Genomic DNA, 55797 nt, shown 5'->3' on the forward strand with positions numbered 1-55797 from the left:
GACCATATTCGAGGCGTTCGACTATCTGGAAGCAACCAGCCGCGCCGCCAGCCAATTCAACGCCGCTAGCCCTGTATCCCCCAAACAACCAGCAGTCCGCTGAGATGCCACGCACGCTCGCCCGGCCTGCACACGGTGCCTCGCTGGTGGAATTGCTGGTCGGCATGGTCATCGCATTGATGGTGCTGGCCATCGCGCTGCAATTGACGCTGGTCGCTCGAGCGCGCTACCAGCGCTTGGCCGACGAAGCGCTGATTGAGGATCGTGGCATGCAGGCGCTGGAGCTGATCGGTAGCGCTGTCCGCCAGGCCGGCTGGATCACTGACACGCCGTCTTCCTCGCCGATGCGTCGATGGCCTGATGCCGATGCACCGCCTTCGCTTGTCGGCAAGGACGACTGTGGCGACCCCGCCATGCTCTCCACCTTGGTTTGCCGAGGTCTTGCCTCGCATTGCAATGCGCCAGGCTGCAGTGATGCCCTCCTGATTCGCTTCGCCGGCCGCAGCACCGAGCCGCAGGGGCTAAGTCACGACGGCGCCACGCGTGACTGCACCGGGCACGGCGTCCCCGAGCGCATCGCTGGAGAGCGCGACCCTCGCGCCGGCTACATCCTCCTGTACGTCTCCCGCAGCTCCGACCCGGAACGGGAACCGCAACTGATGTGCAGGTCCATCAAGCGCGACTTTGAGCGTTCGCCTGAGGAAGCGACCGGCGACGGCTTCGTGAGAGGCGTGGAAACCCTCCAACTGCTCTACACGCTCGCTCCAACGGCGACATCGTCCGCCATCACCATGTCGGCACGGGCAATGAACGACCAAGACTGGCATCGCGTGCAATTCATCCACGTAACACTCGTCGTGCACGGAGACAGATTTCGGGCTCAGCCTCCACTTATAAGCGACACCGCACTGTTCCCCGAACTTGTGCCGCCTGAGGGTGCGCAGTCGGAAGATCTGCACTTCTTGCCGGCAGAGCCTCAGCGCCGTCGCGCCCGCTTTCAGGCCACGCTGGCCGTGCGCAACCCCCTGCGCTGCGGGGCCGATGCATGCTGAACCTGCAGACACAGGAACGCGGTTTCTCGATCATTGCCGCCACCGGGGCGCTGATCATCATCGGCTTGCTGATGATGGCCGGATTGCGTCTGGTCCTCGACCATACCCGCAGGGCCTCACTGTTTGCCGACCGTGCGCTCGCCCTGCAGGAAGCGGAAGCCGCGCTGACCGTTGCCGAATGCCGGATCGCTGTCGCCACGGACACGCCTGCTCATCAGGATTGCAGTGCGGCGCACGATAGGGAGCGCATTGCATCGCTCGACGCGCTCACGCTCTCCGGATTCGTACCCGGCCAATGCGGACAAGGCGAAGCGCTCGGATTGTGCTGGCCCCTCGTTGGGCAATCTGCGCAATCGCTGTCGAAATTGCTCGCCGACAAACCCGACGCCGTCACGCTTCCCACCCCCGTTCAGGCCGGTGCGCGCCAGACACCCGCGTTGGCTGCGCGCTATGTCATCGAGCCGATCCCCGATGCGCTACCAGGACGCTGGATAGAGGCAGGCTCGGCGCGAGCACCATCGCTCTTCCGCATTACGGCTGCTGGCTTCGGTACCGATAGAGCGGTCAACGTGATGCTGCAGACAATCTATCGACCGAGGGTGGCCGCGCCATGAATGCACATCGCATGGGCGCATGGCTCTTGGCCGTGCTGGCCGGATCGACGATTGCAGCCAGCGGAGACCATCCTGCGGGGCAACTGCCGACCCACATCGTCATCGCACGAGGCGACGATGCATGGAGTGGTCGGCTGCGCGCCCTGCAGTTCCTGCCAACGCCGTACACCCTCGACGCACCGGCACCGCCGGATCGCTGGGAAGCCTCGCGTCTGCTCGATCTCACCGCATCCGACGCGCGGCAGCTCTGGACGTTTCGCCACGGTGATGCGCCTGTCCGTTCACCCGTCGTGCTGCGCTGGCCGGCGCTCTCGCCCGCGCAACAGGCCGCCATCGATGGCGGCGACGGGCTGGGCAGCGCGCGAGTCGGCTACCTGCGTGGCGAGCGTCGACACGAGCACGACGGCTACGGCCTGCGACCACGTACATCGGTGCTGGGCGCGATGCGCGGTGCGCACGTGCAACTGCTCGGGCCACCCGGCTTCGTTCTCGACATGCGCCACGGACCGTTTCGAGCCCAGCACGCACGCCGACCATGGATGGTCTACATCGGCGCTAATGACGGCATGCTGCACGGCTTTGATGCGCTCACGGGCGAAGAGCGCTTCGCCGTCATGTCAGACGCAGTCCTCCCGTTGGCCGCGCAGAATGCGTCGCCCGGAAACCCCGTGCCCGGCCCGGTCTGCGGCCACCCCTTCGCCGCCGATGCGTGGACGGGTTCGCAATGGCGTTCCGTGCTCGCTTGTGCCAACGGCACGATGGGCTCCGGCCTCTTTCTGGTCGATGTCACCGATCCTGAGTCAGCTACGCCGCCCTCCCTGCTGGCCTATGACGCAAGCGACGACCCCACCGTCGGTCGCGTTCAAGGTCCCATTCCAATCGTCCCATTGAGCGCGGGTGGCGCCGGACAGCCGCGCTGGTTCGCCGTCAGTGGGAACGGCGCGAGCAACGCTGGCGTCGAAAGTCGCCTGCTGTTGCTGGCGCTCGACCAGCCACGTTCCTCGCCCTGGGTGCAGACACAGACCGCTCATGCGATCCGGGTTCCTTCGGTGGCAAGCCGTGGCGGTCTGGGCGCACCAGCAGTGGCACTCGGACCAAGCGGGCTTGCCACACTGGCCTATGCTGCCGACTCTCGCGGCCAAGTCTGGCGCTTTGACTTGACTGGCGCGCCGCCCTGGTCCAACGCACTCGGAACGAATGAAGCACAACGGCGTACGCCGCTGTTCAGAGCGACGTCGCGCAACGGGGGTATGCAGCACATACCTGGCCCGATCCTCCTGGCGGCCACGGCCAACGGCCCACTGCTGGTTTTCACCGCCATCGACGATGAAGGCCACGCCACGGTGTACGGCGTGGCAGACCGCGGCGCGCACAGTGTCTCGCGCGAGGAACTGGCCAGCCTCAGCGCGACCGATGTCGGAGACGGCACCGTCATCCGCCAGGACGGCAATCCCACGGAGAACGGCTGGCGTATCGATCTGCCTGCGGGTCAAGCACCCGATGATCTGAGCGCAGCGGGCGCAAACAGTCTGCTGCTTCTGACTCGCGATGTTGCTGGCCGTGATCGCGCTTACTTCCTCGACACCCGCACCGGCTTACCCGCCAGCAAAGGCGACCGCACCGGCCACGTGCTGATCGGTACGCCGCTTGTTACCGTGCAATCCGTCCCCCCGGCTCGAACACTTGACGGCGCCATCACGCAGGCGCTTCGCACCACCCTTTGGCAGGCGGACGGCGACCGCGTTCGGCGGCTGGAGTCCAACACCTACACGCTCCAGCTTGGCAGACTGAACTGGCGGGAGATGACAGAAGCAGGCGCTCGCTGATGCGCAGCATGCGTGCATTCACGCTGTTGGAATTGATGGTGGCGCTGGCCATGGCGGCGGCGCTTGCCTTGGTGGCCATGTCAGCCTGGCAGGCCCACTTTGAGCGCAATCGCCGGGCGGCGGCGCGTGCAGCACTGGTGGGCACCCTCGCTCAAATGCAACTGCGGCGCGCAGGAGCAGATGACCAGGAAGGCGTCATGTCTCAGAGCCGGTTGCCGCAGGTGGATGGCTACACGATTGTTGGCAACGAACCCTGCCTACCCCCATCGCATCAGTGCACGATGGCAATCGCGATCCCCCATCGCGCGGACCCGGTGTGCGGCACGCTCAGCGTGGACAGCACGGGGAAACGCCTGCCGCACGATGCCGCATGCTGGCCATGACCCCGCAATTCCGGTACCGCCAGCAGGCGGGCGTGACGCTCGCCGAAACCGGGATCGTGTTGGCCATCGTGAGCATCCTGGCGGTCGCGGCGCTGCCCTCGATCGTCGACCGGTGGCAACGCGAAACGGTGATTTTGCTCGCGGAGCAGTTTGCCAGTAACGTGTCCCTGGCCCGCGCGACGGCACAGTACCGCCACGTCCAGGCACATCTTCGGCCACTCAATCCCTCTGGAGACTGGGCTGATGGGTGGCAATTGACCACGTCGCCCCCTGCAGGTACGCCGGATATCACGGCCGCGCCGACACCTGCACAAGAAAGCCTGATCGTCGCCACCGTGTGCCCGCCGGCAGTGCCAACGGTTCGCATTCACTTCAGAATTCCTGGCAACACGCTGTCTTACGCACCTGTGGGATACTCACGCAATGGCAATGGTGGAGCACTGCACGGCACGCTGACGATCTCAAGCGGGCGGCATGTGCGCCAAGTGCGGATCAACAGTGTGGGCCGCGCGCGCATCTGCGATCCGGCCACGGATTCCCGCAGGTGCAATACCGCCGGCGATGACCCTTAACCGACTCCTGTTTCGCACCCATGTTTTCCGATTTCGACCACGCCATGATGCAGCGCGCCCTGGCGCTGGCCGAGAAGGGCCTCTTCACCACCACGCCCAACCCTCGCGTAGGCTGCGTGATCGTGCGCGATGACACGGTCATCGGCGAGGGCTACACACAGCCGGCCGGCCAGGACCACGCTGAAATCCAAGCCATTAAGGATGCCCAGTCGCGCGGCCAGGACGTGCGCGGCGCCACCGCGTATGTGACGCTGGAGCCCTGCAGCCACTTCGGCCGCACTCCTCCCTGTGCGGATCGCCTGGTCGAAGCCGGCATTGGCCGCGTGGTGGCGGCGATGGAAGATCCCAATCCCTCGGTTTCCGGACGCGGCCTGCAGAAGCTGCGCGATGCCGGTATCGACGTGCGCTGCGGCCTGCTGGAGCGCGAGGCGCGCGAACTGAACATCGGCTTCGTCTCACGCATGACGCGGGGCACGCCTTGGGTGCGCGTGAAGGTCGGCGCGTCGCTGGACGGCCGCACCGCGCTGGACAACGGCATCAGCCAGTGGATTACCGAAACCGAAGCGCGCAACGATGGCCACCGCTGGCGCGCACGCGCCTGCGCCATCCTGACCGGCATCGGTACGGTACGAGAAGACAACCCGCGCCTGACCGTGCGCGCCCTCACCACGCCGCGCCAACCCCGGCGCGTGCTGGTGGATTCCTCACTGGACGTGCCGCTCGACGCCCACATCCTTACCACCGACGGCCACCACGAGCCGACACTGATCTTTGCCGCGCAGCCCGAGGCTGGACGCATGCGCGCGTTGGCTGAACGGGGCGCCGAGGTCATTCTCCTGCCCAACGCAGCCGGCAAGGTCGACTTGCCCGCCATGTTGCGTGAACTCGGCCGCCGCGAGATCAACGAGCTGCACGTCGAGGCAGGCTTCAAGCTCAACGGCTCCTTGCTGCGCGAGGGCCTGGTCGATGAGATCCTCGTCTATCTGGCGCCGAAGGTACTCGGTTCGGGCCAAGGCATGTTCAACATGGGGCCGCTGCAGACACTGGAAGGCGCGGCCGAATTCTTCTTTCACGACATCTCGCGTGTCGGGGGCGACCTTCGCATCCTGGCGCGCCGCAACCCGACGGATTGATTGCATATGTTCACCGGAATCGTCGCCGCCATCGGCCGCATTGAAACCGTCACGCCGCTGGGCGACCACGCCAACGCGGGCGTACGCCTGTCCATCGACGCCGGCGGCCTGCCGCTGGCCGATGTCACCCTGGGCGATTCCATTGCGATCCAGGGCGCCTGCATGACGGTCGTGTCCAAGACAGATACAGGTTTTGATGTCGACGTCTCCCGAGAATCGCTGTCGAAAACGGTTGGTCTGGAGCGCCCTGGAGAAGTCAACCTTGAGAAAGCGCTGCGCCTGGCCGACCACATCGGCGGACATCTCGTGTCGGGCCATGTGGACGGTCTTGGCACCGTGACCCACTTCGCGCCCGTGGGCGAATCGCACGAGCTGCGGGTGCGCGCGTCTGCGGATCTGGGCAAATATCTCGCCTACAAGGGTTCGGTGGTAGTCAACGGCGTGTCGCTCACCGTCAACAGCGTGCGCGACAATGCCGAGGGCTGCGAGTTCTCGATCAACCTGATCCCGCACACGGTGGCTGTGACGACGCTCAAGCACCTGAAGGCGGGCAGCCAGGTCAACCTGGAAATCGACCTGATCGCCCGCTACGTCGAGCGCATGCTCAGCCACACCACGCTCGCTCAGCGCGCTGTCGCTTGAAAGCAGGCCGGGGCATCGCTCCGGCCGCCTTGGCGTACAATAGCGGGCTTCCCATTTATGCAGTCGCACGACCCCGAAACGGGGTGGGTTCGCGACGCGCACTCCCTCACACGCCATGTCGATCGCCACAGTCGAAGAAATCATTGCCGAAATCCGCGCCGGCCGGATGGTCATCCTGGTCGACGAGGAAGACCGTGAGAACGAGGGCGACCTGATCCTGGCGAGCGATTTCGTCACGCCGGAAGCCATCAACTTCATGGTCACGCACGCGCGCGGCCTGGTGTGCCTGACGCTCACCGAAGAGCACTGCGACCAGCTCGACCTGCCCATGATGGCCAGCCGCAACGGTACGCAGTTCGGCACCAATTTCACCGTGTCCATCGAAGCGGCCGAGGGCGTGACCACCGGCATCTCCGCCGCCGACCGCGCACGCACCATTCAGGTGGCCGCCGCCAGGAACGCCAAACCGTCTGACCTGGTGAATCCGGGCCACATCTTCCCGCTGCGTGCCCAAAAGGGCGGCGTGTTGATGCGCGCGGGGCACACCGAAGCTGGTTGCGACCTGACCACCTTGGCGGGCCTGACACCCGCCGCCGTGATCTGCGAGATCCTGAAAGACGACGGCACCATGGCCCGCTTGCCGGATCTCGTGGAGTTCGCCAAGAAGCACGGCCTGAAGATCGGCACGATTGCCGACCTGATCCAGTACCGCAGCCGCACCGAGAGCATTGTCGAGCGCGTCGGCGAGCGCACGATGGAAACGCAATTCGGCACGTTCCACGCCGTCGCCTTCCGCGACCGCGCCGCTGGTCGCGCGCATCTGGCGCTGGTAAAGGGCACGCCGACGCCAGGCACCGAGACGCTGGTGCGCGTGCATGAGCCGCTGTCTGTCCTGGACTTGCTCGAATGCCAGCGCACGACGCACTCTTGGAGCGTCCCGGCCGCCCTGCGCGCCGTGCAAGCCGCACCGACGGGCGTGGTCGTGCTGCTCAACTGTGGAGACTCGCCGGATCGCCTGTTCGCGCAATTCAGCGCGCTGGACGCGCCCCACGAACGCCCCCGCACGAAACCCGATCCGCGCATCTACGGTATCGGCGCGCAGATCCTCAAAGAGGTGGGCGTCGGCAAGATGCGTGTGCTCGCCTCGCCCCTCAAGCTGCCGAGCATGACCGGCTACGATCTGGAAGTGACCGCTTACCAGTCGATGGCGGATGCGCCGAACATCACCTCAGCGGCTTCGTCGACTACGCATTGAGTTCCAGCGGCGGCCCCTGGGCTGCCGCACTGAATATTCTTCTTCTGACGCGTTGCCTGCCTGGCGACCCCAACCGGAATACACCATGGACCACGGTTTCTACCCGAGCAATCTGAACGGCGAAGGCCTTCGCATCGGCATTGTGCAGGCTCGCTTCAACGAGCCCGTATGCGAAGCGCTGCGCGAGGCCTGCGTTGATGAGCTGGAGCAGCTCGGCGTGGCCGGCGAGGACGTGCTGCTGGTGACCGTGCCCGGCGCACTGGAAGCCCCGCTGGCCCTGCAGAAGATGGCCGAATCGGGCCAGTTCGATGCGCTGATCGCGCTGGGCGCCGTGATCCGCGGCGAGACGTATCACTTCGAGCTGGTGTCCAACGAGTCCGGCGCCGGCATCACGCGGGTCGGCCTGGATTTCAATATCGCCATCGCCAACGGCATCCTGACCACCGACACCGATGCGCAAGCGCACGCCCGCACCCGCGAAAAGGGCCGCGACTGCGCCCGTGCCGCCGTTGAAATGGCCAACCTCACTGCCGCGCTCGACGGCCTGCAGGATCACGGCCAAGACGACGAGAACGAATAAGCGCCTGCGTGCGCAAAGGCTTTTCCCATGACGCAAGACAATTCCCAGGCCAAACCCAAGGCGCCCGCCAAGAGTGCGCGCCGCCGTGCGCGCGAACTGGCGCTGCAGGGCCTGTATCAATGGCTGCTCAACCGCAACGATCCCGGTGTGGTCGAGGCGCATCTGCATGACGCCCAAGGCTTCAACAAGGCCGACCGCGCGCACTTTGACGCCCTGCTGCATGGTGCCATTCGCGAAGAAGCCACGCTAACCGAAGCCTTTACGCCCTACCTGGACCGCCCGGTGGCCGAGCTGTCTCCGGTCGAGCGCGCCGCCTTGCTGGTCGGAGCGTACGAACTGGTGCACTGCATCGATATCCCATACAAGGTCGTGATCAACGAGGCCGTGGAACTGGCCAAGACCTTCGGCGGCGTCGAGGGCTACAAGTATGTGAACGGCGTGCTGGACAAGCTGGCCGCCCAGGTGCGCGCTGTCGAGGTTGCCGCCCGCCGGTAACCCTGGCGCTTTGCTCTTCGCTTGACCCTTTGCTTCGCCCCACGATGGACGCCCACCGCCTGCACACAGCCGCTCGACTGGCCAATATCCGCGCTTTTCACGTGATGGAGCTGGCCAAACAGGCCCGTGCGCTGGAGCAGGCCGGACGAAGCATCATCCACATGGGCATCGGCGAGCCCGACTTCACCGCCGCCGAACCGGTCGTGCGAGCCGCAGCCGACGCCATGCGGCGAGGCGTGACCCAATACACCGGTGCGCTGGGTATCCGCCCTCTGCGGGAGGCGATCGCCCGCTACTACCAGACCACCTACGGCCTCGACGTCGCACCTGAGCGCATCATTGTCACGGCTGGCGCATCGGCAGCGCTGTTGCTCGCGTGCGCAGTGCTGGTGGAAATCGGCGGCGAAGTGCTGATGCCCGATCCGAGCTACCCCTGCAACCGTCACTTCGTGGCCGCTTTCGACGGCACCGCGAAGTTGGTGCCTTCCGGGCCGGAAGAGCGCTTCCAGTTGACCGCGGCGCAGGTCGAATCCAACTGGGGCGAGCGCACGCAGGGCGTGCTGCTGGCCTCCCCGTCCAATCCGACGGGCACATCGATCGTGGCCGACGAGCTTCGGCGCATCGTGCAGACGGTGCGCATGCGAGGCGGTTTTACCATCGTCGACGAGATCTACCAGGGATTGTCGTACGACCAGGCGCCGGTCTCCGCGCTGACGTTCGGCGACGACGTCGTCACGATCAATAGCTTCTCGAAGTATTTCAACATGACCGGCTGGCGCCTCGGCTGGCTGGTGGCGCCGGCTGAGCTGGTGCCGGAATTCGAGAAGGTTGCGCAGAGCCTGTTCATCTGCGCCTCGGCTGTCGCGCAGCATGCGGCGCTCGCCTGTTTCGAGCCGGAAGCGCTGGCCATTTATGAAGACCGCAAGGCCGAGTTCCGCCGCCGTCGCGATTACATCGTCCCCGCGATGGAGTCGCTAGGCTTCAAGGTGCCGGTCAAGCCGGACGGCGCATTCTATGTGTACGCGGATTGCCGTGGCGTGAATCATCCGCACGCCAGCGACGCCGACGCGCTCACCCAGTCGATGCTGCATGATGCAGGCGTCGTGCTGGTACCGGGTCTCGATTTTGGTCCGTACACCGCACACCAGTACATCCGCTTGTCCTACGCGACCGCGATGGATCACCTGGAAGAGGCTGTCGCGCGGCTCGGCAAGCTGTTCACCCGCTAGACGCGAAGCCGACAAGGTCAGGGCACAAACAAGAAAGCCGTCCCGAAGGACGGCTTTTCTTATCTTGCGTGCAACGAACCGGGCAAAACCTTCAAGCCTGGCCCTGATGCGCCGCGCCACTCTTGTCATTATCCAGGCGCGCCTCTTCCTGCTGCCCAGTCACCGGCGCTTTGTCTGCCGGCTTGGCGGCTTGCGTCTTTGCATCCGCCTGGGTCACGGGCGCTGCTGCGGCGACCGGCTTGGCCGGCTCCCGTTCGGACGCCATCGTCACGGGCGATTTGTGGCCCGTCGCCACCATGCGCAGGCGTGAACGCTCGGCCAGCACCTTGCCGCCATAGCCACCATCGCCCTGTGTAACGGCCCCGACATACAACTTCAGGCCGCCTTCGATCGAACCCGCACGGGCGATGCAATCCTTCAGCACCAGCGCACCGACCTTGATATTCGCATAGGGGTTGAGCGCCGCTCCCACGCCGCCCATCACCTCGTACTTGTCCTGGTGAACCTTGGTCATCACCTGCATGAGGCCCTGCGCACCCATGCCGCTTTCCGCGAACGGGTTGAAGCTCGACTCGATCGCCATGACGCCAAGGATGAGCAGCGGATCCAGGCCGACTTCCTTGCCGGTCTGATAGGCCGCCTTCACCAGCTGGCCGGTGGCCGTGGCCGCCACGCGATACTTCCGGGCAATGTACTCGGCCACGGCGGCCTGCTCGCGCGGGGTGCCGGCCGTCGCAGACTCGCGCGCATCCCGCACGATCTGCGTGTTAGGAATCTGCGCGGCGAGCTCAGCGACCGACGGAACCTTGGATAGGGTATCCCAGCCCGCCGCTGCAACGGAACCGCCCTGCGCCAGGGCAGGCGCCACGGCCTGTGCCGCGCCCGTGCCAGCCGACGGTCCGGTTGGCGCAAAGGCAACCTGCTCCACGCCACCTGCCACAGCACGTGACGCGTTGGCCGACGCCGCATTGGCGCCAATACCCGGCGCAAAGTTCAGCACACGCTGGGCAACCATGGCACGCCACTCACCGTTGAGCGAGAGGGCGACCGCAGCCACCACAGCCAGCACGCCAATGCTGTTGAGCACGACATGCCCGCTGCGGAAGACCAACAGCACGCCAGGATGCAACTCATTGCGGGACGCCGCGGCGCCCCCTGCGTTCAACTCCATGCGCAGCTTACGAGGCAGCGCAACTTGGCCTGCGCGCGCGAGGCGGCGGCCCACCGGGGCGACGAGCCGGCGTTGCAGCGCCGATCCGATCCCGGAAGAATGAAGGGTTTTCCAACCGTTCATACTTACCTCCGTCCGCTGCGCAGATCCGGTAGACGCCTTTTTTCTGCCTGGCGCCGTACGTTTCGAATCGCAACGGTTTTTAGTAAGGATGCCGCGCTGTTGCAGTCAGCCGGCATCTGTTGGGGGCACTCCCCAAGTGCCCAGAAAAATGCGGGGTGTGTCCTTGGGGAGGCCACATCCCGCAGCGATGCTGAAGTGCTCTGGCGTCGCTCCTCGAATGAAGAGATATGAGCGATGGCATTAGCCGAAAACTTGTTGCGTTGCAACAATTGCCAGATCGGATTGGATTGTAGGAAGCGCGTTATACCAAGTCAATCATAAAGAAATAGTTTTTCATATCTAAAAGTTATTACAAATGCGTGTTGTGGGGGCTGGCTGACCCGCGGTTCGTTCTGTCATCAGGGTGCCGCGAAGTTTTGCCCGTACAATCGCGGCGACCTGGCCTACGCCAAAAAAATACCTGCTGGCCAGTTATTTGGCTGACCCGGGAGGCGCGCGGCTAGCGCCCCACCCTTACCTTTGGTTACAAAATCTCCATGCAATACAGGGACTTACGTGACTTTCTCGCCCAGTTGGAACGCCTGGGCGAGCTTCGCCGCGTGCACCAAGCGGTGTCGCCGCGCCTGGAAATGACCGAAGTCTGCGACCGCCTGCTGCGAGCCGAGGGCCCGGCAGTGGTGTTCGAGCACCCGGCCGATGGCGCACACCGGTACGACATGCCCGTGCTCGCCAACGTGTTCGGTACACCGCGCCGCGTGGCACTCGGCATGGGTGCCGATTCGCTGGACGAATTGCGCGACGTGGGCCGCCTGCTCTCCGCGCTGAAGGAGCCCGAGCCCCCGCGTGGTCTGCGCGAAGCCGGCAAGCTCTGGACGATGGCCAAGGCCGTGTGGGATATGGCGCCGCGCAAGGTGTCATCGCCCGCGTGCCAGGAAGTCGTGTGGGAAGGCGACGATGTCGACCTCGCGCGCATTCCTGTGCAGACGTGCTGGCCGGGTGATGCGGCGCCGCTGGTGACGTGGGGCCTCGTCATCACTCGCGGGCCGCACAAGAAGCGGCAGAACCTGGGCATCTACCGGCAGCAGGTGATCAGCCGCAATCAACTCATCATGCGTTGGCTGGCCCATCGGGGCGGCGCACTGGACTTTCGCGAGCACGCCATCGCCCATCCGGGCAAGCCCTTCCCGATCGCTGTGGCATTGGGAGCCGACCCGGCAACGGTTCTCGGCGCCGTGACGCCGGTGCCGGACACCCTCTCGGAATATCAATTTGCCGGCCTGCTGCGCGGCAGCCGGACCGAACTGGCGGCGTGCCTGACGCCATCGCTCGCTCAGGCGCAACTGCAGGTGCCGGCGAGCGCGGAGATCGTCCTCGAAGGCCACATCCAGCCGGACCCGACGCACCCGAGCGGCTATCAGCACGCTCTCGAAGGCCCGTTTGGGGATCACACCGGTTATTACAACGAGCAGGACTGGTTCCCCGTGTTCACGGTCGAACGCATCACGATGCGCCGCGACCCGATCTATCACTCTACGTATACGGGCAAGCCGCCCGATGAACCCGCCGTACTCGGCGTGGCGCTCAATGAAGTGTTCGTGCCGCTGCTCCAGAAGCAGTTTCCGGAGATCGCCGATTTCTATCTGCCGCCCGAGGGCTGCAGCTACCGCATGGCGCTGGTCAGCATGAAGAAGCAATACGCCGGCCACGCCAAACGCGTGATGTTCGGCGTGTGGAGCTTCCTGCGGCAGTTCATGTATACGAAGTTCATCGTGGTGGTGGACGACGATGTGAATCTGCGCGACTGGAAGGAAGTGATCTGGGCGATCACGACCCGCGTGGACCCGGCGCGCGACACGGTCATGGTCGAGAACACGCCGATCGACTATCTGGACTTTGCGTCGCCCGTGTCCGGCCTCGGCTCCAAGATGGGGATCGACGCCACCAACAAATGGCCGGGCGAAACCACCCGTGAGTGGGGCCAGCCCATCGTCATGGACGCGGCGGTCAAAGCCAAGGTCGACACCATGTGGGACACGCTCTTCCAATAACCACAAGGCCTGGCGGCCCAGTCTGCGAGCGAACGATCGTTCGGTTATTCTTAGCAAGTTAAGCGACTGCTGCATCTAAAAGGCAGGCCTTCCGGTCTGCCTGCTTCCTTTTCGGAGACCGCCATGGCCGAAGCACTCGATTCTTCCCGCACCGCCTCCAACACACTGGAGCGCATCAAAGACCGCACGCTCGTCAAAACGCAGTCCTACGTGGACGGCGCATGGACCGACGCAGCAGACGGCACGACCTTCCCCGTCTACGACCCCGCCACGAATACCCACCTGGCCGATGTGGCGAACCTCGGCCACGCAGAAACGCTGCGCGCCATCGACGCGGCCAATGCGGCGTGGCCGGCGTGGCGCGAGCTGACAGGCAAGGAGCGCGCCGGCCTGATGCGCCGCTGGTTCGACCTGCTGATCGCCAATGCCGACGACCTCGCCGCGCTGATGACCGCCGAACAAGGCAAGCCGCTGGCCGAAGCCAGGGGCGAGATCGTCTATGGCGCGTCGTTCATCGAATGGTTTGCCGAAGAGGCCAAGCGCGTCTCCGGCGACGTGATGGCCAGCACCTGGCGCGACAAGCGCATGGTCGTGCTCAAGCAGCCGGTGGGCGTGTGCGCGTCCATCACGCCGTGGAACTTCCCGCTGGCGATGATCACCCGCAAGGTGGCGCCAGCCATGGCGGCAGGCTGCACCATCGTCATCAAGCCGGCCGAACAGACGCCGCTGTCCGCGCTGGCGATGGCCGAACTGGCGCACCGCGCGGGCATTCCGAAGGGCGTCGTCAACGTCGTGACGGGTGATGCGGATCGCTCGATCGCCATCGGCAAGGCCCTGTGCGAATCGCCGATCGTGCGGCATCTGTCGTTCACGGGCTCGACGCCGGTGGGCCGCATCCTGATGCAGCAGTGCTCGCCGACGGTGAAGAAGGTAGCGCTTGAGCTGGGCGGCCATGCGCCGTTCATCGTGTTCGACGACGCCGACATCGATGCCGCCGTGGAAGGCGCAGTGCAGTCGAAATATCGCAACGCGGGCCAGACCTGCGTGTGTACGAACCGCTTCTACGTGCACGCCTCGGTGTACGACGCGTTTGTCGAGAAGCTCTCGGCCAAGGTGCGCGGCATCAAGGTTGGCAACGGTTTCGAATCTGGCGTGGTGCAAGGCCCGCTGATCGACAACCAGGCCGTGGAGAAAGTGCAGCGCCACATTGAAGACGCGACGCAGAAAGGCGCGCGCCTGACCGCCGGCGGCAAGCTGATGCAGGGCTTCGGCTCGCAGCGTTTCGTCGAGCCCACGGTGCTGGCCGATGCCACGCCCGACATGCTGATCGCGCGCGAAGAAACCTTCGGCCCCGTCTCCGCCATCTTCAAGTTCCAGGACGAGGCGGAAGTCGTACGCCTGGCCAACGACACAGAATTTGGCCTGGCCTCGTACTTCTTCAGCCGCGACATCGGCCGCATCTGGCGCGTGGCCGAGCAGCTCGAATACGGCATGGTCGGCATCAACACGGGGCTGATCTCGAACGAGGTGGCACCGTTTGGCGGCATCAAGCAATCGGGGCTGGGCCGCGAAGGTTCGGTCTACGGCATCGACGAGTACCTCGAACTCAAGTATCTGTGCATGGGCGGCATCTGAACCGTCATCCCCTACCGGCCGACCTGCCACATCGATAGAGCGGGCGGCCTTCCCCCTTGCCTGACCGGCGGAGGAGACACATGAGCACCATCCAGGAAGGCGCCCTGTTGTGGACGCCATCGGCGGATTTCATCGCGCGCTCGCGCCTGACCCACTACCTCGACTGGCTCGCGCGCGAACGCGACCTGCGCTTCTCGGCCACCACGCCCGAGGGCTACGCGCAACTGTGGGAATGGTCCACCACCGAGCTGGAGGCGTTCTGGACGTCCGTCTGGGATTATCTCGACCTGCGCGCCTCGACGCCCTTCACGCGGATGCTGGGCGACCGCACCATGCCCGGCGCGCAATGGCTGGTTGGCGCAAAGCTCAATTACGTCGATCAGGTCATGCGCCATGTGGAGGAAGGCGGCAACCCCGACCGCACCGCCATCCGCTACGCCAGCGAGACCAAGCCGCTGGCCGACCTATCGTGGCGCGAACTGCGCCGCCGGGTTGCCTCGCTGGCCGATGCACTGCGCAAGATGGGCGTGGAGCCGGGCGACCGTGTTGCCGCGTATCTCTCGAATACGCCGGATGCCATCGTCGCGTTTCTCGCCACGGCCAGCGTGGGGGCCGTCTGGTCAGTCTGCGCGCCTGATATGGGCCAGGTGGCCGTCGCGGACCGCTTCCGACAGATCGAGCCCAAGGTGCTGATCGCGGTGGACGGCTATCACTACGGCGGTCGCGCATTCGACCGCACCGACGTGGTCGCGGAGATGGTTGCCGCGCTGCCCTCGGTCGAACACCTCGTCCTCGTGCCGCAGTTGCTGGGCGAGATCAACCGCGCACGCTTCCCGCAGGCCCGTGACTGGCGCGACCTGACGGCCAACGACGTGCCGCTCGTCATCACACCGGTCGCGGCCGACCACCCGCTGTGGATTCTCTATTCGTCCGGCACCACCGGCATGCCCAAGCCCATCGTGCACGGCCACGGCGGCCTGCTGCTGGTGCAGACGATGATGGGCGCGCTGCATCTCGACCTGGGCCCCGACGACGTCTACCACTGGTACAGCAGCACCGGCTGGGTCATGTGGAATTCGCAGGCGAGCGGCCTGCTTGGCGGCGTCACGCTCGCCATCTACGACGGCAATCCCGGCACGCCCGATCTCAATACGCTGTGGCGCTTCGCGCAGGATGCGGGCGTGACGTTCTTTGGCGCCGGGGCGGCGTTCTTCGCCAATTGCCTGAAGGCCGGCATCGAGCCCGGTCGCGATTTCGACCTGTCGAAACTGCGCGCGGTCGGCTCGACCGGTTCGCCGCTCTCAGCCGAGGCGTATGACTGGATCTACCGCCACGTGAAGGCCGATGTCTGGCTCAACCCGATTTCCGGCGGCACCGACTTTGCCGGCTGCTTCGTGGGCGGCGTCGCCACGCTGCCCGTCTATGCGGGCGAGATGCAATGCCGCAACCTCGGTTCGCGCGTGGAAGCGCTCGACGAGGCCGGCCAGCCGCTTATCGACGCAGTGGGCGAACTGGTCTGCACGGCACCCATCCCATCGATGCCGCTCTTCTTCTGGGGCGACACCGATGGCAGCCGCTACCGCGACAGCTACTTCGACATGTACCCGGGCCAGTGGCGTCATGGCGACTGGATCAAGATCACCCCGCGCGGCGGCGCCATCATCTACGGCCGGTCGGACGCCACGATCAACCGCCATGGCATCCGCATGGGCACGGCGGAGCTGTACCGCGTGGTGGAAGACCTGCCCGAAGTGCTCGACAGCCTCGTCGTCGATCTGGAATTTCTCGGCCGGGAATCGTTCATGCCGCTGTTCGTCGTGCTGCGCGAAGGCGCCACGCTCGACGACACACTGCGCGGCACGATCAACGCGCGCATCAAGGCAGGGCTATCGGCCCGGCATGTGCCCAACGTGGTTGTGCAGGCGCCCGGCGTGCCGCGCACGCTCTCGGGCAAGAAAATGGAGGTGCCGATCAAGAAACTGCTGCTTGGCGCACCGGTCGAGCGCATCGCCAACCCGGACGCGATGGCCAATCCGGACGTGCTGGCGTGGTATGTGAACTACGCGCGTACGCTCGCCCCGCAGACGAGCGCATCGCGCGAACCCGCGCCAGCACTGGAATCCTGGCGGAGCTAAACCGATCGATCGACTGCGGCTCCACGGTCTCCACCAATCGTACGATGGCATGGCACAGACAGGCTGACTAACGTACAGCGTGCACCGGCACACAAGATGCCGGGCTTGCTGCTTCATACGGGGAGTCACCATGCTTGCAACGACGAGCGTCCTGATCAAGACGGAGGACGGCCGCGAAGCGTTGGCCGCGCGCCGCCATGACATGCAGGTGCGCCAGCGCCATTTGCTCATCCTCATCGACGGCGCCCGCACGGTCGGGCAATTGCATCAATTGCTCCGCGACTGGCCCGACCTGGACGACTTGCTGGCCGGGCTGCAACGGACCGGCATGGTGGACGTGCTGCCACGAGACGTGCCTGCGGACGCGCCAGCGCCATCGCCCACCGACTCGTTCGACCCCATCTCGCACTTCAACCGACCGTTGTTCGGCGATGACACCGATCAGCGCGCCATGTCGGCCATCTACGACGAATTGCCGCCCTTGGCCGGCATGACGCTCGGGCTGCAGACCGTCGCAGCGCCTGCCGACGTGCCAGCCTCCAACGAGGCGCTGCTGGCGCCGCCGGACCCTTCACCGATCACGCAGGCTCCCGTTGCATCCGAACTGGCCGACGTTCTGCCCAATGTGACCAAGGTCGAGCTGATGCGGTTGGCGCAGCAACACTTCGGCGCTGCCGCTGGGGCAGCCATGCCGTTACTCCGAGCGTGCCGGGAAGATGCCCAATCGCTGAGCGACGTGATTGCCGCCTGCGCCGAGGCGGCCGAACCGGTTGCCGGCGAACGCGCTGCCGCCCGCTTTGTCGACGCGGCCATGCAAGTGATGGCGCATCGCCGCTAGGCATGCAGACGGCTCCGGGCGCGCGGCCCGTGACCCCATTCAGTGAAGCAGGCCGACCGGCTTACACAATGCCCGCTATTGGCATGGGCGCGCGGCTGGTTACAAGCCTGATGCCGCAATGCAGGCCAATGCTTGCCTCGTCACGAAACAAGACGGGCCGTATCGACGCTGCGCTTCGTCAACACCTACCCTTGAACGACTTTGCGGCGCAGCCAGAAGGGCGCAGAATCGCGCTCCACTCCTGCCCGCCACCCTACGTCAGGTATGCCTGAGACCAATCCCTCCGAAACCGCGCGACATGCTCTGCGGCTACTCGCCTCGCGCAAACTCGCGCCGACACCCGACAACTTCGCGGCGATCTACCACGAGATCGCCGGGAGCAAACCCAATGAAAGCGCCCAGGATGCTTTCAACGCCAGCTTCTCTGGAACGCTCGTTCTGGAGCGGCAAGAAGCACGACGGCTCAGCCAATGGATCCACGAGGGCAAGTGGGACAAGCTGTTCGGCGCACTGCGCCAGGCGCAGGACCACGTCAAGCATGCCTGCGCATGCGGCGCTGCCGAAGGCGACACCCATGAAGGTTCCGTGCGGGTGGCGCTCTTGCGCGAACTGCGCGAACAACTCGCGCGCACCATCGAATGCACCTTGCCCGCGCTCGGCGAAGATGACGCCACCATCGGGCCCGCTGCCCGCGCACTGATCGCGGCCTGCCGCTCAGAAACGGAAAGCCTCGCGAGTCTCACCGCCAGGCTGTCGACGTTCAACCATTGGCTGGCTCTCGCCGCAGAAGACCAGCACGAGATCCGTAAATCGCTGCTCGGGCTGCTTCAGCTGGTCTTCGAAAACATCGCCGAACTGTCACTCGACGACCGCTGGCTGCGCGGCCAGATCGACGCCCTGATGAAGGTGAGTGACGGTGCCGTGAGCCTGCGCCGGCTTGAAGACCTGCGCCGGCGGCTCAAAGAGGTGATCCACAAGCAAGGCTCTCTGAAGACGAAGTCGATGGAGGCCCAGGAGGAAATGAAGCGACTCCTGGCCGCCTTCATGGAGCGCCTGTCTGCTGCCGCTGAAATTTCTGGCGAACACCACCGCCAGATGGAAGCCTGCGCGAGGCGGATCGAATCTGCCAAGACACTCTCCGAAATCGCGCCAGCCATCCAGGATGCACTGTCGGCCACGCGTTGGATGTCGCAGGAATCGGCTCGCAATCGCGACGAGCTCTCGGCGATGAAGAAACGGGCAGAAGAAGCGGCCAACGAGGTGGCGACGCTTCGCAAGGCACTCGACATGGCGTCGGCCTCGGCACGGCATGACCTGCTGACGGGCGTGCTCAACCGCAAGGGCCTGGAGGAAGCGTTGGAGCAGGAAGTCGCCCGCGCGGCACGCCAGAGCACCGCGCTGTCCATCGCCTTCCTCGACATCGACAACTTCAAGTCGATCAACGACACGCACGGGCACAGCACCGGCGACGACGCGCTTTCGCACCTCGCCGAGGTTGCACGCGAATCCATGCGGCCTCAAGACACGCTCGCTCGCTTTGGTGGCGAGGAGTTCGTGATCCTGATGCCCGATACGCACCTGCAGGAAGGCGTGCAAACGATCGTCCGGCTGCAACGCGCGCTGACCCAGCGCTTTTTCATGGCGGGCGATACGCGGCTCTTCATTACGTTCTCTGCCGGCGTGGCTGAGCTTGGCAAGGACGAAGCGCCGATGGCCGCGATCCACCGCGCCGATCGCGGCATGTATCGCGCCAAGCGCGCCGGCAAGAACAAGGTGGTCGCGGCGTAAGCGATGCCCACCGCAAATTTGCCGGAAGATACACCGCCCAGCCCAGCGTCAGGCCGCCCGGAGTGTCTGGAATAGCACATTCAACCGCGACAGCCGTCATCCCGGCTTGCCCAATGGCGGCCAACCCGCATAAAATGACGGGCTACGCGGGCGTCGTATAATGGTAATACCCTAGCTTCCCAAGCTAGAGCCGTGGGTTCGATTCCCATCGCCCGCTCCACCCAATCGTCTAAAGCCGCCCTCGGCGGCTTTTTTGTTGCCTCCTCGCTCCATCGACGGGCGCACGGCACGGGATCTTCATGCAGCCCACCGAACTGCCGGGTACCGGCCCCGAGAACGCCACGCCGGCATCACAGGACGCCCACGCCGCGGACGGCGCGGAAACCGGCGCGGAAGTTGGCCATCCGCGCCGCATCCGCTCGTTCGTGCGCCGCGCCGGCCGAACGTCCACCGGGCAGCAGCGCGCGATCGACGAGCTCGGCCCGCGCTTCCTGCTGCCGTTCACGGCTGCACCGCTTGATTGGGAATCCGCCTTCGGCCGCCCTGGCGCCAGGCGCATCTTCGAGATCGGCTTCGGCATGGGCGAGACGACCGCGCATATTGCGCAACTGCGCCAGGAAGATGATTTCCTGGGCGTGGAAGTGCACGAGCCTGGCGTGGGCGCGTTGCTCAAGCTGATCGGCGAACGTCAGATCGGCAATATCCGCATCGTTTCCCACGATGCCGTGGAAGTTCTGGCGCAGATGATTCCGGAAGGCACGCTCGACGGGATCCACGTGTTCTTCCCTGACCCGTGGCACAAGAAGCGCCACAACAAGCGGCGCCTCATCCAGGGCCCGTTCGTGGCGCGCCTGGCGACGCACCTGAAGCCCGGCGGCTATCTGCATTGCGCGACGGACTGGGAAGAATACGCGCACCAGATGCTGGACGTGCTCTGCGCCGAGCCGCTGTTGGAGAACACCGCCGAGGGCTTTGCGCCCCGCCCTGACTATCGGCCCATCACCAAGTTCGAGAAGCGCGGCCTGCGCCTCGGACACGGCGTCTGGGACGTGGTGTTCCGCAAGCGCGGCTGACCACGCCCCCGGCGCGCATCACCGCGCGCCGAACTGCGTGTCGCCAAACAGGTTCTTGGCGTGACGCGGGAAGGCGCGCCAATATTGCGGCGGCGCCTTCACGGTGGCGCCCAGTTCAGCGGCCGCCGCCCACGCCCAGTGCGGGTTGTAAAGGAATGCGCGGCCGATTGCCACGAGGTCTGCCCGGCCTTCCGCCACAATGGCCTCGGCCTCGTGCGCCTCGTTGATCAGACCGACGGCGATGGACGGAATCTCCGCTTCGCGACGAATCTTCTCCGCAAACGGCACCTGATAGCCCGTCGACAGGGGAATCTGCTGCAGAGGCGATACGCCGCCTGACGACGCATCGATCCAGTCGCAACCCCGCGCGCGCAGCGCCTGAGCAAACACGACCGACGCTTCAGGGGTCCAGCCGCCCTCGACCCAGTCGGTCGCCGACACCCGCACACCCACCGGAATGTTGTCCGGCACGACGGCGCGCACAGCCTCAAAGATCTCCAGCGGATAGCGCATCCGGTTCTCGAGCGCGCCACCGTAAGCATCCGTACGCTGGTTGGCGATTGGCGAGAGGAATTCGTGCAGCAGATAGCCATGCGCGCAGTGCAGTTCGATGGCGGCCATGCCCAGGCGCACGGCGCGGCGCGCGGTGGCGACAAACTGATCGCGCACCCGGGCGAGGTCCGCGTCGGTCATCTCACGCGGGGCACGTTCCTCGGGGCGCTGCGGCAGTGCCGATGGCGCCATGGTCTCCCAGCCGCCTGCGTCGAGCGGCAACAGCGCCCCACCCTCCCACGGACGCGCGCTCGAGGCCTTGCGGCCCGCATGTGCGATCTGCATGCCGATCGGCACCAGGGCGTTCTGGCGGACGGCGGACAGCGTGCGAGCCAGGGCCGCTTCCGTCGCATCATCCCACAAACCCAGGCAGCCATTGGTAATGCGGCCCTCAGGCGATATGGCCGTCGCCTCGATCATCAGAAGCCCCGCGCCGGAGAGCGACAAGCCGCCCAGGTGGGTGTGATGCCACGCAGTTGCCTGGCCATGGTCGGCCGAGTACTGGCACATCGGCGAGATGACGATGCGGTTCTCAAGAGTGAGACCGCGCAGGGAGAAGGGCTGGAAGAGTGCACTCATGATCAGGGGATTCGGCTGTTGGCAGCTGGCAAAAGAAACCGCCAGTGTGTCCGAATCCGCCCGATCGTGCAGATGGCGCGAAAGCCCGCGCCGAGGTAGGGAAATGCCGTTGCCCGCTCAGGCCTGCCAGGCGATGAGGTGCGTGTAGGCGGTGACGAGAACGATGATGCCGAAGATGATCCGGTACCACGCAAAGCCGCGGAAATCATGCGTGGCGATGAACTTCAGCAGCCAGCGCACGCAGAAGAACGCCGAGATGAACGCAGCCACGAAGCCCACCGCGAAGATCGACAGGTCATCCGCCGACAGCAGCGCACGCGACTTGTAGAGCTCGTAGACCGTGGCCCCGAAGATCACGGGAATCGCCAGGAAGAACGAAAACTCCGTCGCAACCGTGCGCGACAGGCCGAACAGCAGACCGCCGATGATGGTCGAGCCTGATCGCGACGTCCCCGGGATCAGCGCGAAGCACTGCGCGAAGCCCACCTTGATGGCATCGGAAATCCGCAGGTCGTCCAGCGTTTCAATGCGCGGCGCGCCAGCCTTGGCGGCCTCGAGCAGCGCATTGGCGCGCGGGTCGTGCGTCTCGCCGCGATGGCGCTCGCGCCATTCGGCCCACAGGATCACGAAGCCACCAATGATGAACGCCGACGCCACCACGATCGGGTTGAACAGGTGCGCCTTGATCGCCTTGCCGAAGATCAGCGCAAGCGTAATCGCGGGAATCGTCGCCACGATCACGTTGATGGCGAAGCGCTGTTGACGCGGATCGTTGGGCAGACCCTTCACCACTTCGACGATCTTGTGGCGGAATTCCCAGCACACGGCCAGGATGGCGCCGAACTGGATCACGATCTCGAAGATCTTGCCCTTCTCGTCATTGAAATCGAGCAATTGGCCCGCGAGGATCAGGTGGCCCGTGCTGGAGATGGGAAGAAACTCAGTGAGGCCTTCGACGATGCCGAGAATCAGCGCTTTGATGGCGAGTGCGATGTCCATGCAGTGAGCAAACAGGTAGAAAAAAACGAAGCGCTGGGCGTGCGGAAACGATCAAGGCCGCTTGGCCTGAACGTGCACGCCGTCGGGCAAAACCGTGATTGTACCGGGCTCAACGGCAATGCCAGCCACTTTCAACTGCTCGGGCTTGAAGGTATAGACGGCGTAGTCATTGAGCAACTGGCCGGCGATCAATGAGCCGATTGCGCTGATCTGCGGGCCCACACCGCCCGGTACGTTCTGCAGATCGAAGCGGTCGACGCTGGGCTGATCCAGGCGGATGGAATGGGTCGGCGCGTCGTAGTGCAGTCCACTGGAGACGGCCAGCGGCCCAGTCAGCGGCTGGCGGAACAGGCCGCTTTCCACCTGCGCATCGGCCTGGATGGCGATGCGGTTGCGCGCCGGGTCGAGCGCAATGTGCGGATTCGTCAGCGTGACATCGAAGAAACCGAGGAAGCGCCGCTGGAATGGGAATTTTTGCGCCAGCGCGTCCTGCATCTGACCGCGCGAAAACGTGTAGCCATCACCCGTCCAGCCGGTTGGCATGCAGGCGACCAGGACGGCGGCAATCGCCACGGCAACCGCGATTGCACCTGCCCACCACCAGGTGCGGTTTGAACGAACAGCGGGCGTCGAGAGGTCAGTCATGGCAGTCATTGCGCCGCGGTGGCGATTTCGAGACGGGTGAGAAATGTCATGGCATGCGCAGCCGACGCACCGCACATATCGGGTTCAGGCCGCAGGCTGCCGCACACCGCCGGCCGCTCTGCGCTGCCAAAGATGCGGCACCGGTTGGCGGCATCCAGTTGCGCGCAGCGCACGCCGGCAGGCTTGCCACCGGGCATACCAGGAATGGGGCTGGAAATGGAGGGCGCGATACAGCACGCGCCGCAGTGGGGTCGGCAATCCATGCGCGTGACACTCGACGAAATCGCGGGGAAAACCGCTATTGTGCACCAGCACATTCAAGGCCTGGTCCGATTGCCCGTTCCGATGCCGCTTGACCCATGATCGCCGCATGCGTACATTAATGACCCGAAAGTAAGTTATCTGTGGGTCAGTGACAGAACGCGCTGGCCAACACTCCTGCCGCAGTTGCCGCCGTGACCGATCGAGATTCCGAGTCTTCCGCTAAACGCTGGACCCGCCGTAAGGAGGCCCGTCCGCAAGAACTGGTCGCCGCCGCGCTGAACCTGTTCGTGGCACGCGGCTACGCGGCCACGCGGCTGGAAGACGTGGCCTCGGCTGCCGGCGTCTCCAAGGGTACGGTCTATCTGTATTTCGCCAACAAGGAAGAGCTGTTCAAGGCCGTGGTGCAGGAAAACCTGCTGCCTGCGCTGGCCGAGGGCGAGGCCTTGATCGATAGCTTCGACGGCACCAGCGAAGCGCTCCTGCACGAGATCCTGATGGGCTGGTGGGAGCTGATCGGCGAATCGCCGGCCTCGGGCCTGACCAAGCTCCTGATGGCCGAGTCGGGCAACTTCCCGGATCTCGCGCAGTACTACCACGAAGAAGTCATCGAGCGCTGCGATCGCCTGTTCGCACGCATCCTGGAGCGCGGCGTGGCGCGCGGTGACTTCCGCGAAACCGACATCGACCTGACCACCCTGGCCATGGTCGCGCCGATGATCTTCCTGACGATGTGGAAGCATTCGTTCGGCCCGTGCTCGCACCGGGCGTTGGAACCCAAGGCTTTCATCCGGCATGTGGTGTCGCTGCTGCTGCATGGCATGCTCCGGAATCCGGTGGCCGGCGCGGTCATTCCGCCGCCCCCGCCGTTGAGCGCCAAGCCCTGGCGCACCCTCCCCGATACGGAAGCGGGCACCACGTGATGACGTCCTCTGCCGGAATGTCCTCCAGACTTGCTAAAATGCCGGGTTTGTCGTCAAACCCTCATTTGCATCATTCGCACCGCGTGGAAGGCATGCCCATGGACATCGAAAAATCCCGGTTCAACATGATCGAGCAGCAAATCCGTCCGTGGGACGTGCTCGATACCGACGTGCTCGACCTGCTCAGCGTCGTCAAGCGCGAACACTACGTCCCCGAGGCCTACCGTGCGCTGGCCTTCGTCGACATGGAAATCCCGCTGGCCGGCGGCCAGAACATGCTGGCCCCGCGCGTGGAAGCCCGCGTGCTGCAGGAACTGGCCGTGCGCAAGCACGAGGACGTGCTGGAAATCGGCGCGGGCTCTGGCTACATGGCGGCTCTGCTGGCCCACCGGGGCCGCCAGGTCACCACGCTGGACATCGTGCCGGAGCTGGTCGCCTTTGCCCGCGACAACCTCTCGCGCAACGGCGTGACCAATGTCAACGTGGTGGAAGCCAGCGGCGCCCAAGGCTGGGGCGACGGCCTGTATGACGTGATCTGCGTGTCGGGCTCGGTGCCGGCCGTGCCGGAAACGCTGCTCAAGCAGCTCAAGGTGGGCGGCCGACTGTCGATCTTCGTCGGCACCGCACCCGTCATGGAAGCGCAGCTCATCACGCGCCTCTCCAACACCGAATACCAGACGCGCAACCTGTTCGAGACGTACGTGACCCCGCTGGTGGGCATTCCCGCACCGTCGCACTTCCGCTTCTGACCCACCCGGCTCTTCCCCAAACATCATGCAACAGCTCGCTCCTACCGCCCTCGCCCAATGGCTCGCCGACGCATCGCGCGCGAAGCCCGTCCTGCTCGACGTGCGCTGGACGGAGGAGCTGGAAATCTGCGCCCTGCCCGGGATCACGCATATCCCGATGGACCAGATTCCACAGCGCGCCGGCGAGCTCAATGCTGACCAAGACATCGTCTGCATCTGTCATCACGGCGGGCGCAGCGCGCAGGTTGCGCAGTTTCTGATCACGCGTGCGGGCTTTGACGCTGCCCGCGTGTACAACCTGCAGGGCGGCGTCCACGCCTGGGCCAACCAGGTGGACCCGCAGATGGCGACGTACTGATTGGGGAAGCCGCCGCCGGGCGAAATCCTGTCCAGTACCGGCGGTCTGCGGGTCATGGACAGGCTCTGACGCGCCCGCGCCGCCTTCCGACGTTTTCCTCGTTCGGGGGCTTTATGACTGTTGCTTGCCGTAGCCGCGCACGCATGGCTGTGCGCGGTTCGCTTTTTGTGCTGTGCTGGTCGATCGTGCCGGTGTTCGCATGGGCCCAGGCCCAGTCACCTGGTGTGCCAGCCGCTACCGATCTTCTCTCCGCCTACCGCGCCGCGCTGGCCAACGACCCGCAGTTCGCGTCGGCCCGCGCGCAATCCCTTGCGCAGCGCGAGAAGCTCACGCAGGGCCGCGCCGGATTGCTGCCGCAGATTGGCGGCGCGTGGAGCTCGACGCGCGTCATTTTCGACCAGAACGCGCCGATTGACTTCAACAAGACGTTCTCGTCGACCGGCTGGACGCTGTCGCTCTCGCAGCCGTTGTTCCGCTGGGACCGGTGGGAAACATACAAGCAAGGCGAGATTGCCGCGCAGGCCGCCGAGGCATCGCTCACGCAGGCGCAACTCGACCTCATCACGCGGACGGCGCAGGCCTACTTCGACGTGCTCAACGCGCAGGACACGCTGCAGCTCGCCACGGCCCAGCGTGACGCCATCCAGCAGCAGTACGAGCAGGCGCGCCGCAACTTCGACGTCGGCAACGCCAACATCACCGACGCCAATGACGCGCAGGCTCGTCGCGATGCGATCGAAGCAAGTGTCATCGCCGCACGCAGCGATCTCGAGGTCAAACAATCTGCGCTGAAACAGATCATTGGCCAGCCCGTGGGCACGCTGGCGAGCGTACGCGCGGGCGCGGCGCTGCCGCAACCGGAACCCGCAAGCGCCGAGCCGTGGGTCGACCAGGCGCGCAACAGCAACCTGCAGGTGGCCTTGGCGCAGTACAACCTGCAGAGCGCTGAACATGATGTCAAGAAGGCCAAAGCGGGCCACCTGCCCTCGGTGGATCTGGTCGCGCAGACAGGCCACACGAACGCGAGCGGCAACCAGTACATTCCGTCGCTGCCGGGCGGCGCGCGATTCGACAGCTCGCAGATTGGCGTGCAGGTGTCGATCCCGCTCTTCGCGGGCGGCGCGATCCAGTCACGCGTGCGCGAGAACATTGCGCTGGAAACCAAGGCGGCGAGCGATCTCGAAACCGTCCGCCGCGCCGCCGAGCAAGGCGCCCGTCAAGCGTACATCGGCGTGATCGCGGGGTTGGCACAGGTCAAGGCGCTGGAAGCGGCCGAGCTGTCGGCGCGCACCGCATACGATTCCAATCAGCTCGCCTACGGCGTGGGCGTGCGCATCGGCACCGATGTGCTGAATGCGCAGGCCCAACTGTTCCAGGCCAGGCGCGATCTGGCTCGCGCGCGCTATGACACCATCCTCAACGGGCTGCGGCTGAAATCCGCCGCCGGCTCGCTCTCCGAGGCCGACGTCATTCAAGTGAACACGCTGCTCACCGCGAATGGTTCCAGCGATATCACGGCCCTGCCGCCCGCGCCTGTTCGAGCAGCAAAGCGGTAATCAGGGCGTTTGACCGTGCTGCGGCGGCGGCAGCGGCCGCTCAGCAAATTGCAGCAGCGCGCCGCTCGCCGTCTTCCAGATGACCTGGCGGCCGTGCGCGCCGGACGGCGACGGCTGCAGACCTACGGTCGCCAGCGGTGATTTGAGCGCCTCCAGAAAGGCCGACTCCAGTTCCATGCGTGCCGGATCGCAGGCCATGCGCGTGGTGACCAGATTGCCGAAACGCATGCCTGAGGCGATTTTTTCGTACGGCCCGGTAAACCGATTGCAGCCCGCATAGCCAGACGCCACGCCGTTGGCCGCCTCGAGCCCGGCACTGAAGTCAATCGCGATCGGCTGTGCTGCTGGGTCCGCACCGTCGCCTTCGGCCGACGGCAACTCTTTGGGCGCGGCGCCCGGTTCCTGCCAGCGCACCAGCACGAAGCGCGATCGGCCTTCACCCTGGGCCTGGCTCAGCGTCGCCTGGCCGGGATTGGGCGCGCTATTGGCGGGCACCGGCTTGGTTTCAGGCGTTGAGGCCGATTGCGCAACCGGGGCCGACGCCACTCCAGCGCCAGAGGCGGTTGCTGCTGGTACGGGGTGGGACGAAACAGCCGGCGTCATGCAACCGGCACCGATGATGGTAGCCGCTGTCACTGCGGCCAGGGCGGCCGCCGCCAACACCACGCGGCGCGGCGTCTGCAGCAAGGTCGACTTGGAACGATTCGATTGAGACATGAGCGGATCGTAAAGAATAACAAGATACAAACTGCACGAAGAGCCGTTAGTCTGCTCCTCGCGCAATGAGTTCGCACCTTCCGTTCCGGATGGAGCAACCGGGTCAGAGCGTCGGCAGCACCAGTGATGCCACGGCCTCCACGGTACGCGCGGTGGCGCCACCGTGCGTGGCGGCAAATGCCAACGCGGCGCGCGAGGCAGCGTCGCGCGCATCGGCATCGTAGAGCCACGTATCGATCACGCGCATCACCTCGCTCGCATCCTGCACCTGCACGCAGGCGCCGGCAGCGACCGCATCACGCGTGGCTTGCGCAAAATTGAAGGTGTGCGGACCGATGACGACGGGGGTTCCGACCGCACATGCCTCGATCAGGTTCTGCCCACCCAGTGGCAAGAGGCTTCCGCCAATGAAGGCGGCTTCGGCGGCGGCGTAATACAGCGGCATCTCGCCCATCGAATCACCGAGGAGCACATCCGCATCCGCCAGCCCCACACCATTCGCCACGCCGGCACCGGACACGGTCAACGCACTGCGGCGAACCACGCGCAGGCCTGCACGCTCCGCGAGTTGGGCTGCCTCGTCAAAGCGCTGCGGGTGCCGCGGAACCAGGATCAACAAGGGATGCCGACGACCAACGTGCCGCGCCCGATGGGCCTGCCAGGCGTCGAGCAACAGCGACTCTTCCCCCTCACGGGTGCTGGCGGCAACCCACGCGGCGCGTCCGCCCAGCGCGTCACGCAACACGCGGCCAGCCATGATCTGGTCGACGTGCGGCGTGATGTCGAACTTCAGGTTACCGGTCACGCGCACGCGCGGTACACCCAGCGAGCGATAGCGATCGGCATCGTCCGGCGTCTGCGCCAGGACGGCGGATAGCTGCGCGTAGGTCTCGCGCGCTGCCTCGCCGAGCTTTGCCGTGCGCCGATGGCTGCGTGCCGACAGGCGTCCGTTGACCAGGACCATCGGCACACCTGCGGCAGAGGCGCGCTCAATCAGCACGGGCCAGATTTCGGTTTCCATCAACAAGCCGAGCCGCGGCTGGAAATGGCGCAGGAATCGATCGACCGCGCTAGGCAGGTCGTACGGCAGATACGCCTGGATGACGCGGCCGTTGCGCTGTGCCGCGAATTCGGCCCCGGTGCGCCGACCGGTCGGCGTCATGTGCGTGAGCAGAACGGCGTGGTGCGGGAAGCGCGCAAGCAGCGCATCGATGAGCGGCTGCGCGGCACGCGTCTCGCCGACGGACACCGCATGCACCCACAACAGCGGGCGGTCTGGATTGACCCGTGGCGGATAGAAGCCGAGTCGCTCGCCGACATGCTTGCGATAGCCGGGTTCCTTACGGCCGCGCCACCACAGGCGCAACAGCGCGAAGGGCAACGCAATGCGCCACAGCCAGCGATACAGGACACGCAGCATCACAGCACACCCAATGCGCGCAGCGCGTCGAGCGCCTGGGCGCTGGTTGGATGGGCCTCGGCACTGCCAAGATCGTGCACGTTCGGGGTCCAGTAACCGCCTGTTCGCCACGACGTGGTGAAGTTGTAAAGCGCCACCGTCGGTTTGCACAGCGCGGCGGCGATGTGCACGAGGCCGGTATCCACGCCGACGACGGCTGCGGCCTGATCGAGGAAGGCTGTCACTTGCGGCAGCGACATGCGCGGCGGGATGACCACGCGCCCGACCGTGCCCGGCACCGCAGCGACGATCGCTTCGCGGATCGCCTCGCTGGTGCGGCGTTCCGCTTCGCTGCCCCACGGCAAGACGATCGCGTAGCCGCGCACCAACAACGCGCGCGCGACATCGACCCACGCTGCCTGGGGCCAACCCTTGTCGGCACGCGAGGTCGCGTGGACGAGCGCAACGTACGGGCGCGGCAGCGAGAACGGTAATTCGGCGGGCGGCTGCAGGCCGAAGTCGATCGTATCCGGGACGGCGTAGCCGAGTGCCTCGGCCACCATGCGGCGCGATCGCTCGACCACGTGAACGCGCTGTTCCATCACCACCTTGCGCTGGTAGAACAGCTTTGCGATGGGCTCGTAGCCCGCCCCCTCCGTGCGGTTGCCCAGCCCAGCGACGAAGCCGCTTGGTGTCAGTTTGGCCTGTGCGGCAATCAGCGCCGTCTTGATCAGGCCCTGCGTGTCGAGCACGGCGTCATATGGCTTGGCTCGCAGCGCTCGGCGGAAAGCCGCCATCTCGCGCCACGTTTCGCCGGAGGCCAGTGACTTGCGCCAGCGCCGTAACGCAAACGGAATCACCTGATGCACGCCACGCACGATGCGCACGATGCCGGCAAAGCCCTCTTCGACCACCCAGTCGATCTCGGCATCCGGATGGGCTCGCAGAATATCCGCCACAACCGGCGTGCAGTGCACCACATCGCCAAGCGATGACACCTTGACGATCAGCACATGCATGCCGGCATCCTTTCCCCCAACGTCATGAATGCGAACCCTGCGATCAGAACGGCAGATTCGCGTCCGGCTTTTCGGCCAGGATCGCGCGACGGAACTGGGCCTGGATGCGCGCCATCGCGGCATCGTTGTCGGCTTCAAAGCGCATCACGACCACCGGCGTCGTGTTGGATGGCCGCGCCAGACCGAAACCGTCTTCGTATTCCACACGCACACCATCGATGCGGATGACTTCCTTGGCGCCCTCGAATCTGGCGTTGGCCTTGATCTTGTCGAGCAGCGCGAAGGGTTCGCCCTCCGCGCACTTCAACTGCAGCTCGGGCGTGCAGTGCGAATTCGGCAGCGCGTTGAGCGTGGCGCTCGGATCCGCCAGGCGCGAGACGATCTCGAGCAGGCGGGCGCCCGTGTACAAGCCATCGTCAAAACCGTACCAGCGATCCTTGAAGAAGATGTGGCCGCTCATCTCGCCGGCCAGCGGTGCGCCGGTTTCCTTCAGCTTGGCCTTGACCAGCGAATGGCCGGTCTTCCACATCGTGGCCTTGCCGCCATGCTCGCGAATGAACGGGGCCAGCTTGCCCGTGCACTTCACGTCGAAGATGATCTCGCCGCCCGGGTTGCGCGAGAGCACTTCCTGCGCGAACAGCATCAACTGGCGGTCGGGGAAGATGACTTGGCCGTCTTTCGTGACCACGCCCAGGCGGTCGCCATCGCCGTCGAAGGCGAGGCCCAGTTCGCAATCCGTCGTCTGCAGGGCGTGGATCAGGTCCTGCAGATTTTCAACGTGAGCGGGATCCGGATGGTGATTCGGGAAGTGGCCGTCCACCTCGCAGAAGAGCTCCGTCACGTCGCAGCCCATTGCACGGAACAGCGCCGGCGCAAAGGCGCCTGCCACGCCATTGCCGCAATCCACGGCAATCTTCATCGGGCGGGCAAGCTTCACGTCCGAAACGATGCGGTCGATGTACTGCTGGCGGATATCCACCTGGACGTAGTCGCCGGCGCCTTCGGTGAAATCGCCTTGTTCGATGCGCGTGCGCAGCGCCTGGATCTGGTCGCCGTAGATGGCCTGGCCAGCCAACACCATCTTGAAACCGTTGTAGTCCGGCGGGTTGTGGCTGCCGGTGACCATCACGCCCGATGTGGCGCGGCGGCCAGCCAGCTCGATGTTCGTGCCGAAGTAGACCATCGGTGTGGCCACGAGCCCCAGATCGATCACATCGACGCCGCTGGCGCGCAGGCCGTCGGCCAGAGCTGCCAGGAGATCAGGGCCCGACAGACGGCCGTCGCGCCCGACCACCACGGCGGATTCGCCCTTCGCGCGTGCTCCCGAGCCGAAAGCGCGGCCGATCAGGCGTGCGGTGTCGGCATCGACGGTTTTTCCGACGATGCCGCGGATGTCGTAGGCTTTGAAGATGGTGGGGGTGAGTTGTGTCATGAAGTTCTGAGCACGTCTAAACGCAGTGCTCGGCGAATGTTACAAGTGGTTTCGGATTCTAACCTTTGACCCTTTATAATAACTGGCTGGCTCTCGTGAGCCGTCCGCCACTTCCCACAATCGCGGGACTGGTCCCTCGTCTAGGTCCTCCCTCCGCGCAACGACTACCCTTACAAATCGTATGATCTTGATTACAGGCGGCGCCGGCTTCATCGGCGCCAACTTCGTTCTGGATTGGCTGCGCGGTTCCGACGAGCCAGTGGTCAACGTCGACAAGCTGACATACGCCGGCAACCTGAAAACGCTTGCATCACTCGACGGAGATGTTAGGCATACGTTCGTTCGCGCAGATATCTGCGATCGGACTGCATTGGACAGCCTGTTAGCAAAATATGCTCCCCGAGCGATCGTGCATTTTGCGGCGGAAAGCCACGTCGATCGGTCGATTCACGGACCGGCGGACTTCGTGCAGACGAACGTGGTCGGCACGTTCACCCTGCTCGAGGCCGCGCGTGCGTACTGGAACAAGTTAGAGGGTTCGGCACGCGAAGGCTTCCGGTTCCATCACGTTTCCACCGATGAGGTCTATGGGTCGCTCGGCGTGGACGACGCACCGTTCACGGAAACGACGCCCTACGCCCCCAACAGTCCGTACTCTGCATCGAAAGCAGGTTCAGACCATTTGGTCCGCGCCTACTTCCATACCTATGGGATGCCGGTCCTGACGACCAACTGCTCGAATAACTACGGCCCGTATCATTTCCCCGAGAAACTCATTCCGTTGATGATTGCGAACGCCCTGGCGGGCAAGCCCCTGCCGGTGTACGGCGATGGCCTTAATGTGAGGGATTGGCTATATGTCGGCGACCACTGCGCCGCGATCCGCCGTGTGCTTGAAGCCGGCAAAGTGGGCGAGGTCTACAACGTCGGAGGCTGGAACGAGAAAAACAACCTAGAAGTCGTCCATACGTTGTGCGATCTTCTCGATACATTAAAGCCGCGCGAACAAGGCGGCTCGTATCGCGAACAGATTACCTTCGTGAAGGACCGCCCCGGCCATGATCGCCGCTATGCAATCGACGCACGCAAGCTCGAGCGCGAACTGAACTGGAAACCGGCAGAAACCTTTGAAACCGGTTTGCGCAAGACGGTCGAATGGTATCTCGCTAATCAGGAGTGGGTGGCGGACGTGACGTCTGGCGCCTATCGGGAGTGGGTCAACATGAACTATGGCGGCCGCCACTAACCAACCGGATTTTTCATGACACGCAAAGGCATCATCCTAGCGGGTGGCTCCGGAACACGGCTGTACCCGATTACGCATTCCGTTTCGAAGCAACTGCTTCCGGTATACGACAAGCCGATGATCTACTACCCCCTCAGCACACTTATGCTGGCGGGCATTCGTGACATCCTGATCATCTCCACGCCACAGGACACCCCGCGATTCTCCGAGATGCTTGGTGACGGCAGCCAGTGGGGGCTGAATCTTCAGTACGCGGTCCAGCCGTCGCCGGACGGACTGGCGCAGGCATTCATCATCGGCAAGAATTTTGTCGGCGGTGACCCATCTGCACTCATCCTCGGGGACAACATCTTCTACGGCCACGATCTGGTAAAACAGTTGAATCGCGCCAGCGCACAGACCAACGGTGCCACCGTGTTTGCTTACCATGTTCACGACCCGGAGCGCTATGGCGTGGTCGAGTTTGACAACAGCATGCGCGCGGTCTCCCTTGAGGAAAAGCCTGTCAAACCGCGCTCGAATTACGCGGTGACCGGCCTGTATTTCTATGATGCGGACGTCTGCCAAATCGCCGCGGACGTCAAGCCGTCGGCGCGCGGCGAACTCGAGATCACCGAAGTTAATCAGCGCTATCTTGAGCGTGGCACCTTGGAAGTGGAAATCATGGGGCGCGGCTATGCGTGGCTCGACACGGGTACGCATGACTCCCTCATTGAAGCCGCGACATTCATTGCCACACTGCAGCGCCGCCAAGGCTTGATGGTTGCCTGCCCCGAAGAGATCGCCTTCCGTCAGCATTGGATTGATCTCGAACAAGTTCAGAGACTTGCTGCGCCGCTGGCCAAGAACGGCTATGGCGCGTATCTCCACCAGCTTGTCGCCGAGGATGTCCGTCGATGAACCTCAACGTTACAGAAACTTCCCTGCCGGACGTGCTCATCTTGGAGCCCAAGGTCTACGGTGACAACCGCGGCTTCTTTTTTGAGAGCTTCAACGCCCGGGAATTCGAGGCCTTGACCGGCGTCAACACGCCATTCGTGCAGGACAACCACTCAATGTCCCGCAAGGGGGTTCTGCGTGGCATGCATTATCAGATCCAGCATGCTCAAGGGAAATTGGTCCGCGTGACTTCCGGCGAAGTTTTTGACGTCGCCGTCGATCTGCGCAAATCTTCATCGACCTTCGGCAAGTGGGTCGGTGTCCACATGTCGGCCGATAACAAACGTCAGTTGTGGGTGCCTCCCGGCTTCGCACACGGCTTCCTGGTCTTGAGCGAAACCGCCGAGTTCCTCTACAAGACGACCGACTATTGGTATCCGGAGCACGAGCGGTCCGTGGTGTGGAACGATCCCACGATTGCTATCGAATGGCCGCTAGCGGGCATTGAGCCCATCCTGGCGGCAAAAGATGCCGCAGCTGCAACGTTCGCCAACGCCGAGGTCTTCGTATGACCAGACGCTCGCGACCGCGCATCGTCGTGACGGGTACGAGGGGCCAGGTTGGATGGGAACTGCTGCGCAGCCTGCAAGGTCTGGGGGAGATCATCAGCATCGACCGCTCCGTGGTGGATCTGTCGCGCCTGAACGCGGTGCGCGCGCTAGTCCGCAGCATGGAACCGTCGATCCTCGTCAATGCCGCCGCCTACACTGCCGTTGATAAGGCGGAACAGCAGCGAGAGGAGGCATTCCTGCTCAATGCCGATCTTCCGGGCGTCCTTGCCGAGGAGTGCAAGCGCGCGCAAGCTGCGTTCATCCATTACTCCACAGACTATGTATTCGACGGCTGCAAGGACGGTGCCTACACGGAAACGGACGCCACCAATCCATTGAACGTCTACGGCGCATCCAAGCTGGCGGGCGAGCACAACGCATTGAGCGCAAATCCAGCCACCCTGGTTTTCCGCACCAGCTGGGTGTATGGTGCGCTCGGCAAAAACTTCTTGACCACAATTCAACGGCTCGCGAAGGAGCGTCCGCAATTGCGTGTCGTCGCCGACCAGATCGGCGCGCCCACATGGGCACGCACAATTGCTGACCTGACCGCCCATATCGCCGCTCGTGGGCTCGGCAACATGCCAGCCACTCCGGCTTGGTGGGCGACCCATGGTGGTGTGTATCACCTGACCAGCAGCGGCAGCACAAGTTGGCACGGGTTTGCAGAGGCGATTCTGCGGCAATCAGGCATTACTGGCGTGACCGTTGAGCCGATCCCTGCAGCGGAATACCCAACACCGGCGGTTCGACCAAGCAACTCGCGACTAGCGCTAGACAAGTTGGAGTTGGTTTTCGGGCTTCAACCAGAAAACTGGGAGCACTCGCTGACCAAGTGTCTCGCCCCTACCTCAGTCGAACGAATTCATGCTAACTAACACGCACCTGATTAACTTCGATGTTAAAGGCGACGAGCGTGGTTCCTTGATTGCGCTGGAGCAGGGGTGCAACCTGCCCTTTCCCGTTGCGCGTGCGTATTACATCTATGACACGGCGCCCGGAGTCCGGCGGGGATACCACGCGCATGCAGATCTGTTGCAAGTCGCAGTTTGTGTCAAGGGCGCCTGCAGCTTTCTGCTGGATGATGGCCAACATCAGGAGGTAGTCAAGCTCGACTCTCCCGCGAAAGGGCTCTTTATCGGGCCAATGATCTGGCGTGAAATGTTTGATTTCACGCCAGATTGTGTGCTGCTTGTGCTAGCAAATAAGATTTATGATCCCGAGGATTACATCCGAGAGTACAAAGAATTCAAGAAACTCATTGATCGTCTAAAACAGCCACTGATTTCACCGGAGTCACCAGAGGAGGAGAAGAAGTGATGATTCATCCGTCTGCTGACGTACAGAGTAAGACCATTGGAGAGGGTACGCGCGTGTGGCAATTCTGCGTGATATTAGAAGGCGCAAGAATTGGCAGGAATTGCAACATCAACGCCCATTGCTTTATCGAAGGCGATGTCAGTATTGGTGACAACTCGACGATAAAGTCTGGCGTGTATTTATGGGATGGTACGATCATCGAAGACAATGTTTTTGTTGGGCCGAACGCTACCTTCACGAATGATCGATATCCCCGGTCAAAGCAATATCCGGATCGATTTCCGGTTACGACCGTCAAGCGAGGCGCATCAATTGGGGCTGGTGCCGTCATACTCCCGGGCCTAACGATCGGCGAGCACGCGCTCATTGGCGCGGGCGCCGTGGTGACGAGAAATGTTCCCGCCCGCGCACTGGTCGTAGGCAATCCCGGCAGGATAGTCCGATACCTGGATACCTAGACCTCCGATTAATTTCGCGACGCCGTAGAAAAACCGCATAGTCACCCGATCATGAGAGAGCATATTCCTTTTCTTGACCTGAAAGATGTCAATGCCCGCCAAAGGGATGAATTGATCACCGCATTCACCGAAGTGCTAGATGCGGGCTGGTTCATCCATGGCAAGCAATGCGAGGCATTTGAAGCGGAATTTGCCACCTACTGCGAGGCCAAGCACTGCGTTAGCGTAAGCAACGGCCTCGACGCCCTGCACCTGATCCTGCGCGCAATGTCGATCGGGCCCGGCGATGAAGTGATTGTCCCATCGAATACGTTCATCGCGACTTGGCTGGCAGTGACCTTTGCCGGCGCAACGCCAGTGCCGGTCGAGCCACGTGAAGACACGTGTAACCTGGACCCAAAGCTTATCGCTGCCGCGATCACCCCGCGCACCCGCGCAATCATTCCCGTGCATCTGTACGGGCAGCCGGCCGACATGGATCCGGTCCTGGAGATCGCACGTGCACATGGGCTCAAGGTAATCGAGGATGCTGCGCAGTCGCATGGCGCGCGTTATCACGGCAAGCGCACGGGCAGTCTCGCGGACGCCGCAGCCTTTAGCTTCTATCCGGGCAAGAACCTGGGGGCACTCGGCGATGGCGGCGCGGTGACGACGTCGGACCCTGAGTTGGCGCAACGCATCCGCATGCTTTCGAACTATGGGTCGCGGAAGAAGTACGTTCATGAAGCAGCCGGCTTCAATGCTCGCCTTGATGAAGTGCAAGCAGCCCTGCTCCGGGTCAAACTCCGCCAACTGGACGCCGACAACGCCATCCGCCAGCAGCTTGTAGGCATCTACACCCGAGAGTTGGCAACCTTGCCGCTTACGTTGCAGGTCGTTCCCCAAGGCTTCGAGTCTGCCTGGCATCTGTTCACGATCCGACACCCAAAGCGGGATGATCTGCAGGCCGAACTGTCTACGATGGGAGTTGGCACGGCCATTCACTACCCGACCTCGCCGCACCGTCAAGGCGCCTATGCAGCTACCGCGCTAGGCAAGCTGGATTTGCCGATCTCGGACCGTATCCACGCCGAGACGTTGAGCCTTCCTCTCTCGCCCGTGCATACCGAGCAGGAAGTCCTTCAGGTCGCTGAAGCTGTGCAGCGCGCCGTCGTGAAAATTGGCGCTACGGCCTGCTGAGCAGCATGCTGCAAATCTTTAAGGCACTCCTGATCACGGGGCTGGGCACAATTACGTCGCTCGGCCTGGGCGCCTTGGCATTGAAGATCATGGCCGTCCAAACTGGCCCCGCCGGCGTCGCCGTGTTTTCGATGCTCCGACAAGTGCAACAGACTGCGACCATCATTGGATCTTGGGGCGGTCAAACGGCCTACACTCAATCCCTGGCGCGCAGCACATCAGGCTACCCCATCCGCTTCTGGACGCTCGCGCGTCTGGCCATTGTGGGCTGCGTTCTGACGGCACTGCTCTTGTCGATCGTCTGTCTGTTCGGTGCGCAATCGTTGCTGCCGGGGATCCACTGGGCAGCAGCACACCTGACCATCACCATCGGGGCGGCGGTCGCCGGTATCCTGTTCTTTTTCTTCATGGGCGTGCAGGCAAGCGGCGGCCGTCACGGCGGCATCGCGGGTACGCAAATCGCAGCAGCAGGCACGCTGCTTGCGGTCGTAGCCTGCGGCTATTTCGCGCCTGCGGAATGGCGTACGCTCGTCAACGCCTCGGCGTTATGCATGTCGCTCCTGGTGGGAGCAGCCTATGCATGGCAGTCCGCCCGCCGCCGCGGCCTCCTTCCATGCCGGAACCCTGCCGCTCCCCCGCTCGACTGGGCGGTGGCCCGAGAGTTCCTGCAAGTTGGCGCATCCTCGCTCATTAGCGCTGCATTGGCGACCGGCTCAGGCCTTTTGATACGCCGGATGCTGATCCAAAAGCTGGGACTAGACTCTGCCGGTATCTTCGATGCAGCCTGGACGGTTTGCATGATGTACGTGTTGACGCTGCTGAGCGCGCTATCGAATGTCTATCTACCCAAGCTAGCGTCCTGCAATACCATCGAAGAGGAGTGCAATCTGCTCCAGACAGTGCTCAAGCTAGTGCTGGCTGCATTCGTCCCCATGGTATGCGTGATGATTGCAGCGCGCGGTTTGGTGATTGAACTCCTTTACTCACCGGCGTTTAACGATGCGGCGTCGATCATTCGCTGGATGCTTGCCGCCGACCTTTTGAAGGTAGCGGGCTTTATCTTTGCGATGCCCTTGCTGGCACGCGGACACAGCCGCCTTTTTCTCGCCAGTGAATTGTTGTGGTACGGGCTATTCTGGATCGGTATCTGGGTTGTCCGTGATACAGGACACTCCCTACCAGAGCATATCGGCATCGCTTATCTGGTCTCGTACGCGGGGTACTGGCTATTCGTCGCCATGTACGTTCCCCGACTGAGATCATATGGTCGGCATCTCCGAGCCAGCTACTTGTTGTGCCTATGCGCAGCCGTACCTATTGCGCTCACCATCGCACTCAATTGGCATGCCACCGCGCATGTCGACTGGATGCGCAACACACTCAGCGTGCTACCCGCGCTCGCCTTCTCTGCGGCCGCCTTGCGACCATGGCGCCTTATTTCCTTGAAGAATCGCTCGTGACGTCAACTTTCAAGCAACTGCCAACGGAACCGCTGGTTTCCGTAATGGTGATTACTTACAACCAAGCGCATTTCATTCGCGAGACGCTGGATAGCGTCCTGTCACAGGACTATCCGCACTTGGAGATTGTTGTAGCAGACGATGCTTCAACTGATGACACTCCAAGGATTCTCGAGGAGTACGCTGCCCGCTATCCGGGACGCGTCAAGCCGATCCTCAATGCAACGAACCTTGGGATCACAGGAAATAGCAACGTGGCCCTGTTCGGCTGCACTGGGGACCTGATCGCTGTCATGGGTGGTGACGACCTCTTCTTACCCGGCAAGGTCTCAAAGCAAGTCGAAGCTTTCCATTCGGACCCTGAAGCCGTGCTGTGCTATCACCCGGTCGACATCTTCGAGTCGAAATCGAACCAGACTCTTTTCGTGACTGACCAGCATGCCCGAGAAGACATCCGGTCATACCGCGACATCATCCTGAAGGGGGGTATCGCGGGCGCATCGTCTGTCATGATCCGCCCCGAAGCCATTCCTCCCGGCGGCTTCGACGATCGTCTACCTTGGGTCAGTGATTGGCAGTTCTATATCGAGGTTGCCCTGCGAGGCAAGGTCGTCAAGGTCAATGAAATCCTTGGGCGGTATCGCAAACATGGGTTCGGTGCAAGCGATCGCACCTTGGAATTGTTGAACGAATCGCTCTACGCGTTGGATCTGGTCGTCGAGAAGAATCCCGAATTCAGCGATCTTCCTGCATTGTGCAAGCAGGGAAAAGCGCGCTACATCGCCGGGGAGGCGTTCCGGCAACTGACAAAAGACCCCCAGATCGCGGCCCAGCTCGCGAAACGCTGCGTTGATCTCGCACCTGAATCAAGCCGATACCGCATTCTGCGCGCGTTCTCGATCGCGAACAGCTGGATGCCGGGCCTGTCTTGGCTGACATGCAAAGTAGTGCCGTACGCAAAGTATGCACTCAAGCGTAGATTGGGATAACGGTACATGCTCGGCCTGTTGCGCTTTCGACGCCTTTATTTACTCCCTGTGGTAGGAACGCTGGTTTTCTACGCAGTGCCCAGCGCTCTCGGGATGCTTCTTCGGAGTAATGGATATGACGCTGAAATGCTGACACTGTCCTTAATTTCGATGGTGACGTACCTTCTTACGTTCCACTTCTTTTCGAGGCGAACCGCGGCCAAGGAAATGCTGCGGAGTGCTCTGCTGCACGTGTCGTGGCGACATTTTTGCTTGGTTGTTTTGCTGTGCTACTTCTGCATGATTGCATATGCTGCGGCCACAGCACCAGGAATCGCACTCATTGCGTCATTTCAAGGCGCATCGCTTGACCAGATTGCCCAACTGAGAGAAACATTTCTGCGAACCAGAGTGGGTGCAGAACGCGCGTTGCTCTACTGGTACGCGATCAACATTTCGTCGCTGATGCCACTGGTTTTGAGCATCCTATTCCTGAAGCAAGCCAAGTACAGATATATCGTTCTGATTGCATTCTTGTTCACACTGGCGCTAACGCTCGAAAAAAGCTTAAGTATCACAGCGCTTATCCCGCTAATAATTATTTTCTACAATTCCAACCGACGGAAATTCGTTTATCTTATTGGCGCCGCGTTGATCGCCGCGGTTATGGTCGTCTCCTTTGCAGCGCGCGGTGGGCTGAGCGCCCAACAAGGTGACTCAGCATCGACTGGATCGGCTGCATCCGTACCGGATGAATATAATATTTTCCAAGGTAGCGATAGCCAAGCGCTCTATGTGCTTAATCGTATCTTGTACATTCCCTATGCATCCGCTGTGGATTGGTTGCGTTATTTGGACATCGAATTAAAAGGTGATCCGGTCGATGGACAATCAATCGGGGTCATTGCATACCTGACTGGGAGACCCAGCCTCAATCTGGAACGCGAGATCTTTGCATTCGAATGGGGGCAAAACGAGACGCAAACGGGTTCAGCAAATACTGTATTTTACATCGATGCATATGTTAATTTTGGCGCAACTGGAGTCATCCTGTACTCCGCTCTTTTAGCGTTACTTGTAAGGTTATGTTTAGCCTCACGGAACCGCGCCATTTGTGCAGGACTTGCCGTGCCAATGATCTACGTATGCTTCAACTCTCTGTCTGCCATCATTTTCAGCGGCGGCCTGGGCATCCTCGTTGGGCTAGCCGTCTTGACCCGCTTTAGTGACAGTGCCCTGGAATGGAAGCATACCGATCAGTTTGTGTTCGGCCCAAATCCTAGCTAAACAGAACCGCCCTCCAATCTAACATGTCAAATATTGTTCTCATCACCGGCGGCGCCGGATTCATTGGATCGCATCTCACTCCGAAGCTATTGGAAGCCGGATACACCATACGTATCCTTGATAACCTTTCGACGCAGATCCATGGCGCGCTGCCCACGGACCTGGAATGGCTGAACACCGAAGGCATTGAGTTCGTCCGCGGCAGCGTTGCCGAGCGCGATACCTGGGTATGCGCGCTGAAAGGTGTGGAAACCGTCGTACATCTAGCCGCTGAGACTGGTACCGGTCAATCGATGTACGAAGTCGCACGCTACAACATGATCAACACCCACGGTACAGCGCTGCTGTTCGACGTGCTGGCGCAAGACAAGGCACGCACCGTAAAGCGCGTGATTCTCGCTTCGAGTCGCTCGGTATATGGCGAAGGCGCTTACCATTGCGCATCCTGTGGATTGGACCCCGTCTATCCGGATAGTCGCACCCCTGAAGCGCTGGCCGCGCATCGTTGGGAATACGATTGTCCCAGTTGCGGCGCGACGTTGACGGCGAAGCCAACTTCCGAAAGTGATCGTGTCCGCCCCGGCTCCATCTACGCCGCTACGAAATACGCTCAGGAAGACCTGACGCGCATTGCCTGCGAATCCCTGGGGATCGACTATGTTATCTACCGTTTCCAGAATGTCTACGGCGAGCGCCAATCCCTAAACAATCCGTACACCGGGATTCTTTCTATCTTTTCGACGCGTATACGCCGCGATCTGGTTCTTCCACTGTTCGAGGACGGAGAGGAGAGTCGCGATTTCGTTCACGTAGAAGATGTTGTCACTGCGGTCGCCATGGGTGTCGCGTCCAAAAACGCCATCAACCGTATTTTCAACGTGGGTAGCGGAGTCCAATGCTCCGTCAGGCGAGTTGCAGAGGAACTCACTCGCGCCCTAGGTAAGACACCGAACGTTCATGTCACGGGCCAGTATCGTGTTGGCGACATCCGCCACAATTACGCAAATATGACGGCAAGCGCTGCGATACTTGGCTTCAGGCCAGCCATTTCTCTGCAGGAAGGGCTAGGCCGATTTGCCGCTTGGGTGCATACCCAACCGCTTCCTGCAGACCGGCTCGAAGAAGCCAATAAAGAACTGCGTGCTCGAAAGCTGATGGGTTAAATGATGGCGACGACATTCCGCCTGATTCCCTGGCTGCGACAGGATCTCCTGCGAGGCCTCTCTCTAGAAGGCAATATTTCCATCTCGGGGGGCTGGCGCCTGTGGGTCAGAGTACTGTCTCCACGCTTTGCACCGGTGCTGCTCTGCCGCCTAGCGCATAGTTGTTACCGACGCCGATGGGGAGCAGCCAGTAAAGTGCTCTCAATGCTGAACTTCGTCATCTTCGGCATCGAGATTGCCGCCCGCTGCGAGATCGGACCGGGACTGTACTTCCCACACACCCAGGGCACTGTGATCGGCGCGTGGAGCATTGGCAAAAATGCTGTGATCTATCAGGGTGCGACACTCGGCGCCAAGGAACTTGATTTTGCCTACAGCGAGGTATCCCGTCCCAGACTCGACGACAACGTGACCATCGGCGCTGGCGCCAAGGTACTCGGCGGCATACGGCTTGGCCATGGTGCCCGAGTTGGAGCCAATGCAGTCGTGATCGCCTCCATCCCTGAAGGGGCACTGGCGGTCGGAGTACCGGCCAAGATATCCAACACATGAATACGACTGAACGCTCGCTTTCAGGAAAGCGCGTGCTGATCATGAGCCCGCGTTTTTTCGGCTATGAGAATGCAATTGCCCAGGCGGTTTGTGCCCTGGGCGCACATGCCGAAGTAGTGCTCGATAAGCCATCGAATACTGTCTGGACCAAGGGGGCCACGCGACTGGCACCATCTCTCGTGGCCACCCGCATGGCGAATTACATTCGCTCGCTTGCAGAACAATACGGCCGAGACAGTTTTGATGAAGTCGTCGTAATCAAAGGCGAGGCGTTGCACGCAGAAGCTGTCGAACTACTGCGCGCGGCCTTCCCTCGGGCACGATGTACCTACTACAACTGGGATTCGCTGAGAAACTACCCCCACCTTAAAGATATACTTCCGCTGTTTGACGCTTGCTTCAGTTTCGATGCTGAAGACTGTGAGACTGTCGGTCGGCTTGCTCACCTACCGCTGTTTTATACCGATGAGTACCGGGATCTTCCCGTGATGGAGCCTCGGTACGACCTCTTTGCTGTGGCGTCACTGCATTCCGATCGCTATGACGTCATTCAGCGCGTCATACGTCAGTGCCCAGAGGCAACGCGAGCGTTCACCTACTTTTTCTACCCGAGCAAGGTTGCGCTGCTCGGCAAGAAGGTGCTTGAGCCAGGCTTTATCACACCACCACTGCGTGAAATCCAGTGGACACCGCTGCCGAAGGAAAAAATGATCGACGGCCTCGTTCGCAGTCGCGCTGTCATCGATGTACAGCACCCGCGCCAAACAGGGCTCACCATGCGAACCATCGAAATGGTTGGGGCAAACAAAAAACTCATCACGACCAACCCTCTGGTCAAGACCTACGATTTCTACAACCCGAACAACATCCTGGTGATCGATCGAGCGCAACCGGATATTCCGCCCACGTTTTTCGACACTCACTATACGCCGCTGACTGAAGCAATCCGACAGAAGTACAGCATCCACACATGGCTAGCCGTCCTGCTGGGACTCGAGCCTGTAGCGCCGTATCAACGCGCGTCTTCCGACTACCCTGAACTGCGGAACCCTGCAGCATGTTGAATTTCAGTATTGGTTTCATCGTCTCGTTCTGCATCACCATGCTGGTGGTTAGGTACGCGCATCTACACTCCCACTTGTCTGGCGATGCGGACCTGAGCGGCGCGCAAAAATTTCACACGAAACCGGTCCCCCGCATTGGAGGTAGCGGCATCGCAGTTGCCCTGCTCTTGAACGGCATTGCTCTATGGGTGGCCAACGCCTACCAGTTCCACGAGTATGCAATGCTGATTGGCGCATCGATTCCTGCTTTCCTCGGTGGCTTCATCGAAGACTTGACAAAGCGTGTCAGCGCCCGCGACCGCCTTGTTCTAACGATTATCGCCGCGCTCTTGGCAGTATGGCTGCTTAATGCACGAATAGCGCAGGTCGATATTCCTGGCTTTGGTTCTTTGGCTGTCCCGTACTACGGGTCTATTCTTTTGACCGCACTGGCTGTGGCAGGTTTGGCCAACGCCATCAACATCATCGATGGTTTCAACGGACTAGCGGCAATCGTCGCCACCATGATGTTTGTGTCGCTTGCACTGATTGCCTTCCATGTAGGTGACGTGTTTGTTTTGTCGTGCGCGCTTGTCATGGCAGGGGCGATCCTGGGGTTTTTCCTCTGGAATTTTCCAGGCGGCCACATATTCCTTGGCGATGGTGGTGCCTACCTCATCGGCTTTATGTTGGGGGAGTTGGCGGTGTTGCTGACCATGCGTCATGCTGAAGTCTCCGCTTGGTACCCAGTGCTCATGTTCATTTACCCGATTTTTGAAACACTGTTCTCGATCTATCGGAAGCAATTCCTGCGAGGAGTTTCGCCTGGAATACCCGATGGTATCCATCTACACATGTTGATCTACAAACGCCTCATGCGCTGGGTTGTTGGCAGTCAGGAAGAGCGGCATCGGCTTCGCCGAAATTCGTTCACATCCCCCTATTTATGGCTGTTGAGCCTGTTAGCTGTTCTTCCAGCAACGCTTCTTTGGAACCGTAATGGCTGGCTGATAGTTTTCGTGGTCGTTTTTGTTTCGACCTATGTCTGGCTCTACTGGAGTATCGTGCGCTTCCGGGTGCCGCGTTGGATGATTGTCAAAAAGAAACATCATGATTGAAGAACAGATGCACGCCGATGAAAATCGTTTCGGTACTGGCTTGGATGATGTCGGCGCATTTATTCGCCGCCATGCGCTCAAGCTTGCAGCTTTCACCACTATTGGTGCAGGCGCTGCTTTTGCCGCTACATTCATGATGCGTCCGCTTTGGCAAGCTCAGGTTACTGTTCAAAGTGGACAGCTATATTGGGTGACATCGACAGGCCCGACCGTTGTCAACATCGAACCACCGGCCCGTACGGTCGATCGCCTTAAAGTCGCTACGTTTCAAGACACGGTACTAAAACAGCTCAAATTGCCTTTGAATGATGGGATGAGCCCGGAAACCGATCTTATTCGGCGGAGTTTCGAGGTCCGCCTTTTACGCAATTCTGACCTCATAGAACTTTCAGTCCGAGGGTATAGCCCGTCCGACGCGTCACATGTGCTGGAGCAATACGTGCGTAATCTAGCGGAAGAGCATGCCTCTTTGGCAAAGCCCACGTTAGACCGTCTTTCTAATGATATGAGGCAGGTTGAGGCAGACCTATCGGAGGCCAGAGCTCGCCAAGCCGAGCTCGAAAGGCGTGAGCAGGAACGCTCGAGAACAAGCATTGCCGGCAAGTTCTCGGAGAGCGTGCTCTTAGACAGCATGGTCAGCAGCACCGCCTCAGACATCCGCCTACTACAGCAGCGGAAGAATACGTTACAGGAACAACTCAACCCCGAGCGCACTTTTAATACGCGTGTTGTCGGGGAAACCGTTGTCAGCCGCGCACCGGTGTTTCCGAAGCGATCACTTTTCTCTGCCTCGGGGGGGGGTCATAGGTTTGTTGCTTGGGTTGATTTACGGCGCTTTGCGTAGCAATCGCCTAAAAGGCCACAGAGTGAAAACGTGAGTCCAGTTGCCCACGCCATCGGCGACCTCCAAGGCTGCTGCTCCCCCCTCCGCACCCTGCTTGCAGCCCTCCCCGCTGAAGCCCCGTTACGCTTCGTAGGCGACCTCATCAACCGCGGCCCAGAATCACTCGCCACGCTGCGGCAGGTCATCCAATTATGCGAAGCCGGCCGCGCCCGCACGGTGCTCGGCAACCACGACATCCACCTTCTGGCCGTCGCGGCCGGGGTCCGCAAGCCGGGTAAGCGAGACACCCTTGCGGACATCCTCGCTGCGCCCGATAGCGACCAGCTCGTCACCTGGCTGCGGCATCAACCGCTGGCGATCTTTGAAGATGGCTTCCTGATGGTTCACGCGGGCGTGCTGCCCCAGTGGACGACAGGCGATGTCCTCGAACTGGCGGGTGCAGTGGAGCGCGAGCTTCGCAGCCCGTACTGGAAGACCTTCCTGGCCGATGCCTTCGGAAATCACCCGGCCAAGTGGAGCGACGATCTCGTCGGCATGGACCGCCTGCGCCTCACGATCAACGCACTGACGCGGCTGCGTTTCTGCACACCGGACGGCGCGATGGAGTTTGAGACCACGGATGCCGAGGGCGCACCCGACGGCCATATGCCGTGGTTCGACGTACCGGGCCGACGCACGCGCGGCACGCCCATCGTCTTCGGGCATTGGTCGACACGCGGGCTGGTCATGCGCGACGACGTGGTGGGCCTCGATACGGGCTGCGTATGGGGCGGCAAGCTGACGGCGGTGAAGCTGTCACTGGCGCCGGCCGAGCGCGACGTGGTGCAGGTCGACTGCGAGCAGGCGCAGGACCCGCTCGCGCACAAGAAGCCGTAGCCGCGTTAGCCTAGCCAGCCCGCTCAATCAGCGCCGCGACGGCATGCTGGCTATGTGCGGCCAGCGACCGGCGGTCCATCTCCGGTGCCACGGCTTTGCCCACGTAGACTTCCACGACCAGCGGTGGGCCATTCAGGATGGCGTTGGCCGAGTCCAGCAACGACAAGTCATCGATGTACGCCGGAATCGTCGTGAGTTCGCCCGTGGCGGCAACGCGATAACGCAGCGCCAGCGGTCGAATCGGTGCGCAGGCGCTCACGGGTGCCTGGAACATATTGGCGTGGAACGGCAACAGGTGCAGCCCATTCGACGTCGTCCCCTCGGGGAACACGCAGATGGCATCACCGCCTCGCAACGCGTCGGCAATGGCATGCATGATGCGATGGGCATCGCGCTTGCGGGCACGCTCGACAAAGAGCACGCCGGTCTGCGCGCACAGCCAGCCGACCACCGGCCAACTGCGGATCTCTGACTTGGCGACGAACCGCGGCGGGTGCCAGCTGTTGATGGCATAGATGTCGAGCCACGAAACGTGGTTCGACACGAGCATCGAGCCTGCCATGTCCTCGACCTCGGCGGGCTCGCCGTGCACGACGAGCGACACGCGGAATAACGCCAGGAGCTTGCGCGACCAGCGCTGGATCAGTGCGCGCTTGCGGGTCGGGCCAATCCACCAGAACAGCAGCGCGCACGTGGCGAGGCCTTCGGCCAGATGCACCAGCAAGCGCAGCTTGCGCAGCAGGTGCCTGCGCTGCGGGTGGGACGCGCTCACCTGCGGCGGCGCGTTCTCTACCGGGCCGTCAATGCCGCTCATGGGCCAGATGCCCTGCGACCAGCGTGGCGCGCACGCGGCCTGCCACTTCAAAGCCCAGGAACGGCGAATTCTTGCCCTGGCTGCGCAGGCTGCCCGGCTCGATCTTCCATGTGGCGTCGGGGTCGAACACGCACACGTCCGCCAGCGCACCCACCTCCAGCGAACCGGCCTGCAAACCCAGCACGCGGGCCGGCTCGCTGGTGATGCGGGCCAGCGCCTTTGGTAGCTCGACCTTGTGTTCGGCCGCCCAGCGCAGCGTCAGCGGCAGCAACGTCTCGAGACCGGTCGCGCCCGGCGAGGCTTCAGCAAACGGCAGCAGCTTCTCGTCGTCGTCCACGGGCGTGTGATCGGAACAGATGGCATCGATCGTGCCGTCAGCCAGGCCACGCACGATCCCGTCGCGATCGCGGCCCGAGCGCAGCGGCGGCACGAAGCGCATCTGCGAGTTGAAGTAACCGATGTCGACGTCGGTCAGCGAGATGTGGTGCACGTTGACATCGCACGTGACGGGAAGGCCTTCTGACTTGGCGCGGCGCACGAGGTCGATGCCGGCCGCCGATGAGAGGCGGCACAGATGCACGCGTGCGCCGGTGCTGCGCATCAGTTCGAAAATCGTATGAAGGCGCACGGTCTCGGCCATCACCGGCACGCCGGAGAGGCCCAGGCGTGAGGCCAGCGGGCCGCTTGCGGCCACACCGCCCTTGCCCAGATACGGGTCTTCCGGGCGCAGCCAGACCGTGAAGCCGAACGTCTGTGCGTACTGCAGCGCACGCATCAGCACCTGCGTGTCGGCCATCGGCGCGTCAGCCTGCGAAAAGCCCACGCAGCCGGATTCGGTCAGCTCGGCCATTTCCGTGAGCACGGCGCCCTTCAGGCCGACGGTCAGTGCACCCAGCGGATACACGTGCGCCTGGTTCAGGTTGCGCGCACGAAACTTGAGCATCTCGACCAGGCCGGGCTCGTCGAGCACCGGATCGGTATCCGGCGGACACACCAGCGACGTCACGCCGCCGGCCATGGCCGCTGCCATTTCCGATTCGAGCGTGGCCTTGTATTCGTAGCCCGGCTCGCGCAGGCGGGCAGACAGGTCGATCAGGCCCGGGCATACGATCAGGCCCGTCGCGTCGACCGTCTTGTTGGCATGGAAATCCGCCGGAGCGTGGCCAACGCCAACCACCTTCCCTGCGGCGATGTACAGATCCTGTTGCGCGTCGACGCCGTTGGCCGGATCAATCAGGCGGCCACCCTTGATATGCAGTTTCATCGGTCTTCTTAGTCGTTGTTGCCAGCCACGATGCCCATCACGGCCATGCGGACCGCGATACCGAAGGTCACCTGGTTCAGGATCACCGATTGCACCCCGTCGGCGACGGCGGAGTCGATTTCCACGCCGCGGTTCATCGGGCCCGGGTGCATGACGATGGCGTCCGGCTTGGCCAGCGCCAGGCGCTCCAGCGTGAGGCCGTACGCCTTGAAGTATTCCTGGGCGGACGGCAGCAGCGCGCCACTCATGCGTTCGTTCTGCAGGCGCAGCATGATCACCACATCCACGCCCTTGAGGCCCTCTTCCATGTTGTGGAAGACGCGCACGCCCATGTGTTCGAGGCCGCCTGGCAGCAGCGTACGCGGGCCAATGGCGCGCACTTCGGCGCAGCCCAGCGTCGTCAACGCATGGATGTCGGAGCGTGCGACGCGCGAATGCAGGATATCGCCGACGATCGCCACCGTCAGGTTCGAGAAATCCTTCTTGTAGTGGCGGATGGTGTACATGTCGAGCAGCCCCTGCGTGGGGTGCGCATGGCGGCCATCGCCGGCGTTGATCACATGCACGTGCGGCGCGACGTGCTGGGCGATCAGGTACGGTGCCCCTGAACTGGCATGCCGCACGACGAACATGTCCGCCTGCATGGCCGACAGGTTGTTGATCGTGTCGAGCAGCGATTCACCCTTGCTCGTCGACGACGCATTGATGTTCAGGTTGATCACGTCCGCTGACAGCCGCTTGGCCGCGATCTCGAACGTGGTGCGCGTTCGCGTGGAGTTCTCGAAAAACAGGTTGAACACGCTCTTGCCGCGCAGCAGCGGCACCTTCTTCACCTCGCGGTCGGAATCCGATACGGAGACGAACTGCTGCGCGGTGTCCAGCACGTGCGTGAGGATGTCGCGCGACAGCCCCTCGATCGACAGCAGGTGCTTGAGCTCGCCGTTTTTCGTGAGCTGCGGGTTGGCGAAAGTCTTGGTCATGAGAGACGAAAAGCGACAGAAGGCGACAAAAGCGTGGTCAATACAAAACGGGAAACGCTGCAGCGCGCGCGGTCAGACACCCTTGGGCTCGCGCGTGAAGGTAAAGCGGGCGGCGGCGCCCTCGCCGGCTTCGCTGAGCACGAGCGACTCGTCGGCCGGCAGCGTCACACGCTCGCCGATGTAATCCGGCGCGATGGGCAACTGGCGCTCGCCGCGGTCCACCAGCACCGCAAGCTCCACCGCCGCCGGCCGGCCGTAGTCGAACAGCTCGTTGATCGCCGCGCGGATGGTGCGGCCGCTGGCCAGCACGTCGTCCACCAGCAGGATGCGGCGCTCGTTCACGTCGAACGGCAGCGTGGTCGGCTGCGCCTTGGCGTGCAGGCCTTTCTTGGCGTAGTCGTCACGGTGCATGGCGACGTTGATCACGCCGTATTCCGGCAAACCGAGATCATGGGCGAGGCGCCGGGCAATCCAGGCGCCGCCGCTGACGATGCCGGCCACCGACCAGGCATGGCCCTCGGCCATCCGCGTGCGCAATTGTGCGACGAGGCTCTGGTACAGCGCCTCGGCATCGATCTGTTGCGATGTCATGCGTGTGTTTCGTCGAAAAACTGTTGGAGGATGATGCGCGCGGCCTCGGCGTCGAGCACATCGTCGGAAGCGCCGGCGTCCTGCGCGGCGATCGACGAGTAGCGCTCGTCCACCCAGGTCACCGGCAACCCGAATCGGCCATGAAGCTGGTTGCCGAAGCGCTTGGCGAGCTTGATCATGGGCTGCTCTTCCCCATCGGGGTGCACCGGCATGCCGACAACAAAACCGACCGGCTGCCATTCGTTGACCAGGCGCGCAATCTGCGCAAAACGGAAATCGACCGAACGATTGGGGATGGTTTCCAGCGCCCGCGCCGAACGCGTAATGGAGTTGCCCAGCGCTACGCCGATGCGCTTTTCACCGTAATCGAATGCCAGCAAGGTGCCTGCGGCGGGCACGGAAGCCGTGGCCGGGCCCGTCGCCCATGCCGGCTCAGGCATGTCCGGCCTCGCCCGACAGCATGGCAGGGCTGATGCCTAGGAGGTTCAGCGCGGCAGCGAACCGCTCCTCGGCAGGCACGTTGAAGATGACCTCGGGATCGGCCTGGACGGTCAGCCAGCCATTGCGGCTGATTTCATCTTCCAGCTGGCCGGCGCTCCAGCCGGCGTACCCGAGGGTCAGGATGAAGCGCTCCGGCCCGCCGCCGTGGGCGACGGCTTCGAGCACATCCTTGGAGGTCGTCATCTCCAGACCGCCCGGCACCACCAGAGACGAGGAATACGCACCCGTGGCGTCATGCAGGACGAAGCCGCGCTCGGTCTGCACCGGGCCGCCGTAATACACGGGCTGTTCTGCGAGGGGGTGGATTTCGAGCTTCAGGTCGATCTTGTCGAACAGTGTCGCCAAGTCGAGGTCGATGGGCCGGTTGATGACGAGGCCGAGCGCGCCGCGCTCGTTGTGCTCGCACATGTACACGACCGTGCCGGAAAACGTGGAGTCCGCCATGCCAGGCATAGCGATCAGGAACTGATTCGTGAGATTGATAGGTGCGTCCGGCGGGGCCATAAGTCTAGTTTACCAAAAGCACCCGACCGCCGCCCCTTTCATTTGGACGATTCGACCCGCGAGCGCAGGAATCCGTGTGGCGATTCATGCACTCGAACCAGCGCGCGGCGGTGTGGTGTTCAGTGCCTCCAGATCCGACGCGTCCAGCCAACGCCAATCACCGGGCGCCAGATCGGTCCCGAGGGTGAGCCCGCCGATGGCGCTGCGGTGCAGCCCTTCTACATGGTTGCCGGCCGCAGCCACCATGCGTTTGACCTGATGGTATTTGCCCTGCGTGAGCGCCATGCGCAGATGATGCGTGTCAACGCGCTCGGCCCAGGCGGCGGCGACATGTTCATTCTCGTCGGCCAGCAGCACGCCCGCGCACAGTTGGGCGACCTGCGCATCCGTGACCGGCTCGGCGGTCGTGATCTCGTACACCTTGGGCACCTGATGGCGCGGGCTGGTGAGGGTATGGACGAACTGGCCGTCGTCGGTCAGCAGCAGCAGGCCCGTGGTGTCCTGGTCCAGACGCCCGACGCATTGCACGCCGCGCTCGCGCAGCGGCACGGGCAGCAGCGTATAGACGCTCGGATGGTGCTTCGGCTTTTGCGAACACTCCACCCCGGCGGGCTTGTTGAGCATCAGATAAGCCTTGGCGTGATACGTCCAGCGTTCGCCGTCAACGTCCAGCACCAGCCCGGCCGTATCGACCAGGGCATCCGGGTCCTCCATCTCCGTTCCGTCGATGCTGACCAACCCCGCGAGCACCAGGTCCTTGCAATAGCGGCGCGTGCCAAAGCCCTGGGATTGCAGGATGCGATAGAGCGGTAGACGGACAGATGGAGCAGTCATGACAACAACGTGGAAAAAGAGATCAGGCGCCGATTTTGCGATACGCTCGGCCGAATCTTCAAACTCGCCGAGCCCGCCGCACATGCCGCTACCCACTCGAACCCGCCAGCCGTATGACATCGGTACGCATTTCCAGCGCGGCCTCGTATGGTTCCGGCGCGATCTGCGGCACATCGACCACGCGGCGCTGCATTATGCCCTGCGGCACTGCCGCGAGGTCTATTGCGTCTTTGTGTTCGACCGCGACATCCTTGACGCACTGCTCGAACGCGGGCTCCAGGCGGATCGCCGGATCGAGTTCATCCGCGCGTCCGTCGAGGAACTGCGCGGTGCCCTGCGCGAGGCCGGAGGCGAACTCATTGTCGTGCACGACCATCCCGGCCATGCCATACCGGAACTGGCACGCACGCTTGGCGCAGAAGCGGTCTTTGCCAATCACGACGAGGAGCCGGCCGCCCAGGCCCGCGACGAGGCTGTGCGCAAGACGCTCGCCCAGCAGCCGTGCGCGTGGTTCGACTTCAAGGATCAGGTCGTCTTCGAGCGCGACGAGATCCTCAACGGCCAAGGCAAGCCGTATGGTGTTTTCACGCCGTACAAGAACGCATGGCTGGCCGCCCTCACCCCGTTCGACTTGCGTGCATACCCGACCGAGCCGTACTTCGGCGCGCTGGCCACGCCCCCGGAGGCCCTCGCGCCCGCCACCCCGTCGCTTGAAGCGATGGGCTTTGCGCGCTCGAATCTGTCGGAGATCGCCTTGCCCAGCGGCATGTCGGGGGCGCAGTCGCTGCTCGACGATTTTGAATCCCGCATGGACGACTACCAGGCGAAGCGCGACTTCCCCGCCCTGCGCGGCCCGAGCTACCTGTCAACGCATCTGCGCTTCGGCACGGTGTCGATCCGCACGCTGGCGGCCCGCGCACATGCCGCCATGCTGCGAGGCAGCCAGGGCGCCGCCACTTGGCTGTCGGAACTGATCTGGCGCGACTTCTATTTCATGATCCTGCATCACCGCCCCGACCTGGCCGATGGCGCGTCGTTCCATCCGGAGTTCGACCGCATCCGCTGGGTCGATGGTGAAACGGGCGACGCCCGCTTCGAAGCGTGGAAGGCGGCACGCACCGGCTATCCGCTGGTGGACGCCGCCATGCTGCAGATCCACCAGAGCGGGTATATGCACAACCGCCTGCGCATGGTGGCGGCCAGCTTCCTCATCAAGGATCTGGGTGTCGATTGGCGGCGTGGCGAACAGTACTTTGCCGACGTGCTCAACGACTTCGATTTCGCCGCCAACAACGGCGGCTGGCAATGGGCGGCCTCGAGCGGGTGTGACGCACAACCGTGGTTCCGCATCTTCAACCCCGTCACGCAGTCGGAAAAGTTCGATCCGCAGGGCCGCTTCATCCGCAAATACCTGCCGCAGCTCGCCAGGCTCCCTGACAAGTTCCTTCACGCGCCGTGGACGGCCCCCGCCGATGTGCTGAAGAGCGCTGGCATCGTGCTGGGACAGACGTATCCCCGCCCGATTGTCGACCATGCGGCCGCACGCGCCGCCACGCTGGAGCGATACGGCGTTACCAAGGCCGAGCGCACCTCCGGCGCAAAAGCGGCGGCACTGGGCAAGCCTGGCCAAGACTGACGCCCCAAAGCCAACGGGCCGGTAATCCACCGGCCCGCTGTCATGCTGTCCGAAGACAGCCGCCTCAACCGACGTTGGCTGCCGGCGCGCGTTCGCCAATCAGGTTACGCAGATGCTGTAACAACTCCTCTTCGTTGTACGGCTTGCCCAGGTAGACGTTCACGCCGATCTCCGCGGCATAGCGGCGATGCTTGTCCGCCGTACGCGAGGTGATCATGATGATCGGCGTGGCGCCGATGCGTTCATCCGCACGCACGTTGCGCGTGAGGTCGAAGCCGTCCATGTGCGGCATTTCAATGTCGACGAGCATGGCGTCGGGCGTGATCTCCTGCAACTGACGCAGCGCATCCACGCCGTCACGCGCCAGCACGGCCTGGTAACCCGAGCGCGTGAGCAGACGCTGGGTGACCTTGCGCACCGTCAGCGAATCGTCGACCACCATGACGATCGGCTGGGTCGCAAGGCCGGGTACGGCGTCGGTGCTGCCGTTGCGCGAGAGCTCTGCCACGGCGCCCGTGGTCTCCTGGTCGGCCTGCGGCAACCCCAGCGCGGCGGCTTCACGTTCAAAGCGCTGCGTGAGCACGACCGGGTTGTAGATCAGCACGATCTCGCCGTCGCCCAGCGTGGTCGCACCGGCAATCCCTTCGAGGCGCGCAAGGTGCGGACCAATGTGCTTGACCACCACTTCGCGGTTGCCGATCACTTCGTCCACGTGCACGGCGGCGCGGTCGGCGCCGTTGCGCACCACCACGGCGGGCGAATATTTACGGCCGCCTGTCACGGGCTGCGCCTCTTCGAGCAGCGCACCGAAGTAGTGGAACGGCACCGGCCCGGTCGGCAGTTGCAGCGCGGCGGCGTTGTACGCCTCGGCCAGCGATTGCGGACGCAGCTGCTGGACGTGGTCGATCATGCCCGACGGAATGGCGTACACGCGCTCACCCACGCGCACCAGCAGCACCTGCGTGATGGCCGTCGTCAACGGCAGGTGGATGGTGAAACGCGTGCCGACTTCCGGCGTGGTCTGCAGCGAGATCCGGCCGCCCAGGGCGACGGTTTCGGCACGCACCACGTCCATGCCGACGCCACGGCCGGCCAGCTCGGACACCTGATCCGCCGTGGAGAAGCCCGGCGTGAAGATCATCTCGGTCAGGCGCGCGTCGCTGGCCTCCTCGTCGGGCGCCAGAAGCTGGCGCTCCAGTGCGCGGGCGCGAATGCGGTCGAGGTTCAGGCCGGCGCCGTCGTCGACGAAATGCAGCACGACTTCGTTGCCCTCCTGCTGCACTTCAAGCGTCAGTTCGCCAGCGGGATTCTTGCCCTTGGCGCGGCGCTCGTCGGCGGATTCAATGCCATGTGCGACGGCGTTGCGGATCATGTGTTCCAACGGGCCGCCCATGCGGTCCAGCACGCTGCGATCCAGTTCCACCGTACCGCCCTTGATGAACAGGCGGACTTCCTTGCCGGTTTCCGACGCGGCCTGACGGGCCACGCGATACAGACGGTCGGCCACGGTATCGAACTGCACCATGCGTGCACGCATGAGGCTGCGCTGCAGGCCGCGCGTGAGGCGCGCCTGCGTTTCCAGATCGAGCGACGCCTGATCGAAACCACGGAACAAGTTCTGCTGCACCGTTGCCACGTCATTGACGGACTCGGCCATCATCCGCGTGAGTTCCTGCAAGCGCGTGAATCGGTCGAACTCCAGCGGATCGAACGATTCGTCGTGGGCAGCCGCATCGGCAATGCGCGACTCCATCTGCGTTTCGGCCTGGATTTCGATCTCGCGCACCTGCGAGCGCAAACGCGCCACGTTGTCGTTCAGTTCCGACAGATAGGTCTTGAGCGCGTCGACTTCCGACTCCAGACGCGCACGCGCGGCACCGACTTCACC

Annotated in this window: 56 protein-coding genes and 1 tRNA gene (2 of these 57 cut by a window edge); 40 read left to right on the forward strand and 17 right to left on the reverse strand. The window is 63.1% G+C overall.

The features are described from left to right. From R2N03_RS14840 to R2N03_RS14895, 12 genes are all read left to right on the forward strand, one after another. On the forward strand, window positions 1-103 hold the 3' portion of the coding sequence (locus R2N03_RS14840; RefSeq protein ID WP_316658341.1) for a type II secretion system protein. Its footprint begins 89 nt before the window's first position; only the last 103 of its 192 coding nucleotides appear in the window; its start codon lies beyond the left edge, outside the window; the stop codon is at window positions 101-103. A gap of 1 nt (window position 104) precedes the next feature. Next, entirely contained in the window at window positions 105-1052 is a 948-nt protein-coding gene (locus tag R2N03_RS14845; RefSeq protein WP_316658342.1) for a PilW family protein, read from the forward strand. Then, window positions 1046-1666 (forward strand): pilus assembly protein PilZ, encoded by a 621-nt coding sequence (locus R2N03_RS14850; RefSeq protein ID WP_316658343.1) that lies wholly within the window; start codon window positions 1046-1048, stop codon window positions 1664-1666. Before R2N03_RS14845 ends, R2N03_RS14850 begins: the two co-directional genes overlap by 7 nt. Then, complete coding sequence (locus R2N03_RS14855; protein ID WP_428984414.1) at window positions 1663-3492, forward strand: pilus assembly protein; 1830 nt, start codon at window positions 1663-1665, stop codon at window positions 3490-3492. The genes R2N03_RS14850 and R2N03_RS14855 overlap by 4 nt, the downstream gene beginning before the upstream one ends. Further along, window positions 3492-3875 carry a prepilin-type N-terminal cleavage/methylation domain-containing protein gene (locus tag R2N03_RS14860; protein ID WP_316658344.1) on the forward strand — a complete coding sequence of 128 codons (384 nt, stop codon included), beginning with the start codon at window positions 3492-3494 and terminating at the stop codon, window positions 3873-3875. The genes R2N03_RS14855 and R2N03_RS14860 overlap by 1 nt, the downstream gene beginning before the upstream one ends. Next, complete coding sequence (locus R2N03_RS14865; RefSeq protein WP_316658345.1) at window positions 3863-4447, forward strand: GspH/FimT family pseudopilin; 585 nt, start codon at window positions 3863-3865, stop codon at window positions 4445-4447. Before R2N03_RS14860 ends, R2N03_RS14865 begins: the two co-directional genes overlap by 13 nt. Window positions 4448-4467: 20 nt before the next feature. Continuing rightward, window positions 4468-5580 (forward strand): bifunctional diaminohydroxyphosphoribosylaminopyrimidine deaminase/5-amino-6-(5-phosphoribosylamino)uracil reductase RibD, encoded by a 1113-nt coding sequence (gene ribD, locus R2N03_RS14870; RefSeq protein WP_316658346.1) that lies wholly within the window; start codon window positions 4468-4470, stop codon window positions 5578-5580. A gap of 6 nt (window positions 5581-5586) precedes the next feature. Further along, window positions 5587-6222: a riboflavin synthase gene (locus R2N03_RS14875; protein ID WP_316658347.1), complete on the forward strand. Its 636-nt coding sequence runs from the start codon at window positions 5587-5589 to the stop codon at window positions 6220-6222. A gap of 115 nt (window positions 6223-6337) precedes the next feature. Continuing rightward, window positions 6338-7477, forward strand: a complete 1140-nt coding sequence (gene ribBA / locus R2N03_RS14880) for a bifunctional 3,4-dihydroxy-2-butanone-4-phosphate synthase/GTP cyclohydrolase II (RefSeq protein WP_316658348.1) — start codon at window positions 6338-6340, stop codon at window positions 7475-7477. A gap of 85 nt (window positions 7478-7562) precedes the next feature. Further along, the gene (gene ribH, locus R2N03_RS14885) at window positions 7563-8057 is read left to right on the forward strand and encodes a 6,7-dimethyl-8-ribityllumazine synthase (RefSeq protein ID WP_316658349.1); all 495 of its coding nucleotides are present in this window, start codon (window positions 7563-7565) and stop codon (window positions 8055-8057) included. A 27-nt stretch (window positions 8058-8084) separates the two neighbouring features. Then, window positions 8085-8552: a transcription antitermination factor NusB gene (gene nusB / locus R2N03_RS14890; protein WP_316658351.1), complete on the forward strand. Its 468-nt coding sequence runs from the start codon at window positions 8085-8087 to the stop codon at window positions 8550-8552. Between the two features lie 44 nt (window positions 8553-8596). Then, the gene (locus tag R2N03_RS14895) at window positions 8597-9781 is read left to right on the forward strand and encodes a pyridoxal phosphate-dependent aminotransferase (RefSeq protein ID WP_316658353.1); all 1185 of its coding nucleotides are present in this window, start codon (window positions 8597-8599) and stop codon (window positions 9779-9781) included. Window positions 9782-9872: 91 nt separating this feature from the next. Here R2N03_RS14895 and R2N03_RS14900 read toward each other — a convergent pair whose 3' ends face one another. After that, window positions 9873-11075 carry a lytic transglycosylase domain-containing protein gene (locus R2N03_RS14900; protein WP_316658355.1) on the reverse strand — a complete coding sequence of 401 codons (1203 nt, stop codon included), beginning with the start codon at window positions 11073-11075 and terminating at the stop codon, window positions 9873-9875. Window positions 11076-11611: 536 nt separating this feature from the next. Between R2N03_RS14900 and ubiD the strand changes: the two genes are divergently transcribed. The 7 genes from ubiD to trmB all read left to right on the forward strand — a co-directional run bounded on the left by ubiD (window position 11612) and on the right by trmB (window position 20592). Then, entirely contained in the window at window positions 11612-13123 is a 1512-nt protein-coding gene (ubiD, locus tag R2N03_RS14905; RefSeq protein WP_316658357.1) for a 4-hydroxy-3-polyprenylbenzoate decarboxylase, read from the forward strand. 123 nt (window positions 13124-13246) lie between these two features. After that, window positions 13247-14758 carry an NAD-dependent succinate-semialdehyde dehydrogenase gene (locus R2N03_RS14910; protein ID WP_316658358.1) on the forward strand — a complete coding sequence of 504 codons (1512 nt, stop codon included), beginning with the start codon at window positions 13247-13249 and terminating at the stop codon, window positions 14756-14758. A gap of 80 nt (window positions 14759-14838) precedes the next feature. Next, window positions 14839-16893: an acetoacetate--CoA ligase gene (locus tag R2N03_RS14915; RefSeq protein WP_316658359.1), complete on the forward strand. Its 2055-nt coding sequence runs from the start codon at window positions 14839-14841 to the stop codon at window positions 16891-16893. Between the two features lie 130 nt (window positions 16894-17023). Further along, window positions 17024-17731, forward strand: a complete 708-nt coding sequence (locus tag R2N03_RS14920) for a hypothetical protein (RefSeq protein ID WP_316658361.1) — start codon at window positions 17024-17026, stop codon at window positions 17729-17731. A 264-nt stretch (window positions 17732-17995) separates the two neighbouring features. After that, the gene (locus R2N03_RS14925) at window positions 17996-19519 is read left to right on the forward strand and encodes a GGDEF domain-containing protein (RefSeq protein WP_316658363.1); all 1524 of its coding nucleotides are present in this window, start codon (window positions 17996-17998) and stop codon (window positions 19517-19519) included. A 146-nt stretch (window positions 19520-19665) separates the two neighbouring features. Then, window positions 19666-19739: transfer RNA gene (locus R2N03_RS14930), tRNA-Gly, on the forward strand. A gap of 79 nt (window positions 19740-19818) precedes the next feature. Beyond that, window positions 19819-20592 (forward strand): tRNA (guanosine(46)-N7)-methyltransferase TrmB, encoded by a 774-nt coding sequence (trmB, locus tag R2N03_RS14935; protein WP_316658364.1) that lies wholly within the window; start codon window positions 19819-19821, stop codon window positions 20590-20592. A gap of 18 nt (window positions 20593-20610) precedes the next feature. Here the strand turns inward: trmB and R2N03_RS14940 are convergent, their stop codons facing one another. The 4 genes from R2N03_RS14940 to R2N03_RS14955 all read right to left on the reverse strand — a co-directional run bounded on the left by R2N03_RS14940 (window position 20611) and on the right by R2N03_RS14955 (window position 23630). Then, on the reverse strand, window positions 20611-21723 hold the full coding sequence (locus R2N03_RS14940) for an NADH:flavin oxidoreductase/NADH oxidase (RefSeq protein ID WP_316658366.1): 1113 nt from the start codon (window positions 21721-21723) through the stop codon (window positions 20611-20613). Between the two features lie 117 nt (window positions 21724-21840). Further along, on the reverse strand, window positions 21841-22722 hold the full coding sequence (locus tag R2N03_RS14945; RefSeq protein ID WP_316658367.1) for an undecaprenyl-diphosphate phosphatase: 882 nt from the start codon (window positions 22720-22722) through the stop codon (window positions 21841-21843). 51 nt (window positions 22723-22773) lie between these two features. Beyond that, window positions 22774-23367, reverse strand: coding sequence for a DUF1439 domain-containing protein (locus R2N03_RS14950; protein WP_316658368.1), 594 nt, complete (start codon window positions 23365-23367; stop codon window positions 22774-22776). A gap of 5 nt (window positions 23368-23372) precedes the next feature. Further along, window positions 23373-23630 (reverse strand): YkgJ family cysteine cluster protein, encoded by a 258-nt coding sequence (locus tag R2N03_RS14955; RefSeq protein ID WP_316658369.1) that lies wholly within the window; start codon window positions 23628-23630, stop codon window positions 23373-23375. 192 nt (window positions 23631-23822) lie between these two features. Between R2N03_RS14955 and R2N03_RS14960 the strand changes: the two genes are divergently transcribed. The 4 genes from R2N03_RS14960 (at window position 23823) to R2N03_RS14975 (ending at window position 27214) form a co-directional block, all read left to right on the forward strand. After that, on the forward strand, window positions 23823-24551 hold the full coding sequence (locus R2N03_RS14960; RefSeq protein ID WP_316658370.1) for a TetR/AcrR family transcriptional regulator: 729 nt from the start codon (window positions 23823-23825) through the stop codon (window positions 24549-24551). A gap of 98 nt (window positions 24552-24649) precedes the next feature. Beyond that, the gene (locus R2N03_RS14965) at window positions 24650-25300 is read left to right on the forward strand and encodes a protein-L-isoaspartate O-methyltransferase family protein (RefSeq protein WP_316658372.1); all 651 of its coding nucleotides are present in this window, start codon (window positions 24650-24652) and stop codon (window positions 25298-25300) included. 25 nt (window positions 25301-25325) lie between these two features. Continuing rightward, window positions 25326-25658, forward strand: coding sequence for a rhodanese-like domain-containing protein (locus R2N03_RS14970; RefSeq protein WP_316658373.1), 333 nt, complete (start codon window positions 25326-25328; stop codon window positions 25656-25658). 143 nt (window positions 25659-25801) lie between these two features. Next, window positions 25802-27214: a TolC family outer membrane protein gene (locus R2N03_RS14975; protein WP_316658374.1), complete on the forward strand. Its 1413-nt coding sequence runs from the start codon at window positions 25802-25804 to the stop codon at window positions 27212-27214. Here the strand turns inward: R2N03_RS14975 and R2N03_RS14980 are convergent, their stop codons facing one another. The 4 genes from R2N03_RS14980 to R2N03_RS14995 all read right to left on the reverse strand — a co-directional run bounded on the left by R2N03_RS14980 (window position 27215) and on the right by R2N03_RS14995 (window position 31781). Next, window positions 27215-27931 carry an META domain-containing protein gene (locus R2N03_RS14980; protein ID WP_316658604.1) on the reverse strand — a complete coding sequence of 239 codons (717 nt, stop codon included), beginning with the start codon at window positions 27929-27931 and terminating at the stop codon, window positions 27215-27217. Window positions 27932-28034: 103 nt separating this feature from the next. Continuing rightward, window positions 28035-29351 carry a lipid IV(A) 3-deoxy-D-manno-octulosonic acid transferase gene (gene waaA, locus R2N03_RS14985; protein ID WP_316658375.1) on the reverse strand — a complete coding sequence of 439 codons (1317 nt, stop codon included), beginning with the start codon at window positions 29349-29351 and terminating at the stop codon, window positions 28035-28037. Next, a complete protein-coding gene (gene waaC / locus R2N03_RS14990) occupies window positions 29351-30349 on the reverse strand; it encodes a lipopolysaccharide heptosyltransferase I (RefSeq protein ID WP_316658377.1) in 999 nt (332 codons plus the stop codon). Before waaC ends, waaA begins: the two co-directional genes overlap by 1 nt. A 43-nt stretch (window positions 30350-30392) precedes the next feature. Further along, window positions 30393-31781: a phosphomannomutase/phosphoglucomutase gene (locus tag R2N03_RS14995; RefSeq protein ID WP_316658378.1), complete on the reverse strand. Its 1389-nt coding sequence runs from the start codon at window positions 31779-31781 to the stop codon at window positions 30393-30395. A gap of 181 nt (window positions 31782-31962) precedes the next feature. On the opposite strand from R2N03_RS14995, the gene rfbB reads away from it, so the two are divergent. From rfbB to R2N03_RS15075, 16 genes are all read left to right on the forward strand, one after another. After that, the gene (gene rfbB, locus R2N03_RS15000; RefSeq protein WP_316658379.1) at window positions 31963-33027 is read left to right on the forward strand and encodes a dTDP-glucose 4,6-dehydratase; all 1065 of its coding nucleotides are present in this window, start codon (window positions 31963-31965) and stop codon (window positions 33025-33027) included. A 15-nt stretch (window positions 33028-33042) separates the two neighbouring features. Continuing rightward, on the forward strand, window positions 33043-33927 hold the full coding sequence (rfbA, locus tag R2N03_RS15005) for a glucose-1-phosphate thymidylyltransferase RfbA (protein ID WP_316658381.1): 885 nt from the start codon (window positions 33043-33045) through the stop codon (window positions 33925-33927). Further along, entirely contained in the window at window positions 33924-34478 is a 555-nt protein-coding gene (gene rfbC / locus R2N03_RS15010; RefSeq protein ID WP_316658382.1) for a dTDP-4-dehydrorhamnose 3,5-epimerase, read from the forward strand. The genes rfbA and rfbC overlap by 4 nt, the downstream gene beginning before the upstream one ends. Next, a complete protein-coding gene (gene rfbD / locus R2N03_RS15015; RefSeq protein ID WP_316658383.1) occupies window positions 34475-35395 on the forward strand; it encodes a dTDP-4-dehydrorhamnose reductase in 921 nt (306 codons plus the stop codon). The genes rfbC and rfbD overlap by 4 nt, the downstream gene beginning before the upstream one ends. Next, window positions 35385-35837, forward strand: coding sequence for a sugar 3,4-ketoisomerase (locus R2N03_RS15020; protein ID WP_316658384.1), 453 nt, complete (start codon window positions 35385-35387; stop codon window positions 35835-35837). Before rfbD ends, R2N03_RS15020 begins: the two co-directional genes overlap by 11 nt. After that, complete coding sequence (locus tag R2N03_RS15025; RefSeq protein ID WP_316658385.1) at window positions 35837-36295, forward strand: acyltransferase; 459 nt, start codon at window positions 35837-35839, stop codon at window positions 36293-36295. The genes R2N03_RS15020 and R2N03_RS15025 overlap by 1 nt, the downstream gene beginning before the upstream one ends. A gap of 51 nt (window positions 36296-36346) precedes the next feature. Beyond that, entirely contained in the window at window positions 36347-37474 is a 1128-nt protein-coding gene (locus tag R2N03_RS15030) for a DegT/DnrJ/EryC1/StrS family aminotransferase (RefSeq protein ID WP_316658386.1), read from the forward strand. Between the two features lie 5 nt (window positions 37475-37479). After that, on the forward strand, window positions 37480-38934 hold the full coding sequence (locus R2N03_RS15035) for an oligosaccharide flippase family protein (RefSeq protein ID WP_316658387.1): 1455 nt from the start codon (window positions 37480-37482) through the stop codon (window positions 38932-38934). Further along, entirely contained in the window at window positions 38901-39923 is a 1023-nt protein-coding gene (locus R2N03_RS15040) for a glycosyltransferase (protein WP_316658388.1), read from the forward strand. The genes R2N03_RS15035 and R2N03_RS15040 overlap by 34 nt, the downstream gene beginning before the upstream one ends. A 126-nt stretch (window positions 39924-40049) precedes the next feature. Next, complete coding sequence (locus tag R2N03_RS15045) at window positions 40050-41189, forward strand: hypothetical protein (protein ID WP_316658389.1); 1140 nt, start codon at window positions 40050-40052, stop codon at window positions 41187-41189. A gap of 23 nt (window positions 41190-41212) precedes the next feature. Continuing rightward, entirely contained in the window at window positions 41213-42352 is a 1140-nt protein-coding gene (locus R2N03_RS15050) for an NAD-dependent epimerase/dehydratase family protein (protein ID WP_316658390.1), read from the forward strand. A 204-nt stretch (window positions 42353-42556) separates the two neighbouring features. Continuing rightward, entirely contained in the window at window positions 42557-42904 is a 348-nt protein-coding gene (locus tag R2N03_RS15055; RefSeq protein WP_316658392.1) for a serine O-acetyltransferase, read from the forward strand. Then, window positions 42901-43968 carry a WaaS/CpsH family glycosyltransferase gene (locus R2N03_RS15060; RefSeq protein ID WP_316658394.1) on the forward strand — a complete coding sequence of 356 codons (1068 nt, stop codon included), beginning with the start codon at window positions 42901-42903 and terminating at the stop codon, window positions 43966-43968. Before R2N03_RS15055 ends, R2N03_RS15060 begins: the two co-directional genes overlap by 4 nt. Further along, entirely contained in the window at window positions 43962-45065 is a 1104-nt protein-coding gene (locus tag R2N03_RS15065) for an MraY family glycosyltransferase (protein WP_316658395.1), read from the forward strand. Before R2N03_RS15060 ends, R2N03_RS15065 begins: the two co-directional genes overlap by 7 nt. Then, window positions 45058-45909 (forward strand): GumC domain-containing protein, encoded by an 852-nt coding sequence (locus R2N03_RS15070; protein ID WP_316658396.1) that lies wholly within the window; start codon window positions 45058-45060, stop codon window positions 45907-45909. Before R2N03_RS15065 ends, R2N03_RS15070 begins: the two co-directional genes overlap by 8 nt. A 30-nt stretch (window positions 45910-45939) precedes the next feature. Continuing rightward, the gene (locus R2N03_RS15075) at window positions 45940-46785 is read left to right on the forward strand and encodes a symmetrical bis(5'-nucleosyl)-tetraphosphatase (protein WP_316658397.1); all 846 of its coding nucleotides are present in this window, start codon (window positions 45940-45942) and stop codon (window positions 46783-46785) included. 10 nt (window positions 46786-46795) lie between these two features. On the opposite strand, the gene R2N03_RS15080 is transcribed toward R2N03_RS15075, so the two are convergent. The 7 genes from R2N03_RS15080 to R2N03_RS15110 all read right to left on the reverse strand — a co-directional run bounded on the left by R2N03_RS15080 (window position 46796) and on the right by R2N03_RS15110 (window position 52273). After that, entirely contained in the window at window positions 46796-47599 is an 804-nt protein-coding gene (locus R2N03_RS15080; protein WP_316658399.1) for a lysophospholipid acyltransferase family protein, read from the reverse strand. Further along, the gene (locus tag R2N03_RS15085) at window positions 47586-48863 is read right to left on the reverse strand and encodes a dihydroorotase (RefSeq protein ID WP_316658401.1); all 1278 of its coding nucleotides are present in this window, start codon (window positions 48861-48863) and stop codon (window positions 47586-47588) included. Before R2N03_RS15085 ends, R2N03_RS15080 begins: the two co-directional genes overlap by 14 nt. 8 nt (window positions 48864-48871) lie before the next feature. Beyond that, window positions 48872-49843, reverse strand: a complete 972-nt coding sequence (locus R2N03_RS15090) for an aspartate carbamoyltransferase catalytic subunit (RefSeq protein WP_316658403.1) — start codon at window positions 49841-49843, stop codon at window positions 48872-48874. Window positions 49844-49915: 72 nt separating this feature from the next. Continuing rightward, window positions 49916-50434, reverse strand: coding sequence for a bifunctional pyr operon transcriptional regulator/uracil phosphoribosyltransferase PyrR (pyrR, locus tag R2N03_RS15095; protein ID WP_316658405.1), 519 nt, complete (start codon window positions 50432-50434; stop codon window positions 49916-49918). Further along, window positions 50431-50874, reverse strand: a complete 444-nt coding sequence (gene ruvX, locus R2N03_RS15100) for a Holliday junction resolvase RuvX (RefSeq protein ID WP_316658406.1) — start codon at window positions 50872-50874, stop codon at window positions 50431-50433. The genes pyrR and ruvX overlap by 4 nt, the downstream gene beginning before the upstream one ends. After that, a complete protein-coding gene (locus R2N03_RS15105; protein ID WP_316658408.1) occupies window positions 50867-51439 on the reverse strand; it encodes a YqgE/AlgH family protein in 573 nt (190 codons plus the stop codon). Before R2N03_RS15105 ends, ruvX begins: the two co-directional genes overlap by 8 nt. 84 nt (window positions 51440-51523) lie before the next feature. Beyond that, the gene (locus R2N03_RS15110) at window positions 51524-52273 is read right to left on the reverse strand and encodes a 16S rRNA pseudouridine(516) synthase (RefSeq protein WP_316658410.1); all 750 of its coding nucleotides are present in this window, start codon (window positions 52271-52273) and stop codon (window positions 51524-51526) included. Between the two features lie 82 nt (window positions 52274-52355). On the opposite strand from R2N03_RS15110, the gene R2N03_RS15115 reads away from it, so the two are divergent. Continuing rightward, window positions 52356-53909, forward strand: coding sequence for a cryptochrome/photolyase family protein (locus R2N03_RS15115; protein WP_316658411.1), 1554 nt, complete (start codon window positions 52356-52358; stop codon window positions 53907-53909). 64 nt (window positions 53910-53973) lie between these two features. On the opposite strand, the gene R2N03_RS15120 is transcribed toward R2N03_RS15115, so the two are convergent. Then, a protein-coding gene (locus R2N03_RS15120; RefSeq protein WP_316658412.1) for an Hpt domain-containing protein crosses the window boundary here: on the reverse strand, window positions 53974-55797 show its end. The gene runs 4197 nt beyond the window's last position; 1824 of the gene's 6021 nt are visible here — the last part of the coding sequence; its start codon lies beyond the right edge, outside the window — the gene reads right to left on this strand; its stop codon occupies window positions 53974-53976.

Origin of the sequence: Ralstonia condita (genome assembly GCF_958405655.1) — a bacterium.
GTDB classification, from domain to species: domain Bacteria; phylum Pseudomonadota; class Gammaproteobacteria; order Burkholderiales; family Burkholderiaceae; genus Ralstonia; species Ralstonia condita.

What these genes read in the sequence shown, in the direction of transcription:
- R2N03_RS14845 (WP_316658342.1), top strand. Translation starts at nt 105, where the DNA reads ATGCCACGCACGCTCGCCCGGCCTGCACACGGTGCCTCGCTGGTGGAA.
- R2N03_RS14850 (WP_316658343.1), top strand. Translation starts at nt 1,046, where the DNA reads ATGCTGAACCTGCAGACACAGGAACGCGGTTTCTCGATCATTGCCGCC.
- R2N03_RS14855 (WP_428984414.1), top strand. Translation starts at nt 1,663, where the DNA reads ATGAATGCACATCGCATGGGCGCATGGCTCTTGGCCGTGCTGGCCGGA.
- R2N03_RS14860 (WP_316658344.1), top strand. Translation starts at nt 3,492, where the DNA reads ATGCGCAGCATGCGTGCATTCACGCTGTTGGAATTGATGGTGGCGCTG.
- R2N03_RS14865 (WP_316658345.1), top strand. Translation starts at nt 3,863, where the DNA reads ATGCTGGCCATGACCCCGCAATTCCGGTACCGCCAGCAGGCGGGCGTG.
- ribD (WP_316658346.1), top strand. Translation starts at nt 4,468, where the DNA reads ATGTTTTCCGATTTCGACCACGCCATGATGCAGCGCGCCCTGGCGCTG.
- R2N03_RS14875 (WP_316658347.1), top strand. Translation starts at nt 5,587, where the DNA reads ATGTTCACCGGAATCGTCGCCGCCATCGGCCGCATTGAAACCGTCACG.
- ribBA (WP_316658348.1), top strand. Translation starts at nt 6,338, where the DNA reads ATGTCGATCGCCACAGTCGAAGAAATCATTGCCGAAATCCGCGCCGGC.
- ribH (WP_316658349.1), top strand. Translation starts at nt 7,563, where the DNA reads ATGGACCACGGTTTCTACCCGAGCAATCTGAACGGCGAAGGCCTTCGC.
- nusB (WP_316658351.1), top strand. Translation starts at nt 8,085, where the DNA reads ATGACGCAAGACAATTCCCAGGCCAAACCCAAGGCGCCCGCCAAGAGT.
- R2N03_RS14895 (WP_316658353.1), top strand. Translation starts at nt 8,597, where the DNA reads ATGGACGCCCACCGCCTGCACACAGCCGCTCGACTGGCCAATATCCGC.
- R2N03_RS14900 (WP_316658355.1), bottom strand. Translation starts at nt 11,075, where the DNA reads ATGAACGGTTGGAAAACCCTTCATTCTTCCGGGATCGGATCGGCGCTG.
- ubiD (WP_316658357.1), top strand. Translation starts at nt 11,612, where the DNA reads ATGCAATACAGGGACTTACGTGACTTTCTCGCCCAGTTGGAACGCCTG.
- R2N03_RS14910 (WP_316658358.1), top strand. Translation starts at nt 13,247, where the DNA reads ATGGCCGAAGCACTCGATTCTTCCCGCACCGCCTCCAACACACTGGAG.
- R2N03_RS14915 (WP_316658359.1), top strand. Translation starts at nt 14,839, where the DNA reads ATGAGCACCATCCAGGAAGGCGCCCTGTTGTGGACGCCATCGGCGGAT.
- R2N03_RS14920 (WP_316658361.1), top strand. Translation starts at nt 17,024, where the DNA reads ATGCTTGCAACGACGAGCGTCCTGATCAAGACGGAGGACGGCCGCGAA.
- R2N03_RS14925 (WP_316658363.1), top strand. Translation starts at nt 17,996, where the DNA reads ATGCCTGAGACCAATCCCTCCGAAACCGCGCGACATGCTCTGCGGCTA.
- trmB (WP_316658364.1), top strand. Translation starts at nt 19,819, where the DNA reads ATGCAGCCCACCGAACTGCCGGGTACCGGCCCCGAGAACGCCACGCCG.
- R2N03_RS14940 (WP_316658366.1), bottom strand. Translation starts at nt 21,723, where the DNA reads ATGAGTGCACTCTTCCAGCCCTTCTCCCTGCGCGGTCTCACTCTTGAG.
- R2N03_RS14945 (WP_316658367.1), bottom strand. Translation starts at nt 22,722, where the DNA reads ATGGACATCGCACTCGCCATCAAAGCGCTGATTCTCGGCATCGTCGAA.
- R2N03_RS14950 (WP_316658368.1), bottom strand. Translation starts at nt 23,367, where the DNA reads ATGACTGACCTCTCGACGCCCGCTGTTCGTTCAAACCGCACCTGGTGG.
- R2N03_RS14955 (WP_316658369.1), bottom strand. Translation starts at nt 23,630, where the DNA reads ATGGATTGCCGACCCCACTGCGGCGCGTGCTGTATCGCGCCCTCCATT.
- R2N03_RS14965 (WP_316658372.1), top strand. Translation starts at nt 24,650, where the DNA reads ATGGACATCGAAAAATCCCGGTTCAACATGATCGAGCAGCAAATCCGT.
- R2N03_RS14970 (WP_316658373.1), top strand. Translation starts at nt 25,326, where the DNA reads ATGCAACAGCTCGCTCCTACCGCCCTCGCCCAATGGCTCGCCGACGCA.
- R2N03_RS14975 (WP_316658374.1), top strand. Translation starts at nt 25,802, where the DNA reads ATGGCTGTGCGCGGTTCGCTTTTTGTGCTGTGCTGGTCGATCGTGCCG.
- R2N03_RS14980 (WP_316658604.1), bottom strand. Translation starts at nt 27,931, where the DNA reads ATGTCTCAATCGAATCGTTCCAAGTCGACCTTGCTGCAGACGCCGCGC.
- waaA (WP_316658375.1), bottom strand. Translation starts at nt 29,351, where the DNA reads ATGCTGCGTGTCCTGTATCGCTGGCTGTGGCGCATTGCGTTGCCCTTC.
- waaC (WP_316658377.1), bottom strand. Translation starts at nt 30,349, where the DNA reads ATGCATGTGCTGATCGTCAAGGTGTCATCGCTTGGCGATGTGGTGCAC.
- R2N03_RS14995 (WP_316658378.1), bottom strand. Translation starts at nt 31,781, where the DNA reads ATGACACAACTCACCCCCACCATCTTCAAAGCCTACGACATCCGCGGC.
- rfbB (WP_316658379.1), top strand. Translation starts at nt 31,963, where the DNA reads ATGATCTTGATTACAGGCGGCGCCGGCTTCATCGGCGCCAACTTCGTT.
- rfbA (WP_316658381.1), top strand. Translation starts at nt 33,043, where the DNA reads ATGACACGCAAAGGCATCATCCTAGCGGGTGGCTCCGGAACACGGCTG.
- rfbC (WP_316658382.1), top strand. Translation starts at nt 33,924, where the DNA reads ATGAACCTCAACGTTACAGAAACTTCCCTGCCGGACGTGCTCATCTTG.
- rfbD (WP_316658383.1), top strand. Translation starts at nt 34,475, where the DNA reads ATGACCAGACGCTCGCGACCGCGCATCGTCGTGACGGGTACGAGGGGC.
- R2N03_RS15020 (WP_316658384.1), top strand. Translation starts at nt 35,385, where the DNA reads ATGCTAACTAACACGCACCTGATTAACTTCGATGTTAAAGGCGACGAG.
- R2N03_RS15025 (WP_316658385.1), top strand. Translation starts at nt 35,837, where the DNA reads ATGATTCATCCGTCTGCTGACGTACAGAGTAAGACCATTGGAGAGGGT.
- R2N03_RS15030 (WP_316658386.1), top strand. Translation starts at nt 36,347, where the DNA reads ATGAGAGAGCATATTCCTTTTCTTGACCTGAAAGATGTCAATGCCCGC.
- R2N03_RS15035 (WP_316658387.1), top strand. Translation starts at nt 37,480, where the DNA reads ATGCTGCAAATCTTTAAGGCACTCCTGATCACGGGGCTGGGCACAATT.
- R2N03_RS15040 (WP_316658388.1), top strand. Translation starts at nt 38,901, where the DNA reads ATGGCGCCTTATTTCCTTGAAGAATCGCTCGTGACGTCAACTTTCAAG.
- R2N03_RS15045 (WP_316658389.1), top strand. Translation starts at nt 40,050, where the DNA reads ATGCTGACACTGTCCTTAATTTCGATGGTGACGTACCTTCTTACGTTC.
- R2N03_RS15050 (WP_316658390.1), top strand. Translation starts at nt 41,213, where the DNA reads ATGTCAAATATTGTTCTCATCACCGGCGGCGCCGGATTCATTGGATCG.
- R2N03_RS15055 (WP_316658392.1), top strand. Translation starts at nt 42,557, where the DNA reads ATGCTGAACTTCGTCATCTTCGGCATCGAGATTGCCGCCCGCTGCGAG.
- R2N03_RS15060 (WP_316658394.1), top strand. Translation starts at nt 42,901, where the DNA reads ATGAATACGACTGAACGCTCGCTTTCAGGAAAGCGCGTGCTGATCATG.
- R2N03_RS15065 (WP_316658395.1), top strand. Translation starts at nt 43,962, where the DNA reads ATGTTGAATTTCAGTATTGGTTTCATCGTCTCGTTCTGCATCACCATG.
- R2N03_RS15070 (WP_316658396.1), top strand. Translation starts at nt 45,058, where the DNA reads ATGATTGAAGAACAGATGCACGCCGATGAAAATCGTTTCGGTACTGGC.
- R2N03_RS15080 (WP_316658399.1), bottom strand. Translation starts at nt 47,599, where the DNA reads ATGAGCGGCATTGACGGCCCGGTAGAGAACGCGCCGCCGCAGGTGAGC.
- R2N03_RS15085 (WP_316658401.1), bottom strand. Translation starts at nt 48,863, where the DNA reads ATGAAACTGCATATCAAGGGTGGCCGCCTGATTGATCCGGCCAACGGC.
- R2N03_RS15090 (WP_316658403.1), bottom strand. Translation starts at nt 49,843, where the DNA reads ATGACCAAGACTTTCGCCAACCCGCAGCTCACGAAAAACGGCGAGCTC.
- pyrR (WP_316658405.1), bottom strand. Translation starts at nt 50,434, where the DNA reads ATGACATCGCAACAGATCGATGCCGAGGCGCTGTACCAGAGCCTCGTC.
- ruvX (WP_316658406.1), bottom strand. Translation starts at nt 50,874, where the DNA reads ATGCCTGAGCCGGCATGGGCGACGGGCCCGGCCACGGCTTCCGTGCCC.
- R2N03_RS15105 (WP_316658408.1), bottom strand. Translation starts at nt 51,439, where the DNA reads ATGGCCCCGCCGGACGCACCTATCAATCTCACGAATCAGTTCCTGATC.
- R2N03_RS15110 (WP_316658410.1), bottom strand. Translation starts at nt 52,273, where the DNA reads ATGACTGCTCCATCTGTCCGTCTACCGCTCTATCGCATCCTGCAATCC.
- R2N03_RS15115 (WP_316658411.1), top strand. Translation starts at nt 52,356, where the DNA reads ATGCCGCTACCCACTCGAACCCGCCAGCCGTATGACATCGGTACGCAT.